49 protein-coding genes and 1 rRNA gene (1 of these 50 only partly in view) are annotated in these 45,734 nt (G+C 63.2%); 32 read left to right on the top strand and 18 right to left on the bottom strand.

Going from position 1 to position 45,734, the window contains the following annotated elements; translation table 11 throughout:
• The 4 genes in view from DOD19_RS20190 to kdgT are tightly spaced (at most 51 nt apart) and all read right to left on the bottom strand, a layout consistent with a single transcriptional unit that may run on beyond the window.
• A protein-coding gene (locus tag DOD19_RS20190) for an ureidoglycolate lyase (RefSeq protein WP_112187644.1) crosses the window boundary here: on the bottom strand, positions 1–795 show its 5' portion. 54 nt of this gene lie to the left of the window's left edge; the window shows 795 of its 849 coding nt (coding positions 1–795); its start codon is at positions 793–795; the stop codon falls past the left edge of the window.
• A gap of 38 nt (positions 796–833) precedes the next feature.
• Complete coding sequence (locus tag DOD19_RS20195; RefSeq protein ID WP_112187646.1) at positions 834–1,592, bottom strand: SDR family oxidoreductase; 759 nt, start codon at positions 1,590–1,592, stop codon at positions 834–836.
• Positions 1,589–2,047 (bottom strand): nuclear transport factor 2 family protein, encoded by a 459-nt coding sequence (locus DOD19_RS20200; protein ID WP_024979250.1) that lies wholly within the window; start codon positions 2,045–2,047, stop codon positions 1,589–1,591. The genes DOD19_RS20195 and DOD19_RS20200 overlap by 4 nt, the downstream gene beginning before the upstream one ends.
• Positions 2,048–2,098: 51 nt before the next feature.
• Entirely contained in the window at positions 2,099–3,115 is a 1,017-nt protein-coding gene (kdgT, locus tag DOD19_RS20205; protein ID WP_024979249.1) for a 2-keto-3-deoxygluconate transporter, read from the bottom strand.
• Positions 3,116–3,393: 278 nt separating this feature from the next.
• Here kdgT and kduI point away from each other — a divergent pair, with 278 nt between their 5' ends.
• The 4 genes from kduI to DOD19_RS20225 all read left to right on the top strand — a co-directional run bounded on the left by kduI (position 3,394) and on the right by DOD19_RS20225 (position 7,099).
• On the top strand, positions 3,394–4,230 hold the full coding sequence (gene kduI, locus DOD19_RS20210) for a 5-dehydro-4-deoxy-D-glucuronate isomerase (RefSeq protein WP_112187648.1): 837 nt from the start codon (positions 3,394–3,396) through the stop codon (positions 4,228–4,230).
• A 4-nt stretch (positions 4,231–4,234) separates the two neighbouring features.
• Entirely contained in the window at positions 4,235–5,020 is a 786-nt protein-coding gene (gene kduD / locus DOD19_RS20215; RefSeq protein ID WP_112187649.1) for a 2-dehydro-3-deoxy-D-gluconate 5-dehydrogenase KduD, read from the top strand.
• Positions 5,021–5,104: 84 nt separating this feature from the next.
• Complete coding sequence (gene kdgR / locus DOD19_RS20220) at positions 5,105–5,944, top strand: DNA-binding transcriptional regulator KdgR (protein ID WP_112187651.1); 840 nt, start codon at positions 5,105–5,107, stop codon at positions 5,942–5,944.
• 102 nt (positions 5,945–6,046) lie between these two features.
• Positions 6,047–7,099 (top strand): aldo/keto reductase, encoded by a 1,053-nt coding sequence (locus tag DOD19_RS20225; protein ID WP_112187653.1) that lies wholly within the window; start codon positions 6,047–6,049, stop codon positions 7,097–7,099.
• On the opposite strand, the gene prfH is transcribed toward DOD19_RS20225, so the two are convergent.
• The 5 genes from prfH to DOD19_RS20250 all read right to left on the bottom strand — a co-directional run bounded on the left by prfH (position 7,096) and on the right by DOD19_RS20250 (position 11,963).
• The gene (prfH, locus tag DOD19_RS20230) at positions 7,096–7,713 is read right to left on the bottom strand and encodes a peptide chain release factor H (protein ID WP_112187699.1); all 618 of its coding nucleotides are present in this window, start codon (positions 7,711–7,713) and stop codon (positions 7,096–7,098) included. The two genes, DOD19_RS20225 and prfH, sit on opposite strands and share 4 nt — an antisense overlap.
• Positions 7,713–8,840, bottom strand: a complete 1,128-nt coding sequence (locus tag DOD19_RS20235; RefSeq protein WP_112187655.1) for an RNA ligase RtcB family protein — start codon at positions 8,838–8,840, stop codon at positions 7,713–7,715. The genes prfH and DOD19_RS20235 overlap by 1 nt, the downstream gene beginning before the upstream one ends.
• 260 nt (positions 8,841–9,100) lie before the next feature.
• Positions 9,101–9,304 carry a DUF2783 domain-containing protein gene (locus tag DOD19_RS20240; protein ID WP_024979242.1) on the bottom strand — a complete coding sequence of 68 codons (204 nt, stop codon included), beginning with the start codon at positions 9,302–9,304 and terminating at the stop codon, positions 9,101–9,103.
• Between the two features lie 17 nt (positions 9,305–9,321).
• On the bottom strand, positions 9,322–11,001 hold the full coding sequence (locus tag DOD19_RS20245; RefSeq protein ID WP_112187657.1) for an FAD-dependent oxidoreductase: 1,680 nt from the start codon (positions 10,999–11,001) through the stop codon (positions 9,322–9,324).
• A gap of 2 nt (positions 11,002–11,003) precedes the next feature.
• Complete coding sequence (locus tag DOD19_RS20250) at positions 11,004–11,963, bottom strand: MBL fold metallo-hydrolase (protein WP_027680133.1); 960 nt, start codon at positions 11,961–11,963, stop codon at positions 11,004–11,006.
• 277 nt (positions 11,964–12,240) lie between these two features.
• On the opposite strand from DOD19_RS20250, the gene DOD19_RS20255 reads away from it, so the two are divergent.
• The 4 genes from DOD19_RS20255 (at position 12,241) to DOD19_RS20270 (ending at position 16,878) form a co-directional block, all read left to right on the top strand.
• Positions 12,241–13,125 carry an IclR family transcriptional regulator gene (locus DOD19_RS20255; RefSeq protein ID WP_024979239.1) on the top strand — a complete coding sequence of 295 codons (885 nt, stop codon included), beginning with the start codon at positions 12,241–12,243 and terminating at the stop codon, positions 13,123–13,125.
• 114 nt (positions 13,126–13,239) lie between these two features.
• Entirely contained in the window at positions 13,240–14,292 is a 1,053-nt protein-coding gene (locus DOD19_RS20260) for a branched-chain amino acid ABC transporter permease (RefSeq protein ID WP_024979238.1), read from the top strand.
• Positions 14,293–14,296: 4 nt separating this feature from the next.
• Positions 14,297–16,123, top strand: coding sequence for an ATP-binding cassette domain-containing protein (locus DOD19_RS20265; protein WP_024979237.1), 1,827 nt, complete (start codon positions 14,297–14,299; stop codon positions 16,121–16,123).
• Positions 16,124–16,134: 11 nt separating this feature from the next.
• Complete coding sequence (locus DOD19_RS20270; RefSeq protein WP_024979236.1) at positions 16,135–16,878, top strand: ABC transporter ATP-binding protein; 744 nt, start codon at positions 16,135–16,137, stop codon at positions 16,876–16,878.
• An 18-nt stretch (positions 16,879–16,896) separates the two neighbouring features.
• Here DOD19_RS20270 and DOD19_RS20275 read toward each other — a convergent pair whose 3' ends face one another.
• Positions 16,897–17,199, bottom strand: coding sequence for a hypothetical protein (locus tag DOD19_RS20275; protein WP_024979235.1), 303 nt, complete (start codon positions 17,197–17,199; stop codon positions 16,897–16,899).
• A 104-nt stretch (positions 17,200–17,303) separates the two neighbouring features.
• Positions 17,304–17,813, bottom strand: coding sequence for a GNAT family N-acetyltransferase (locus DOD19_RS20280; protein ID WP_112187659.1), 510 nt, complete (start codon positions 17,811–17,813; stop codon positions 17,304–17,306).
• A 165-nt stretch (positions 17,814–17,978) separates the two neighbouring features.
• Here DOD19_RS20280 and DOD19_RS20285 point away from each other — a divergent pair, with 165 nt between their 5' ends.
• Positions 17,979–18,851: a D-amino-acid transaminase gene (locus DOD19_RS20285; RefSeq protein ID WP_112187661.1), complete on the top strand. Its 873-nt coding sequence runs from the start codon at positions 17,979–17,981 to the stop codon at positions 18,849–18,851.
• 66 nt (positions 18,852–18,917) lie between these two features.
• Positions 18,918–19,472, top strand: coding sequence for a surface-adhesin E family protein (locus DOD19_RS20290; RefSeq protein ID WP_024979232.1), 555 nt, complete (start codon positions 18,918–18,920; stop codon positions 19,470–19,472).
• Positions 19,473–19,513: 41 nt separating this feature from the next.
• Here DOD19_RS20290 and DOD19_RS20295 read toward each other — a convergent pair whose 3' ends face one another.
• The 3 genes from DOD19_RS20295 to DOD19_RS20305 all read right to left on the bottom strand — a co-directional run bounded on the left by DOD19_RS20295 (position 19,514) and on the right by DOD19_RS20305 (position 21,866).
• A complete protein-coding gene (locus DOD19_RS20295; protein ID WP_239498058.1) occupies positions 19,514–19,822 on the bottom strand; it encodes a hypothetical protein in 309 nt (102 codons plus the stop codon).
• Between the two features lie 87 nt (positions 19,823–19,909).
• The gene (locus DOD19_RS20300; RefSeq protein ID WP_112187662.1) at positions 19,910–20,860 is read right to left on the bottom strand and encodes an alpha/beta fold hydrolase; all 951 of its coding nucleotides are present in this window, start codon (positions 20,858–20,860) and stop codon (positions 19,910–19,912) included.
• Between the two features lie 85 nt (positions 20,861–20,945).
• A complete protein-coding gene (locus tag DOD19_RS20305; RefSeq protein WP_112187664.1) occupies positions 20,946–21,866 on the bottom strand; it encodes a LysR family transcriptional regulator in 921 nt (306 codons plus the stop codon).
• A 106-nt stretch (positions 21,867–21,972) separates the two neighbouring features.
• On the opposite strand from DOD19_RS20305, the gene DOD19_RS20310 reads away from it, so the two are divergent.
• The 3 genes from DOD19_RS20310 to DOD19_RS20320 all read left to right on the top strand — a co-directional run bounded on the left by DOD19_RS20310 (position 21,973) and on the right by DOD19_RS20320 (position 23,730).
• Complete coding sequence (locus tag DOD19_RS20310) at positions 21,973–22,224, top strand: DUF2798 domain-containing protein (RefSeq protein WP_112187666.1); 252 nt, start codon at positions 21,973–21,975, stop codon at positions 22,222–22,224.
• A 418-nt stretch (positions 22,225–22,642) separates the two neighbouring features.
• The gene (locus DOD19_RS20315; RefSeq protein WP_024979229.1) at positions 22,643–23,110 is read left to right on the top strand and encodes a GNAT family N-acetyltransferase; all 468 of its coding nucleotides are present in this window, start codon (positions 22,643–22,645) and stop codon (positions 23,108–23,110) included.
• A gap of 143 nt (positions 23,111–23,253) precedes the next feature.
• Complete coding sequence (locus tag DOD19_RS20320; RefSeq protein WP_112187668.1) at positions 23,254–23,730, top strand: nuclear transport factor 2 family protein; 477 nt, start codon at positions 23,254–23,256, stop codon at positions 23,728–23,730.
• 48 nt (positions 23,731–23,778) lie between these two features.
• Here the strand turns inward: DOD19_RS20320 and DOD19_RS20325 are convergent, their stop codons facing one another.
• Positions 23,779–24,096: an AraC family transcriptional regulator gene (locus DOD19_RS20325; RefSeq protein WP_239498059.1), complete on the bottom strand. Its 318-nt coding sequence runs from the start codon at positions 24,094–24,096 to the stop codon at positions 23,779–23,781.
• Between the two features lie 173 nt (positions 24,097–24,269).
• Here DOD19_RS20325 and DOD19_RS20330 point away from each other — a divergent pair, with 173 nt between their 5' ends.
• From DOD19_RS20330 to DOD19_RS20400, 15 genes are all read left to right on the top strand, one after another.
• Complete coding sequence (locus DOD19_RS20330) at positions 24,270–24,836, top strand: TetR/AcrR family transcriptional regulator (RefSeq protein WP_112187670.1); 567 nt, start codon at positions 24,270–24,272, stop codon at positions 24,834–24,836.
• 182 nt (positions 24,837–25,018) lie between these two features.
• Positions 25,019–25,324: a recombinase-like helix-turn-helix domain-containing protein gene (locus DOD19_RS20335; RefSeq protein ID WP_112187672.1), complete on the top strand. Its 306-nt coding sequence runs from the start codon at positions 25,019–25,021 to the stop codon at positions 25,322–25,324.
• Positions 25,325–25,403: 79 nt separating this feature from the next.
• Complete coding sequence (locus tag DOD19_RS20340) at positions 25,404–26,471, top strand: aromatic ring-hydroxylating dioxygenase subunit alpha (RefSeq protein ID WP_024979224.1); 1,068 nt, start codon at positions 25,404–25,406, stop codon at positions 26,469–26,471.
• Positions 26,464–27,237 (top strand): SDR family oxidoreductase, encoded by a 774-nt coding sequence (locus DOD19_RS20345; protein ID WP_024979223.1) that lies wholly within the window; start codon positions 26,464–26,466, stop codon positions 27,235–27,237. Before DOD19_RS20340 ends, DOD19_RS20345 begins: the two co-directional genes overlap by 8 nt.
• Positions 27,238–27,269: 32 nt before the next feature.
• A complete protein-coding gene (locus DOD19_RS20350) occupies positions 27,270–27,806 on the top strand; it encodes a cupin domain-containing protein (RefSeq protein ID WP_024979222.1) in 537 nt (178 codons plus the stop codon).
• Between the two features lie 4 nt (positions 27,807–27,810).
• Entirely contained in the window at positions 27,811–28,713 is a 903-nt protein-coding gene (locus DOD19_RS20355; RefSeq protein WP_112187674.1) for an alpha/beta hydrolase, read from the top strand.
• 12 nt (positions 28,714–28,725) lie between these two features.
• Positions 28,726–29,553: an IclR family transcriptional regulator gene (locus DOD19_RS20360; protein WP_112187676.1), complete on the top strand. Its 828-nt coding sequence runs from the start codon at positions 28,726–28,728 to the stop codon at positions 29,551–29,553.
• Positions 29,554–29,555: 2 nt separating this feature from the next.
• Entirely contained in the window at positions 29,556–30,359 is an 804-nt protein-coding gene (locus DOD19_RS20365) for an SDR family oxidoreductase (protein WP_112187678.1), read from the top strand.
• Complete coding sequence (locus DOD19_RS20370; protein WP_112187680.1) at positions 30,352–32,079, top strand: thiamine pyrophosphate-binding protein; 1,728 nt, start codon at positions 30,352–30,354, stop codon at positions 32,077–32,079. Before DOD19_RS20365 ends, DOD19_RS20370 begins: the two co-directional genes overlap by 8 nt.
• A gap of 32 nt (positions 32,080–32,111) precedes the next feature.
• Positions 32,112–32,915: an aspartate dehydrogenase gene (locus DOD19_RS20375; RefSeq protein WP_024979217.1), complete on the top strand. Its 804-nt coding sequence runs from the start codon at positions 32,112–32,114 to the stop codon at positions 32,913–32,915.
• A 16-nt stretch (positions 32,916–32,931) separates the two neighbouring features.
• Positions 32,932–34,434, top strand: coding sequence for an aldehyde dehydrogenase (locus tag DOD19_RS20380; protein ID WP_112187682.1), 1,503 nt, complete (start codon positions 32,932–32,934; stop codon positions 34,432–34,434).
• A gap of 35 nt (positions 34,435–34,469) precedes the next feature.
• Positions 34,470–35,432 (top strand): VOC family protein, encoded by a 963-nt coding sequence (locus tag DOD19_RS20385; RefSeq protein ID WP_112187685.1) that lies wholly within the window; start codon positions 34,470–34,472, stop codon positions 35,430–35,432.
• Between the two features lie 21 nt (positions 35,433–35,453).
• Complete coding sequence (locus DOD19_RS20390) at positions 35,454–36,404, top strand: PDR/VanB family oxidoreductase (RefSeq protein WP_112187687.1); 951 nt, start codon at positions 35,454–35,456, stop codon at positions 36,402–36,404.
• Positions 36,405–36,580: 176 nt separating this feature from the next.
• The gene (locus tag DOD19_RS20395; RefSeq protein WP_024979213.1) at positions 36,581–37,681 is read left to right on the top strand and encodes a porin; all 1,101 of its coding nucleotides are present in this window, start codon (positions 36,581–36,583) and stop codon (positions 37,679–37,681) included.
• Between the two features lie 71 nt (positions 37,682–37,752).
• Complete coding sequence (locus DOD19_RS20400) at positions 37,753–39,156, top strand: MFS transporter (protein ID WP_112187689.1); 1,404 nt, start codon at positions 37,753–37,755, stop codon at positions 39,154–39,156.
• A gap of 67 nt (positions 39,157–39,223) precedes the next feature.
• Here DOD19_RS20400 and DOD19_RS20405 read toward each other — a convergent pair whose 3' ends face one another.
• Positions 39,224–40,102: a 2-hydroxy-3-oxopropionate reductase gene (locus DOD19_RS20405; protein WP_112187691.1), complete on the bottom strand. Its 879-nt coding sequence runs from the start codon at positions 40,100–40,102 to the stop codon at positions 39,224–39,226.
• A gap of 303 nt (positions 40,103–40,405) precedes the next feature.
• Between DOD19_RS20405 and DOD19_RS28195 the strand changes: the two genes are divergently transcribed.
• Entirely contained in the window at positions 40,406–40,537 is a 132-nt protein-coding gene (locus tag DOD19_RS28195) for a hypothetical protein (protein ID WP_260804153.1), read from the top strand.
• On the opposite strand, the gene DOD19_RS20410 is transcribed toward DOD19_RS28195, so the two are convergent.
• Together DOD19_RS20410 and DOD19_RS20415 are read right to left on the bottom strand one after the other, a co-directional pair.
• Positions 40,538–41,056, bottom strand: coding sequence for a cupin domain-containing protein (locus tag DOD19_RS20410; protein WP_024979210.1), 519 nt, complete (start codon positions 41,054–41,056; stop codon positions 40,538–40,540).
• 17 nt (positions 41,057–41,073) lie between these two features.
• On the bottom strand, positions 41,074–42,279 hold the full coding sequence (locus tag DOD19_RS20415) for a sterol desaturase family protein (protein ID WP_112187693.1): 1,206 nt from the start codon (positions 42,277–42,279) through the stop codon (positions 41,074–41,076).
• 297 nt (positions 42,280–42,576) lie between these two features.
• Here DOD19_RS20415 and DOD19_RS20420 point away from each other — a divergent pair, with 297 nt between their 5' ends.
• From DOD19_RS20420 to DOD19_RS20430, 3 genes are all read left to right on the top strand, one after another.
• Positions 42,577–43,149, top strand: a complete 573-nt coding sequence (locus tag DOD19_RS20420; protein ID WP_024979208.1) for a DUF4337 domain-containing protein — start codon at positions 42,577–42,579, stop codon at positions 43,147–43,149.
• A gap of 130 nt (positions 43,150–43,279) precedes the next feature.
• The gene (locus DOD19_RS20425) at positions 43,280–43,981 is read left to right on the top strand and encodes a hypothetical protein (RefSeq protein WP_162634407.1); all 702 of its coding nucleotides are present in this window, start codon (positions 43,280–43,282) and stop codon (positions 43,979–43,981) included.
• Between the two features lie 633 nt (positions 43,982–44,614).
• Positions 44,615–45,734: ribosomal RNA gene (locus DOD19_RS20430) — 16S ribosomal RNA — on the top strand; the annotation flags it as partial.

The raw sequence follows: 45,734 nt of genomic DNA on the forward strand, positions 1-45,734 counted from the left end.
TCGGATGGTCTGCCCCGGCTTGAGATAGACCGGGTTGGGCTTGATGCCCAGCCCCACGCCCGGCGGCGTGCCCGTCGAGATGACATCGCCCGGCTGCAGGCTCATGCAGCGGCTCAGATACGCCACCAGTTGCGCCACGCCAAACACCATCGTGCGCGTGTTGCCGTTCTGATAACGATGGCCGTCCACTTCCAGCCAGAGGTCCAGCGCCTGCGGGTCGGGCACCTCGTCGCGCGTGACGAGCCACGGGCCAAGCGGGCCGAACGTGTCGAAGCCCTTGCCCTTGTCCCACTGGCCGCCGCGCTCGATCTGCCATTCACGCTCGGAAACGTCGTTGACGATGCAGTAGCCCGCCACGTAGTCCAGCGCGTTGGCTTCGTCGACGTACTTGGCAGCTTTGCCGATGACCACGCCCAGCTCGACCTCCCAGTCGGTCTTGACGGAGCCGCGCGGGATTTCGATGTCGTCGTTCGGGCCGCAGATGGCGCTGGTCCACTTGTTGAAGACGACCGGCTCGGCCGGAACCGGCAGGCCGGATTCCGCGGCATGGTCGGCGTAGTTCAGTCCGATGCAGACAAACTTGCCGACACGCCCGACGCACGGGCCAATGCGGGGTTGCCCGCTGACTACCGGCAGCGTGGTGGGATCCACGTCGCGCAGCTTGGCAAGGAATGCGTCCGACAGCACGTTGCCCGCAATGTCGTCGACGATGCCCGACAGGTCGCGGAGGGTGCCGGTTGCATCGAGCAGGCCCGGTTTCTCTTGGCCGTGGGGGCCGAAGCGCAGCAGTTTCATGAAAGGCTCAAATCGGTTGGGGGAAAGGCATCAAGGTATCAATTTGACCAGCCGCCGTCGATCAGGTGGACTTGCCCTGTCGTGAAGGCGGCTTCGTCGGAAGCCAGATAGGCGGCCAGCGCGGCAATCTCTTCCGGCTGTCCGAGGCGCCCCATCGGCTGGCGTGCGACAAACGCAGCTTCGACTTCTGCGCGTGATTTGCCTTGCGTGCGGGCTTGTTCGTCGATGCGCTGCGCGAGCGATGGCGACACCACCGTGCCCGGGCAGATGGCGTTGCAGCGGACGCCGCGCGCCACAAAGTCTGCCGCCACGGCCTTGGTCAGCCCGATCACCGCGGCCTTTGACGTACCGTACACAAAGCGGTTCGGCACGCCTTTGATGCTCGATGCGGCCGACGACATGTTGATGACACTGCCGCCACCGCGTTCCAGCATGCCCGGCAGGAATGCGCGGATGGTGCGGTACATCGACTTGACGTTGAGGTCGAGCGAGAAATCCCACGCATCCTCATCGCACTCCAGTACCGAGCCGGCGTGTACGAAGCCTGCGCAGTTGAAGAGGATGTCGATGCCGCCAAGCTCGGCGGCAAGGGCATTCACCTGCTGGGAATCGCGCACGTCGAGGCGGCGTACATCGAATGGCACATCGTTCAACGCATCGATGTGCAGATCGGTGGCGATTACGCGGGCACCTTCGCACGCAAAGCGCTCGGCGCAGGCGCGGCCGATGCCCTGCGCAGCGGCCGTCACGAGCGCGGTTTTGCCCGCCAGGCGCCCGGGAAAAGCGGCGCCGCTCATTGCTTCGGAAGCAGATAGGCCTGGCGCGCAAACAGGCGCCAGCCATCCGGATGTTTCTTCCAAACCTGCAGCACGCCGATATGCGCGGTGCTGGTCTTGCCGTCGGGCAGATTGTTGACGGAGTCGAACACGTGGCGCACCCACGCGTTGTCGCCGTTGATCTGCACGGTCTGGTTGGTCAGCGCAATCGACTTGAATGAATTTGTGCCGTCCAGCGCCTTGAGAAAGGCTGCGTGGTCTTCCAGCTTGCCCGACGAGTGGCCGTAGGTCAGGTCGTTTTCGATCAGCTTGGTGAGCGTGGTGCCGTCGCTGGCAACCATGGCAACGCGCATGCGCTCCACGGCTTGCGCCACCGTATCGGCGTCAGTGGCGGCATGGGCGAGGGCGCTGCCGGCCGCGAGTGCGGCGGTCATGGCAACACTCGCAATGCGGCGGACAAACGTGTGCAACAGCATGGGCAATCTCCTCTCTGGTCTGGTCTGGTGTACGGTGGCTCGCAGGCGTGGTCAGAAATGGGCTTCGCGGTGCGCAGCCTGCGGCGGCAGGCTCGCGGTTTCCGGCTCGGGTAATGGCGCCGCACGGCCCACGCGACGCACCCACATCGCGGTCAAGATCGGCACGAGAATCGCCGTGACCAGGCAGGCCGTGGCTACCAGCGCGGTTGCGGCCGGCACCATGGGTTTGAACTTCGGAATCATCTCGCCGATGATGGCCGGGTTGGCGACTGCCGCGCCAGCTGTGGACGATGCCGCCAAGCCAGCAGCGCCATTGCCGCCGGCGATGAATTTGTCGGTGAGGATGAGCGGCACGCCGGTGATGATGATCACCGTGAGGCCGAGCAAGAGGCCCGGGAGCCCGCTCTTGGCAATCACGTGCAGGTCGATCCCGTTGCCCAACGCAAAGCCGAAGAACGGAATGAGCGGATGCACGCAGCGGCCGAACAGCTCGCGCAGTTCGCCGTCGAGATTGCCCAGCGTAAAGCCGATCAGGAACGGCAGCACCGCGCCCACGAACAGCCGTGGCTCAAACACGGCAATGCCCGTTGCGCCCAGGATGAACATGCTGACCAGCGGTCCCGATTCGATCGACATCAGCACGAACGCACCGGCTTCTTCCTTGGTGCCGTACTGCTGCATGACGGCGGCATAGAGCCCGCCGTTGGTCATGTCCATCGACGTGGTGATCGCCAGCACCGAGAGCCCTGCAAGGATGCCGGTCTTGATGCCCTCGTCCGGAATGAACTGCGCCGCCACCAGCGTTGCCAGCCACGCCACGGCAATCTTCGTCACGAGCAGGGTTCCCGACTTGCGCAGCACCACACCGGTGGCGTGCAGGTCGATGGTCGCGCCCATGCAGAAGAACCACACCGCCAGGATCGGCACCGTGCCGGTGATCAGGCCGTTGGTGAACGAGCCGAAGTATTTCCCGGCATCGGGTGCGAACGTATGCGCGCATGCGCCCAGCAGCAGCGGCACGAGCATCAGCCCGCCTGGAATGCGGTCAATCGCCTTCTTTATCTTCACGTCTCCTCCGTGAGCCTCTATGGGCTCGGTTGGTTGGGGTCCAACATCATGGAGTGACTATAGCGGATGATATGGAACGATGTTCCATGTTTTTGAATTCGCGGATTTATCGTTTACCCTAGATCGCAAATGTGTGCGGTGCAGCGCTATTCCCCTCGATCAGGGTCTCGTATCAAAAAAATGGATCGACGTTCCGTATTTTTGGTTTTTGTGCTTAAATCCAACCCAGAACAGCCGGCACCCACGCGGATGCCGGCGCATCCCAACGGAGAAATGGCATGGAAGTGCGGCAAGGAATCCACAGCGAACACGCAAAAACCCTCGACACGGCCGGGCTGCGACGCCAGTTCCTGGTGGAACAGGTGTTCGAGCGCGATGCGCTTCAGCTCACGTACAGCCATATCGACCGGATCATCGTGGGCGGTGCGTGGCCGGCAACGCGGCCGGTGGAGGTGCCGGCATCGCTCGCCAAGTCGATGGGCGTGAGCTATCTGCTGGAGCGCCGCGAGCTGGGCGCGATCAACATTGGCGGCCCGGGCTGGGTGGAGGTGGACGGCGCACGGCACGCCGTCGGCAATGAAGAGGCGATCTACATCGGCCAGGGCGGCCAGAACGTCGTCTTCGGTAGCGACGATGCAGCCAGGCCCGCCAAGTTCTACATCAATTGCGCGCCGGCCCATACGGCCTATCCGACGCGCACGATCACACTGGCGCAGGCGTCGCCCGAAACGCTCGGCGATCCGGCCACCAGCAACCGGCGCACGATCTACAAGTTCATCGTGCCGGACGTGCTGCCCACGTGCCAGCTCTCGATGGGTATGACCAAGCTCGAGCCCGGCAGCCTGTGGAACACCATGCCGTGCCACACGCACGAGCGCCGCATGGAGGTCTATTTTTACTTCAACCTGCCGGACAACGCCGCCGTGTTCCACATGCTCGGCGAGCCGCAGGAGACGCGCCACATCCTCGTCCACAACGAGCAGGCTGTGATCTCGCCAAGCTGGTCGATCCACTCGGGCGTGGGCACGCAGGCGTACACCTTCATCTGGGGCATGGTCGGCGAGAACCAGGTGTTCCACGACATGGACCACATCGCCATTGCCGACCTGCGCTGACACCATGCGGCTCGAGAATCCCTATCTCCAGGGCGCAAGCCTGTTCGACCTGAGCGGCAAGGTGGCCATCGTCACCGGCAGCAACACGGGGTTGGGTGCGGGCATGGCGATGGCGCTCGCTGCGGCGGGCTGCGACATCGTGGGCGCCAACCGTTCGGACCCAGCAGGGACGGCCTCGCGCGTGGAAGCGGTCGGCCGCCGGTTTGTTGACGTGCGAGCCGATCTGTCTTCGCTGGAGCCGATCGACCGCATTGTCGACGCTGCGATGGACACCTTCGGCCGTGTGGACATCCTGGTCAACAACGCGGGCATCATCCGCCGCTGCGACGCGCTGGAATTTTCCGAAGCCGATTGGGATGCAGTAATTGACGTCAACCTCAAGGGCGTGTTCTTTCTCTCGCAGGCGGTGGCACGTCAGTTCGTGGGGCAAGGTGGCCGCGGCAAGATCATCAACGTGGCGTCGATGCTGTCGTTCCAGGGCGGCATTCGCGTGCCGTCGTATACGGCATCGAAGAGCGGCGTGCTGGGGCTCACCCGGCTGCTGGCCAATGAATGGGCTGGCCGCGGTATCAACGTCAACGCCATCGCGCCCGGTTACATGGAAACCGACAACACAGCGCAACTACGCGAAGACCGGCAACGCAGTGAAGAGATTCTCGCGCGCATTCCTGCCGGACGCTGGGGCGTGCCGGATGACCTGGCGGGCGCGGTGGTGTTTCTCGCTTCGGCGGCATCGGATTACGTGCACGGCCACACGCTCGCGGTGGACGGCGGCTGGCTGGCGCGGTAGGCAACGTGGGCAGGTGGATTGATGGAACGCGGTATGAGACCGGTTATGCTCTCTCCAGATTTTGAAATCACGGAACCACGAGAGATGAAAGCCACGCCCCGGCAACGCAAGCCGGAAGACCTGTCCGCCAATGAAGCCGTTGATACCGGTGCCGATAAGGCCGAATCGGTCTCGGCGGTCGACAAGGTGTTCACCATCCTGGGCGCGATGGGCGAGCTTGGCGCCGTCGGCCCCAGCGAACTGTCGCAGCGGCTGGGCATGTCAAAGACGACGGTTCACCGCTTTCTGCAGACGCTCAAAAGCCTGGGCTATGTCGCGCAGGAGGGCGACACCGATCGCTACCGGCTGACGATTCGCCTGTTCGAGCTTGGCGCCAAGGCGCTCGAAAACGTCGACCTCGTCCGCGAGGCCGATACCGAGATGCGCCGCATCGGACAGCTCACGCGCGAGGCTGTCCACCTGGGCGCCTTTGACGAAGACGCCATCATCTACATCCACAAGATCGACGCCGACTACGGCTTGCGCATGCAGTCGCGCATCGGGCGCCGTAACCCCCTGCACAGCACGGCTATTGGCAAGGTGCTGCTGGCGTACATGCCGCTAGAGGAGGCGCGCGAGGTGCTGTCGAAGGTGGAGTTCAAGAAATCCACGCAGAAGACGCTCGCCTCTGCCGAAGCCGTGCTGAGCATCCTGCCGCGCGTGCGCCAGCAAGGTTTTGGCGAAGACAACGAAGAGCAGGAAGACGGGCTGCTGTGCATTGCTGTGCCGGTGTTCGATCGCTTTGGCCGCGTGATCGCGGGGCTGTCGATCTCGTTCCCGACCATGCGTTGCGGCGCCGATACCAAGGCGCACTATGTCGCGCTGCTGCAGCAGGCGGGTGCGGCGATCTCCTCGCGCCTGGGCTATCACCCTGCGTCCGACTGAACCTTCTGCAGGATCAGCCGGTCCGTCCTATCCTCTGCGTTGTTTCCCGCATCTGAGCCAGTGCGCTCAGCATTCCATTCCCACCGTATTGGAGTCGATCACATGCGTTACAACCAACTGGGCCGGACCGGCCTGTTCGTTTCGGAGTTGTGCCTGGGCACGATGACCTTCGGCGGCAACGACGGCATCTGGCAGCACATTGGCGATTTGCAGCAAGCCGATGCCGAGCGCCTGATCGGGCGCGCGCTCGACGCCGGCATCAATTTCATCGACACGGCTGATGTGTACGCCAACGGCGTCGCTGAGCAGATGACGGGGCAGGCGCTCAAGAACCTGAAGGTGTCGCGCGACAGCGTGGTCGTCGCCACCAAGGTGTTCGGCCAGACCGGCGATAGCGTGAACGCACGCGGCGCCTCGCGGTTCCACATCATGGACGGCATCAAGGCGAGCCTGAAGCGCATGCAGCTCGACCATATCGATCTCTATCAGATCCATGGTTTCGACCCCGCCACGCCCATCGAAGAAACCGTGCGTGCGCTCGACACGCTCGTCCAGCATGGTCACGTGCGCTATGTGGGTGTATCGAATTGGGCGGCCTGGCAGATCGTCAAGGCGTTGGGAATTGCCGAGCGGCTCGGCTGCGCACGCTTCGAAAGCCTGCAGGCGTACTACACCGTCGCGGGCCGCGATCTGGAGCGCGAGCTGGTGCCGATGCTCAAAAGCGAAGGCCTGGGCCTGATGGTCTGGAGCCCGCTGGCCGGTGGCCTGCTCAGCGGCAAATACACGCGCGAGCAGCACGGCGAGCAAGACAGCCGCCGCAACAAGTTCGACTTCCCGCCGGTGGACCGTACACGTGCCTACACGTGCGTCGATGCCATGCGCGTCATGGCCAATGCGCGCAGCGTTTCGGTCGCGCAGATTGCGCTTGCGTGGCTGCTGCATCAGCGCGCAGTGACCACCGTGATCGTCGGTGCCAAGAAGATCGAGCAGCTCGACGACAACATCGCGGCCACCAAGGTTGAACTGACGGCGGAAGAACTGGCGCAGCTCGATGAGCTGAGCAAGCTCCCGGCCGAATACCCGGGCTGGATGCTGGAGCGGCAGGGCGAGTACCGGCGTGGCCAGCTTGCCGGAACGCGGCAGGCCGGACGCTAGTCTGCCGGCTCAAATCGTTCGCCTTTGAACACGCGGTGCGGGTTGCCGCGCTCCACCTGGTGATGGAGCGCGCGCCGTTGCGCACGCTGCGCCGCATCGGTTGCCGCGTCGTGGTCCGCCAGCTTGTGTGCGAGCAGCAGCACGGCCAGCCGCTTGTTGGCGTGCTGGCTGCGCTCGGTTTGCACCTTCACGCTGATGCCCGTGGCGAGATGTGTGGCCCGCACGGCCGATTCCGTCTTGTTGACATGCTGCCCACCGGGGCCTGACGAACGCGTGGTCTCGAAACGGATCTCGCTGGGTAGCGTTGCCGAGGGCGCCGCACAGCGCGCCACCCCGAAGAACCAGTTCTTGCGCGCGTGCCGCGGCCGATACGGGCTGGGGCATGTCCACTGGATCGTGCCTTCCCATGCTTGCGCCAGGGTGTCTTCAGCGTCGCCTTCCAGGCTGACCAAGGCGGAGCGCAGCGTGCCGCTGCGCTCACCGTCTTCCTGTTCCAGCAGTTCCAGTTGAATGCCTGCGTCAACGGCCTCGCGTTGCAGCCGCTCAAGCGCTTTCCCCACAGCCAGCTCGCATTCGGCCGGACCTTGCGCAGAAGAGAGTTCCAGTAACACCATCAGCAGCATTCCCCACGCGTCTTGTACGTCAACACCGGGCGCAGGCGCGCGAGCACCTTTACCAAGCCGGCGTCCACCAGTGGCGCGATGACGCTGTCGATCGGCTTGTAGGCTTCGGGCGCCTCTTCGTAGATCAACTGCTTGTCTTCGCAGATGACGTGGCCGCCGAGCTTGGTGCGGTTGAGCTGCGCGGGCGTGAAGCGGCGGATGAGCCGGTCTTTGCACTCGCTGCGCATCCACTTGCGACCGGCACCGTGAGCGAGCGAGAACAAACCGTGCTCGCTCGGGCGTGGCGCGACGAGGTAGCTGTAATCCCCCCGCGAACCCGGGATGACGACCACGCCGGCATCCGATGGTGTTGCGCCCTTGCGATGCAGCCAGCCGCCTTCGCCAAACACGGTGGCCGGAGCGACAAAGTTGTGATGCACGTCGAGCAACACCTTGCCCTGCGCGTGCAGGCGGTCGAGCATGCGGCGCGCGATGAGTTCGCGGTTGGCCCTGGCAAAGTGCAGCGCGGTGTCGTGGCGCGCCAGATAGGCGGCGCATGCCGCACCGTCCTGTGCAAGCCCGGCGTGGCCATACATGCGCACCTGTTCTTCGAGGATGGCTTGGCCGAGGCCCCGTGAGCCACTGTGCACAAGCAGCAGAAGCTGGCGCGGGTCCAGCGGCAGTTCATCTGCGTCGTAAATCTCGTCGATGCGCTGCAGCTCGGCGAAGTGGTTGCCACCGCCGATGGTGCCAAGCGCGGTATCGAAGCCGGTGCCATTCGGCGCCAACGATGCGACAAGCTCGCTCCAGCTCTCGTCGAGGGGCGTGTCGATGTTGCCGAGACGCTTTTCGAGCTTGTCCAGGCCGATCTTGTTGGCGTCCAGATCGGTGGCCCACAGCGCCATGCCGCAGCCGATGTCATTGCCGATCAATGGCGGATACAACCGGCCGACCGAAAAAAACGCCGCGCCGACGGGGTAGCCGCGACCCGGATGCAAGTCGGGCATGCCGGCCACGTGGCGCATGCCGTCGAGTGCTTTGGTGGTTTGAAGTTGTCGGATCGCGTCGCCTTCGATCCAGGTGTCGTCCGAGGCGATCAGGGAGACGCCGTCGAACAAATGCAAGATGCAATTGCCCATGAACTATCCATATCAGGTCTGAAAAAAAACTGATGTGGCAGGCCGAAGGCCGGGCAATGCGAAGACGCTGCGAACGGCAGCGCGAGAGATTCGATCAACCCAGGCAAGGGCCTGCAAAGGGGAAAGCAAGGTGACGCATGACGTTTTTTCCTCCTATGCAAAATGGTTGATCGGTAAGCGGGGCGGATACTAGCACCGCACTTTGCGCAGTCGCAAGTACGATCAAGCGTAAGTGTTGGATTGTTGAAACGCGGTGGCGCTCAGGTTGCTGCCGGCAATGCGAGTCGCGCCGCTGTCAGCGCTTCACGCAATACCGCCATGTCGCCGATATGGTTTGCGAGCAGCAGGATGAGTTGCGCGTTGAGCATCGCGCTGTGCTCGTCGTTCAGGTTGCGATGCGCGTCGATCAGCGCTTCGTAAAAATCATCGGGGCGCGGCAAGTTGGGTTGCGTGTTCAGCGGCATGGCGGTCGGTATTCAGCTCAGGCGGAGACAGCGGTGTGGGGCTTTGCTGCGGGCGCCGTTTGTCCGGTGGCGCGGAGCAACGCAGCGGCCAGCTTGGCAGGCTCAAGCGCGCGCCAGCGTGCGCAGACGTGCTGGTCGGGCCGGATCAGGTAAGTCGTGCCGGGGCGTGCGTCATAGCGTTGCACGACCAGGCCGTCAATGTCTTCCAGCGCCGTCACGTTGGCCGACACCGTGCCCATGCCACCCACTGGGAAGATTGCCAGCGTCGGCAGCGGCAGCGCATCGACGTGTTCTCCCGCACCGCAGAAACGTAGCGCCATGAAGCCGCCGTGCAGATGACTGAGGAGCCAATCGGCACCGCCATCGGCATTGCGCACCGGTGCGTCGAGTGCGACCGCGCCGGGCACGAGCGCGCAGGCGAAGGGCGCTTCATCTTCTGTCTGCAATGCAGAGCCTTCAAGCACCGTCGGCATTGAGAGCCGCCCGCTGTTGACCAGCGTCCGCGCAAACGGATAGTGCTTGGCCAAGCGCAGGGTGGCATCGCGAAAGAGCCGGCTGACCGCGCTCTTGGGCGTGATGAAGTCCGTCGAGCGGGTGGAGTGGCGGATGTTGTCGTCGGCGGCAAACTCGCGCTCGCTCGCGTAGGTGTCGAGCAGCGCGTCGGGCGCATCGCCGGCAAGCACCATGCGCAATTTCCACGCGAGGTTCTCGGCATCCTGCAAGCCGCTGTTGGCACCGCGCGCGCCGAATGGCGATACACGATGCGCGGCATCACCGATGAAGAGCACGCGGCCGTGGCGGAAGCGGTCCATGCGTTCGCACGAGAACGTATAGACGCTGACCCATTCCAGCTCGAAATCGACGCCTTGCCCCAGCAGCGCACGCACGCGCGGGATGACGCGCTCGGGTTGCTTCTCGGCTACGGGGTCGGCGTCCCAGCCGAGCTGGAAGTCGATGCGCCAGACGTTGTCGGGCTGATGGTGCAGCAGCACCGATTGATTCGGGTGGAACGGCGGGTCAAACCAGAACCAGCGCTCGCTGGGGAAGGGCGCATCCATGCGCACGTCGGCGATCAGGAAGCGGTCTTTGAATGTCTGGCCGCGGGCTTCGAGGCCCATCATGTGACGTATCGGGCTGCGCGAGCCATCGGCGGCGACCACGTATTGCGCGCGCTGCGCGTACGTGCCGTCGGGCGTCTCGATGGTGAGCGTCACGCCATCGGCATCCTGCGTGAGGCCCGTCACCTTGTTCTTCCAGCGCAGCTCGATGTTCGGCAAGGCTTGCGCGCGCTCAACAAGAAAGCCTTCCACGTAGTACTGCTGGAGGTTGATGAACGCCGGCCGGCGGTGTCCGGTTTCGGGCAGCAGGTCAAAGCTGTAGAGCAGTTCGTTCTTCAGGTAGACCTTGCCGACGTTCCAGCTCACGCCTTTGTCGACCATGCAATCGCCGCAGCCGAGTCGATCGAAAATCTCCAATGAACGCTTGGAGAAGCAGATTGCGCGCGAGCCGGTAGACAGCGTGCAATCGTCGTCGACTACCACCACGGCCACGCCCTGCTGTGCGAGATCGATGGCCGTGGCCAACCCCACCGGCCCTGCGCCGACGATAACGACGGGGCGAGCTTCAGTTGCCGCGCCGGGTTGCTGTTCGGTGCACGGCGTATACGGGAAGACGCGGTTCTGGAAGTCGGGGTTCATGTTCAGCCTTGCAGGGCGGCCCACATTTCCTTGTCGCGCTCAGCAGTCCAGATGCGCGGGTGCTTGATGCCGCTGGCCTCATCGAAGGCACGCGTCACATCAAACGGCAGGCAGTGCTCGTAGATGAAGACGCTGCCGAATTTCGGGTCCATGGCCGCGCGGGTGTGCGCCATGGCGGCTTTCAGGTCCATCTTTTGCGCGACGGCTTCCTTGCCGCGCTGGAGCAGGGTAGACACGAAATCGCGCGTATAGGCCAGACCCTTGTCGACTTCGGCCGGATTGAGCAGCGCCGGGCCGCGGCCGGGCACAAGCTTGTCGGCACCGAGTGCGCGTAGCGCATCCAGTGTGGCGGGCCATTCTTCGAGTTGGGCGTCGCCGCAGTAGCAGGCGGCGTCGTATTCGACCAGATCGCCGGAGAACAGCACCTTCTGCGACGGGATCCACACCACCGTGTCGCCCTTCGTGTGGCCGGGGCCGAGGTGCAGGATCTTCACTTCCAATTGCCCAAGGAACAGTGTCAGCTCGCGCTCGAACACCAGCGTCGGCCACGTCAGGCCCGGCACGGTTTCCACGCCCGCGAACAGGCGCGGAAAGCGTTCGATTTCCGATTTCATATCGGCCTCGCCGCGCTCGACGATCATCTCGTAAGTGCCGCGGCTGGCAATGATGTTCTGCGCGCCTTCTGCAAAGTAGGCTGATGCGCCGAGCACGCGCACGGCGTGATAGTGCGACAGCACCACGTGCTTGATCGGCTTGTCGGTGATGGCGCGGATGCGTGCGATCAGGTCTTGCGCCATCGCGGGCGTGGCGGTGGTGTCGACGATCAGCACCGAGTCGTCGCCGATGATGACGCCCGAGTTCGGGTCGCCCTCGGCTGTGTAGGCGTAGGCGTTGGGGGAGAGTTGGGTGAAGGTGACTTGTTTGGCCTCGAGGTCGGCTTGCGAGGCGAAGGCTTTGGCCATTCTGTCACTCCTGGTGTAGTGGATTACGGTTGGGGGAATTGTTCTTGAACGTGCTCGGGCCGGAAAGCTTGGGTTGGGGCGTGCTGATACCAAGCCATACCGAACGCTGGCAATCATAGACCGCAGGGTCTGGGGATGCGCCTAGGGTATACGTGAATTATGATTAGAAGCATTGTTTCTACAATGCATAAAAATCAAAAACTGGCCGTCGAGGCGAAGCTGCGTGCTACGCTCGCAGCACTTTGTCGGCTCAGCCCAGCCAATGTGCCCCCAAGACATAGAGACTCCGGAAGTCGAAGACGACCTGCCACCCGATGGCGATGCTGAAGACGCGCGCGCAAACCGTGACCGTTCGGGCATCCAATCCATCGAAGTCGGCTCTCAATTGCTGGTGGCGCTGACGCGTGCCATGCGGGCGATGGCGCTGGGCGATCTGGCGCGTGCGGCGGGTATGCATCCGTCCAAGGCGCATCGCTATCTGGTGAGCCTGCAGCGCGTGGGCGCGGTCTCTCAAGACCCGCTGACCGGGCGTTACGAACTCGGCCCGTTTGCGCTGCGCCTGGGTTTGGCCAGCCTCAACCGCTCCGATGCCATTGTCCGCACGCGGCCGTTGCTTGCCGGTTTGCGAGACCAGACCGGCCACACCATTGGCATTGCCGTCTGGAGCGATCGTGGCCCGACCGTTGTGCATTGGGAGAAGGCCGGTGGTGCGCCTGGCGTGAACCTGCGTATTGGCGACGTCTTGCCGATGCTCAATTCCGCCACCGGCCGCCTGTTTGGCGCCTATCAACCGATGGAGCAGACGCTGCCGCTCGTTGAGCGCGAACTGCACGAGCGCGCCAGCGACGACCTGCCGGGCCTGCCGCGTTCGCTGACCGATTACTACCGTCTGTGTGAAGACGTCCGCACCGAAGGCGCATCGTGGGTCACGGGTAGCTTGCTGCCGGGCGTGAATGCCCTGTCGCTGCCGGTGTTTGGTGCGCGCGGGCAGCTTGTGCTGGTGCTGATCGCGCTGAACCTGCAACCGTTGTTCCACGCGCAGCGCGGTGGCGAGCTGGAGCACACGCTGCGCACGTTCGTGATGCGCCTGTCTGCCATGCTGCAGGCGCCCGCGGTCAGCCCCGCCAAGGCCAGCAACCGGCGGAGCAGGGCGACGCGTTAGGGTTGTCGCCAATTTCATCCTGTCGTAAGAAATTTACTATCTCGTAACTCGTGGCGCCCCCTCGCCCGGTTCACATCCGGCGCGAACTCCACGACTACAAGAACGAGGAGCTTCATGGACTTGTCGATTGCCGCCATCCTGGCGCAAGACGGCGTGACATCGGGCGCGATCTACGCGCTGCTGGCACTGGCGCTCGTGCTGGTGTTTTCCGTCACGCGCGTGATCTTCATCCCGCAGGGCGAATTCGTGGCGTACGGCGCGCTTACGCTGGCGGCCATCCAGGCCAACAAGGCGCCGCTCTCGGCCAGCATGCTGGTGACGCTGGGCGTGCTGACGTTCCTCGTCGAGATGGGCCGCACGCTGCTGCAACCCGAACTGCGCCTGCATGCGCTGCGCACAGGCGCGATCTATGCAGTCAAATACCTGGTCTTTCCGACTGCGGTGTACATCGCCGCCAGCATGCTCGCCCCGATGACGCTGCCCATGCTTGCGCAGGTCGCGTTGACATTGCTGATCGTCATTCCCATGGGCCCCATGATCTACCGCCTGGCCTACGAGCCATTGGCCGAAGCCAGCACCCTGGTGCTGCTGATCGTTTCAGTGGGTGTGCATTTTGCGATGGTGGGCCTCGGCCTTGTGATGTTCGGCGCGGAAGGCTCGCGCACGGATGCGTTTTCCGATGCGCGCTTCGATCTGGGTGCGCTCACCGTGTCGGGCCAGAGCCTCTGGGTAGTGGCTGTATCGGTGCTGATGATCGTGGCGCTGTACTTCTACTTTGGCCGTACGGTGTCGGGCAAGGCACTGCGTGCGACGGCGGTAAACCGGCTGGGTGCGCGGCTGGTCGGCATCGGGACCACGCAGGCGGGGCGTCTGGCGTTCACGCTGGCGGCGGCGCTTGGCGCCTTGTGCGGCATCCTGATTGCGCCGCTCACGACGGTCTACTACGAGTCCGGTTTCCTGATCGGCCTGAAGGGGTTTGTGGGCGCGATCGTGGGCGGTCTCGTGAGCTATCCGGTGGCTGCGCTGGGCGCGCTGCTGGTTGGGTTGCTGGAGTCGTATTCATCGTTCTGGGCGTCGGCGTTCAAGGAGGTGATCGTGTTCACGCTCATCCTTCCCGTGCTGCTGTGGCGATCGCTCACCACCAAGCATGTCGAGGAAGAGGAATAAGCCGATGAACACGCTGACCAAATCTTCCGAGGGCACGGCGCAGCGCAGCCGGCTTTCGCGCAATCGCGTGCTGACCGCCTTGTTTGTGGTTGTGCTCGCGTTGATTCCCATCGTGCCCACGCCCGAGTTCTGGATCACGCTGCTGAACTACATCGGGCTCTATAGCCTCGTCGCGCTGGGGCTGGTGCTGCTGACGGGGGTGGGCGGTCTGACCTCGTTCGGGCAGGCGGCGTTCGTTGGGCTCGGTGCATATAGCACCGCCTATCTGACGACGCAGTACGGTGTGTCGCCGTGGATCGGCTTGCTGGCCGGGCTGGTGATCACAGTGGTCAGTGCATATGTGATTGGCCTGATCACGATGCGCATGTCGGGCCACTACCTGCCGCTGGCGACGATTGCGTGGGGGCTGTCGTTGTTTTTCCTGTTCGGCAACCTCGAATTCCTGGGCAAGTACGACGGGCTGAACGGTATTCCGGTGCTAAACGTGCTCGGTAAGTCGTTGCAGACCGGCCGCGAGATGTTCTACCTGATCTGGGCCGTCGTTGTCGTGGCGGTGCTGGCGGTGCAGAACCTGCTGAATTCGCGCCCGGGCCGCGCCATCCGCGCACTCAAGGGCGGCGGCACGATGGCCGAAGCCATGGGCGTGAATACGGCGTGGATGAAGGTGGTGATCTTCGTGTTTGCGGCGGTGCTGGCCTGCATTTCGGGCTTTCTCTATGCGCATCTGCAGCGCGCGGTGAACCCGACGCCCTTCGGCCTGAACTACGGCATCGAATACCTGTTCATGGCGGTGGTCGGTGGCGTGGGCCACGTGTGGGGCGCGGTGCTTGGCGCGGGTTTGCTGACCATCCTGAAAGACAGCCTGCAGAGCATTCTGCCGAAGCTGCTGGGCTCCAACGGCAACTTCGAGATTATCGTGTTCGGCGTGCTGCTGGTGCTGTTGCTGCAGTACGCGCGCGATGGCGTATGGCCGTTCATCCGCAAGCTGTTTCCCTCTGCGCCGACAGCGCGTGCGCCCGACGAAGCGCCGGCGCTGAAGCAGCGCGAGAAGCCCCAAGCCGGTGAGCTGATTCTCGACGTACGCGCCGCGCGCAAAGAGTTTGGCGGCCTTGTTGCCGTGAATGACGTCAGCTTTCAAGTGAAAGCCGGCGAGATCATCGGCCTGATCGGCCCCAACGGCGCGGGCAAGTCGACCACCTTCAACCTCGTGACAGGCGTGCTGCCGGTCACGCGCGGTGAGGTGCTCTACCGTGGCGAGCACATCAGCGGCATGCCTTCGCGCGAGATCGTCAAACGCGGCATCGGCCGTACCTTCCAGCATGTGCAATTGCTGTCGGGCATGACCGTCTTGGAAAACGTAGCGCTGGGCGCCCACCTGCGCGGCGACTTCGCGGCGCAGGGCGGCGTGCTTGCGAGCGTAGTGCGCATGAACCAAGCCGAAGAGCAGAAGCTGTTGTTTGAAGCGCGCCGCCAACTGGAACGCGTGGGTCTGGCCGATTGCATGTATCAGGAAGCCGGCAGTCTGGCACTGGGCCAGCAACGCATTCTGGAAATCGCCCGTGCGCTGTGCTGCGATCCGGCGCTGCTGCTGTTGGACGAGCCCGCCGCGGGGCTGCGCTACAAGGAAAAGCAGGCGCTTGCAGCGCTGCTCATCAAGTTGAAAGCCGAAGGCATGAGCGTGCTGCTGGTCGAGCACGACATGGACTTCGTCATGAACCTCACCGATCGGCTGGTCGTCATGGAATTCGGCACCAAGATCGCCGAAGGGCTGCCGCAGGAAGTGCAGCAGAACCCGGCCGTGCTGGAAGCCTACCTGGGCGGCGTGGAATAAGGAGAACGCGCATGTCGATCATCCTGGAAGTGAAGGACCTGCACGTCCGCTACGGCAAGGTGGAGGCGCTGCATGGCGCCAACCTGAAGGTGGGAGCGGGCCAGATCGTGACCGTCATCGGCCCGAACGGCGCGGGCAAATCGACGATGCTGGGCGCCATCATGGGCGCGCTGCCGACCACCGGGTCGGCCAGCGGCGTGGTCTCGTACCTCGGTCACAACCTGACTGGTCTGCCGGTGGAAAAGCGCGTGGCACGCGGCATGTGCCTGGTGCCGGAAAAGCGCGAGCTGTTTGCCACCATGAGCGTGGAAGACAACCTCGTGCTCGGCGCGTACCGCCGCAAGCGGGCGGGTGAGCGCAACTACCTCGATCAGATGGAGGTGGTGTACGACCTGTTCCCGCGCCTGAAAGAGCGTCGTGCGCAGGAAGCCGGCACGCTTTCCGGCGGCGAGCGCCAGATGCTTGCCGTGGGCCGCGCGTTGATGGCCAAGCCCCAGTTGCTGATGCTGGATGAGCCGAGCCTGGGCCTCGCGCCGCTCATCGTCAAAGAGATCTTCCACATCATCAGCGACCTGCGCAAAACCGGCGTGGCGACGTTGCTGATCGAGCAGAACGCACGCGCCGCGCTGCAGGTGGCTGACTACGGTTATGTGCTGGAAACGGGCGACATGACCCTCGAAGGCCCGGCGCACGAGTTGGCTGTCAACCCGCGCGTGATCGAAACCTACCTGGGATTGGCGAAGAAGGCCGCTTGAGCGCGGCCGTGCGCAGGATCAATCGTCGTCGTCGTGACGATGGTGCCTGCGCCATTCACGCTCACGCCAGCGCTGTTCGCGCCATTGGCGTTCCTGCCATTCGCGGCCGCGGCCATCGTCGTAGTAGCCGGGTGCAACGATGACCGGCTGCGGCGCGACATAGACCGGTGGCGGCGCATAGTAGGCCGGCGGCGCGGGCTCGACATAAACGGGTGCGACAGGCACGCCGATTCCAATATCGACATTGACGTGGGCCAGGGCCGCCTGCGACGACAGCGCCGCAGCGGCTGCCAGCACGTACAGCGCGAAGTTCTTATGCATGTGGGAATTCCTCTAGACACTGCACTGTAGTTGAACGGGGCGCGCGCAGTCTTACAGAAGATATACGGATGTTACAAATTGTAACGGAGTGACGCGATGGCCGCTCACGGCAATGCGCGTTCCATCAATTCAGCATCCTCGCCGTAGATGGCGAGCAGGGCTCCCAACGCGGCGCTATCCATGTCGACGGACTGATAACCAAGGCGGCGCCAGAAGCCATCCGCGCCTTGCACCGCCACCAGCCGGGATCGGCCCAGGCCTTGTGACTGGGCGCAGGCGGATGCCATGGCGTAAAGCCGCTCGCCCAAACGCTGGCCGCGGCCCTCCGGCGCGATAGCCATGTCGTGCACAAACCAGAGAACATCGGTCGCATCCGTGTCGGGCAGCGGCACGTGCAATTTGGGCGGCGTCCATGCGTGCCACGCATGCGAGAGCAGGTACCCCACCACTTCAGACCCACGCAGTGCGACCAAGCACATGGCCGGACTGCGCGCCCAGCGGCTGGCGAGCGCATCGCCCGGTTCCAGGAACCCGTCGCCGTAGCACGCCTGCTGTACGGCCAGGATGCCGGGCAGGTCGTCTGCAACGATCGGGCGGATGGCGAGTTCGGACATGGGCGCGCGATGGGCAGAAAAACGGCAGAGTTTACCGGACGTGTCCCGCGCATCATGCTGTTTTCGCATAACGTGGGCACATATCGGTATTCGCGGTATGGCGCACGTATCCTGTAGATTCGTTGGCAGGGCAGTCCCGCCCGCACCTGAATTCCTTCTCCCAGCATGTCCCGAATCATCTTCCTGAACGGCCAATACGTGCCGGCCGCCGAAGCCACCGTCTCTGTCATGGATCGTGGCTTCACCTTTGCCGATGGCATCTACGAAGTGACCGCCGTGGCGCGCGGCAAGCTTGTCGACAACGACGCGCACCTCGCCCGCCTGACCCGCTCGCTGTCCGAGATCGGCATCGACAACCCGTACACGGCCGCCGAATGGACGCGCGTTTGCGAAGCGTTGGTCGCGCGCAATGGGCTGGACGAGGGCGTGGTCTACATGCAGGTTACGCGCGGTGTGGCCGAGCGCGATTTCGGCATCCCGGCAGACATCACGCCGACGGCTGTGGCGTTCACACAGGTCAAGTCCATTGTCAACAGCCCGCTCGCAAAGAAGGGCGCAACCGTGGTGACGGTGCCCGACCTGCGCTGGAAGCGTTGCGACATCAAGAGCGTGGGCCTGTTGCCGCAGGTGATGGCCAAGCAGATCGCTGCCCGCGCCGGCGCGCACGAAGCCTGGATGACCGATGGCGACCGCGTGACCGAAGGCGCGTCGTCTACCGCGTTCATCATCACCGCCGATAAACGCTTGATTACGCGTCCGCTGTCGAACGCCGTGCTGCCGGGCATCACGCGCGTGTCGATCCTGGCGCTGGCGCGCGAACATGGCCTGACGCTGGAGGAGCGCACCTTTACCGTGGCCGAAGCCCAGCAAGCGGCCGAAGCGTTCTACACGAGCGCGTCGACGTTCGTGATGCCGGTGGTGTCCATCGACGGCGTGCAGATCGGCAACGGCCAGCCGGGCCCGCTCACGCAGGCTCTGCGCACCTTGTATCTGCGCTTTGCCGGCGTGGACGTTGCCGAGCCCGTTGGCCAGATGTGATGTAAGCGGTTGCGCCAGCGCGGTAGAATCGCCCGCTAAAGTTTTTGTAGCAAGGCGAGATATCCCATGAAAACAGGAGGCTGGCGCTGGCAAAGCGCCATCGCGGCGACCGTTCTGGTGGCCGCGCAGTGGGCAGCGATGCCCGTATCCGCACAAACCGTGTCTGCGTCGGCGGCTGTGCCGACAGCGTCCGCGCAAGCCGTTACGGGCGGTGCGGCACCCGCGGTCGAATCGGCGAGCACCGATTCCCGCTGGCGCCGGTTCGAGAGCATCAACGGCATCGTTTCGTATATCGATCGGCAATCGGTCAAGCCAGAGCCAAGCGCTGAGGCGGAAGCCGACTCGCATACCGTGCACTTCAGGCTGCTGCGCAACGTGCTGCCCGACTTTACGATCAAAACGGCAGATGGCCAGCCGATCCGCTCTTCGGTCAAGCAGGTGGTGCTCGATTGCGCGCGACATAGCTACACGGTGATTGCGCAAACGCTCTATCGCGCGCGCAATGCCAGCGGCAAGCCGCTTTACCAGATCCACTACGGCGACGAGGCGCAAAGCCGCTCGCTGCGCGAAGGCAGCGTGTTCGAATGGATTGCCGGCCGCTTTTGCGGGGCAGGCCGTTAACGCCGTCTCTGCACGGGCGGCTTAGACGCCGCCCGGCGTCTTCAGATCGGCGCCGCTTCCCGGCTGTCGCTTCCGTTCTCGCTTTCTTCGCGGCCTCGCGCGTAAGGCTGCCGCTCCTGCTCAAGCTCCGGATATCGGCGTGAAGCGAAACCCATGGCGGCTTCGTACGAGCCAAACTGGTTGGATTCGGCCGCTACACCGTCGTTGACCAGGATTGCGTACCACTTCCCGTAGAGCGGGCCGTACACCACGACCTTGCTTTTCATTGTCTTGTCCCTGTTTCTTGTATCGATGGCCGGCGACGCGGTTTGCGCGAAGCGGCGGCTCGAGCCGTCCGGGCGCCAGGTCATGGCGCGCCGTCAGCGTTGTGGCGGACGATGATTACAGTGTGTTACACGTGCGTCAACGTTTGCGTTGGGCGTAATGCTCTAGTTGCGTCAGGTCGTTGCCAGCGTGCCGGCCACGCGGGCCTGCCGCAATTCGGCGGGCTCGTGGCCGGATTCGACATAGTCGGCAAAGCGGCGGATGCGGTCCGCAACCCAGTCGGGGCGACGCAAAGGCAGCCAGTGACCCGCGTCGACCTCGTGGCGCCAGTAGTGCGACACCCAGGCTTCAACCGCGCGCGTAACGGCGGGGCTGACGTAGCGGTCGCGCGTTGGCACGATCAGTTGCACGGGCGCATGCGGTGCACGTGCCCGGGGGCGAGCGAGACGGTCGCGAAAATTTGCGCGATACATACGCACGCCGTTGCAGGCATCGCGCACGAGCGTCGGCCGCTGGGCCTCGATGCGAATGCCTTCCGTCTTGTGCAGCCACCACGGCCAGGCGCGCGCCACCCATAGCCGCCACGACCATTCCGGCACCAGCGGCAGGTGGAAATATCCCACGTACCACGATTGCAGCCGCTGCTGCCACACCGCGCGCTTTGCCGTCCATGTGCCGGCATCGAGCTGTGTGCGCATCCAGTGGCCGACGTGGTCCAGGCATGGGCCCGAGATCGACGTGTACGACGCGATGCGCCCGCGCAGCCGGTCGGTCGTTACCGATTCCCAGCTATGGATGGAGCCCCAGTCGTGCCCGACCAGATGGAAGCGCTCCCCGGGCAGCAGCGCATCGGCCACGGCGGCAAGGTCGTCGACAAATTGGGGGATGCGGTAACCGCTGGTATCTGCCGGGGCGTCTGACAGCCCGGCACCGCGCACGTCGAAGGTAAGCACGCGGCGATCGCGCGCCAGGGTATCGCGCACGCCGTGCCAGACGGAACTGTCGTCCGGATAGCCATGCACGAGAACCACGGCGGGGCGCTGCCGCGCAGAACCGTCGGCGGGCTGTGTCATGCGGGCATGCAGACGAATGTTGCCGGAGCGCACCACGTGGCTGCTGTGCATCGGGCCTCCAGTGAAAATGGCGTGATGGAATCCTTGCAGCCTACGGGGTGATCGGGCGGTGCGACAACGCGTGTTTTTACCCGTTTCAAGCAGCGTGGGAGGCACTCGGCGCGGCGTCGGCCTGCAGCAAGGGCGCAGCCGCGGCGAAGGCCGCCAGATGCTCCAGCAACGTACGCACCTTACGTGGCAACTGCTGCTGCGGCCACACCGCGTAGATGGGCCGCTGCGGTGTACCCCATTCGGGCAGCAGGCGCACCAGCCTGCCTGCCTCCAGCGCCTGATGGCAGAGCGTGCGCGGACAGTACAGCAGACCGAGGCCCGTTTCGGCCAGCGTCACGCCCAGTTCAATGTCGTTCAGGTCGCAGCGTCCGCGAGGCTGCAGTTCGATGGTTTCCGCGCCATCCGGCGAGGTGAAGCGCCATGTCGAGAGCGGCGACGACACCAACAATCGATGTGCCTGAAGTTCATCTGGATGTGTCGGGGCACCATGCTCGGCCACATAGGCAGGCGACGCCACCAGCACCATCCCGATGACACCCAGCCGGCGCTGCCGCAGCTTCGGGTCGTCCTGCTGGCCGACGCGGATGGCCAGATCGGCGCCATGCCGCCACACGTCTTCATTGCGGTTGCTCAGCGATAGCTCCAGCCGGATCTCCGGCCACGTCGCCATGAAGCTGGCATACGCGGGTGCGAGCAGCCCGCGCGACAGGTTCAGCGGTGCGAGCACGCGCAGGGTGCCCTTCACCTGATTGAGGTCGTCGTCGAGCGTGGCCGTGGTTTGCGCAAGCGCGGTCAGCAGCGGGCGGCATTGCTCGTAGTACAGCTGGCCTTCCGGCGTTGGTTTCAGGCTGCGGGCGCTGCGCAGCAGAAGCTGGCAACCCAGTGCTGTCTCCAGCTTCTGCAGGCGCCGCGTCAGCGTGGCGGGCGGCAGGTTGGCGTGACGGGCCGCGGCCTGCAGGCTGCCGTGGTCCACGATGGAAACAAAGAGGGCTAGGTCGTCGAGCATGATTCCATTTTCGGAATTTAAGTTTCAATAAACGTCTATAGTTTCTTGAAACGCGATTGTCTAGCATACCGTCAATCACATTTGATGGCTTGCAAGGAGAACCGCCATGTCGATGCCCGTTTCCACTCCCACCCGTCTTCGTGTCATTTTTGCCTGGCTGATGTCCGGCCTGATGTCGTTGTTGATGACCGGCTGGATCGGCTGGATCAACGCCGGTATCAGCCCTGACTTTCTCGCCCGCTGGGCGCATGCGTTCGTGCTGGCCTGGCCGGCGGCCTTCACCATCGTGCTGACTGCGGCACCGACGGTGCAGCGGCTGACGCAGCGTCTGGTGTTGCCCAATCCCGCGCAACCCTGAAAAGAAAACAGCCCACCGGGAGGACGGTGGGCTGCAAGGTTGACAGCAGGAAAGACCGATTGAAACGGACGCCGGACTGACATCCCGTAGAGCCCGGCGATATGGCTGGTACAACACCCGACCCTTATCGTGGTGACGCTGATGTGCGTGGAGATCGCACTGCCCGATACCGGGTCGTTACCGGGCCATGGAGCGCACTTTAGTGGGTCGAGGCTTTCAGCAAACTTTCTTCCGGCAATGACTTGTCTCCGGACAATCCCTAGGGTCGGGGCGCTGCACACGCGCTGTTGATGGCGTGCGCCGCACATGGCAGCCGATGGTGCACGGCGCCACGAGTTAAGCGAACGGTAGGAACGCCGGCTGCACGCATGGCGCCCGGCTGGCAGAATGCGCGAGCGTGCCACCCATTCAGCCAACCATGTCCGCACCTTCCGACCTCCTGATTCGTCCCATCCACCAAGACGACTTCACTGCCTGGAAACCCCTCTGGGATGGCTACAACGCCTTTTACGGCCGCGCGGGCGAAACAGCCTTGCCCGACATCGTCACGCAGACCACATGGCAGCGTTTTTTCGATGAGGCCGAGCCGGTCTATGCCATGGTTGCCGAGCGGGAGGGCACGTTGCTCGGCATCGTGCATTTCCTACTCCACCGCAGTACCACACAAGTGCAGATGAACTGCTATCTGCAAGACCTTTTCACCGCCGAAGCCGCACGCGGGCAGGGCGTCGGTCGCGCGCTTATCGAGGCGGTTTATCGCCGCGCCGCAGAGGCGGGCCTGCCGCGCGTCTATTGGCAGACCCACGAAACGAACACCACGGCGATGAAGCTTTACGACACCGTGGCTGAGAAATCCGGCTTCGTCGTTTATCGGAAATTTCTGTAGGCCTGCGGTGCGGGAATCGTGCGTTCGCGAAACCCCCCGTGCGTTCCTGGTATCGGCGCGGCAGTCGGTTGGGCAGATTGTGTGCGTGCTGCTGCGTTGTTAGCGTGGTGGCCTCCACTGTTGCCATTGCAAAGGAGTTGCCGATGTCTGCCAATGAGACCCGCCCGCCGGTTCCGCCGTTCACCCTCGAATCTGCCACCGAAAAGGTGCGTCTGGCCGAAGACGGCTGGAACAGCCGCAACCCAGAGCGCGTCGCGCTCGCCTACACGCCGGATAGCCAGTGGCGCAACCGCGCCGAGTTCGTCAATGGGCGCGAACAGATCGTCGAGTTCCTCACGCGCAAGTGGCGCAAGGAACTCGACTACCGGCTGATCAAGGAACTGTGGGCGTTTGGCGGCAACCGCATCGCCGTGCGCTTTGCGTATGAGTGGCACGATGATTCCGGCAACTGGTTCCGCTCGTACGGCAACGAGAATTGGGAATTCGACGCACACGGCGTGATGCAACGCCGTTATGCCTGCATCAATGACCTGCCGATCAAGGCGGATGAGCGCAAGTTCTTCTGGCCGCTTGGGCGTCGCCCGGATGATCACCCGGGGCTGTCTGCGCTGGGTTTGTGACGCGGTCGGCCAAAAAGAGGCGCCCGGTCTTGGCCGGGCGCTGTGCATTCAGCCATGCAGTTGGTCAAGCGCGCGTCGTCGCCAGGTCGACGGGCTATCGCCCGCGAGCCGCTTGAATACCGTTGAGAAATGCGCCTGGCTGTGAAAGCCGACCTCCAGCGCAATCTCGACCACCGTAGCATCCAGTCTCATCAGCAAGGTCTTGGCGCGCTCGATGCGCCGATGCAAAAGATACGCGTGCGGGCGCACGCCCGTAGCGGCGCGGAACTGGGCAGCAAAGTGCATGCGCGTCAGGCCGGTCGCGCGAGCAACGTCTTCCAGCCGAACCGGGCCGCCGAGATTCTCTTCGATATAAGTCGTTGCCAATCGCAGGCGCCACAGCGGCAGCGGCGAGAGCGTGGCTCGAGCTGGGCGGCAATTATCGGGAGCAGTGGTGCAAACGGAAGTCACGGCTTTATGAGACAAGTCTGTCTACATGATTGAGTAGACAGGTCTGTCTGTCAAGGCCATACTGAACCATTGCCTTCACGTTCATCGACATGGCCAAGACTGCCGAAACCCTCTCCGCCCGCGAGCGCATCATGGAAACCGCCGAGCGGCTGTTCCTGCAGGAAGGTTTTCGTGCCACCGGTATCGACCGAATCATCGCCGAGTCTGGTGTGGCGAAGATGTCGCTGTACCGGCATTTCCCGTCAAAGAGCGATTTGATCGCAGCCTTCCTGGATGCACGGCACGAACGGTGGATGGCTTGGTTTCGTGAGGCAACGGAAGCGCGCCTTGCCAAGCGTGCTGACCTCGACGTGCTGGCGGACGTGTTGGCCACCTGGTTCGACACCGAAACCTACCGAGGTTGCGCGTTCATCAACCTCGTTGCCGAATCTGGTACGGAAACCGGGGACGCGCAGTTGGTAGAAAAGGCTGTCCTGCATAAGGCCGAGCTGGCGACGTATCTGGCGGAGCTGGCGAAGCGTCTTGGCTATCCACGCCCGAAGGCCATTGCCGAAGAAGCGCTGCTGTGCGTGGAGGGGATGATCGTGCGCTACCAGATGACCGGGCAGCGCTCGGTTGTCGATGCGGGCAGGCGTCTGCTGGCGCGGCTGCGCTAAGTCGGCGCCCCAAGCTTTTGTCGGCTGCCTGGCCGACGTGTGACGCAGCCTTCCTTTTTGGAAACCATAGGGTAATCCCGCATCTGCGATTTCGAAGACGCGGTCTATAGTTGCACCTGTGTTCCAGATATTAACAAACGTTTCATAGGTAAAACAAGCGAAACGTGATGGAGTCGACAGAAATGCAACCGCAATACAACCCCGACCTCGCTCCGTGGGAGCCGATTTCTCCGAACAACGTCGCAGGAAAGGGCCGCGTCGAGCGCCCGGGCCACGTCGCCAATCTGGTGTGGCAAACGCGCGCCGCCGAGCCGACAGCCTATGAGAACCAATTGGCCGATTCGCTGGAGGCGGCATTTATGGGTGGTGCTCAAACGCCGGCCGACATCGTGGCTGTGCTGAACGAGCGCGGCCCGCGCAATGCCGCCGGCGGCGAGACCTGGACGGAAGACACGTTCCTGGCAGAGATGCGCCGCCTGGGCGCCTGAACCCAGACCGGTTCCAACACGATTCGACGCTGCGTCGCCCGCAGAGGCGCCCGGCTCAACCCATCAGAAGAGGCAAGCAATGGAAGGCAACAAGGAAGCGCAGAAGGAAGCGCGCATCAACACCGGTCTGCGCAACTACTGGTATCCGGTGGCGGCGTCGTGGAATGTGAAGAACGCGCCGGTCGGCATCACGCGCCTGAGCCAAAACATCGTGCTGTGGCGCGATACCGCCGGCCAGGTGCATGCGCTGGAAGACCGCTGCCCGCACCGCGGCGCGCGCCTGTCGATGGGCTGGAACCTGGGTGACCACGTGGCTTGCTGGTACCACGGCGTCGAAGTGAACGGCCAGGGTACGGTGACGAGCGTGCCAGCCGTTGACGCTTGCCCCATGGAAGGCAAGACCTGCGTGCGCAGCTACCCGGTGCAGGAGCGTGCCGGCGCCATCTTCCTGTGGTTTGGTGACAAGGCCCCGTCCGAGTTCGACGACGCTGTTGGCACGCTGCGCTTGCCGGAAGAACTGACCAGCGACGAGCACAGCCACTTCCTCTGCTTCGCGCATTGGAACGTCAACTACCGCTATGCCATCGACAACGTCATGGACCCGATGCACGGTGCGTACCTGCACGCCGTGTCGCACTCGATGGCCAGCGGCGAGAAGAAGGCCGTGATGGAAGTGGTGGAAACCGATCACGGCATCATGTTCCAGAAGACCGGCCAACGTGGCGTGAACTTCGATTGGACCGAGTTTGGCGAGACCGGCACGATGTGGCTGCGCCTGTCGATTCCATATCAGCCAAAGGTCGGCCCTGGCGGTCCGTTCACCATCATCGGCATCGTGACGCCGGTGGATGAAGAACACTGCATTGTCTACTTCTGGCGCACGCGCCATGTGCAGGGCTGGCAGCGTGACGTGTGGCGCTTCCTGTATCGCAACCGCCTGGAAGGCCTGCACTGGGATGTGTTGGAGCAGGACCGCGTGGTGCTCGAGTCGATGGCCCCCGAGGCGCGCGATCACGAGACGCTGTATCAGCACGACATCGGCATCACGCGTATCCGCCGTGTGCTGGCGCGCCGCGCTGCCGCTGAATTGGCCGATGCGCCGGTTGCCATGCTCAAGCCCGTTCCCACGGAAGCTCAACATGCTTGAGCGCAATCCAACTGCCGGGCTGCTGGCTGGCCGCAAAGTCCTCGTGACGGGCGCTGCGCGCGGGTTGGGTTTGGCGTTTGCCAAGTCGATTGCCGAAGCTGGCGGCGCGGTTGCGCTGGCGGACATTCTTGGCGAGCGCGTGCAGGAAGAGGCCGCGGCACTGCGTGCGGCTGGCTTCGACGCACATGGTTTTGCGCTTGATCTTGGCGATCCGGCTTCCATTCAGGCGTGCGCTGCGGCAGCTGTGCAGGCTCTGGGTGGGCTCGACGGCCTCGTCAACAACGCGGCCATCACCAATTCGGGCGGGCGCGACGCATCGTCGATCGACGTCGAGACCTGGGACCGCGTGATGAACGTCAACGTGCGCGGCACCTGGCTGATGACGACGGCCTGCCTGCCGGCACTCAAGGCATCGGGCCGCGGCGCGATCGTCAACTTGTCGTCGGACACACCGCTGTGGGGCGCGCCCAACCTGTTGGCGTACGTGGCCAGCAAGAGCGCCGTCATCGGCATGACCAAGTCTCTGGCGCGTGAATGCGGCGCAGACGGCATCACCGTCAACGCCATCGCGCCGGGCCTGACGCTGGTGGAAGCCACCGAATACGTGCCGGCACACCGCCATGCGCTGTACCGCGACCAGCGCGCCATTTCGCGCGATCAGGTGCCCGACGACGTCTGCGGCGCCGTGCTGTTCGCGCTGTCCGATCTTTCCCGATTCGTGACGGGCCAGACGCTGGCCGTCAACGGCGGTTTTGTCATGCAGTAATGCATCCACACTCCATTCAGAAGAGGTATTCGATGAGCGATCTCTCCGAACAACAGCAAGTGCAACGCACGTGGGACCGCCCGGAAGGCGCGTCGTTTGAAGACTGGATGAACAGCCGCGTGGCGCGCTTCGCGACCCGCCGCTACGACTGGGACGCCCTCAAGTTCCAGGCCGACTACGACCCGAAATACCGCCGTGCGCAAATGCGCTACCTCGGCACGGGCGGCACCGGCGTGGCGGCCGACACCAACACCGTGCCGGCGGAGCACTTCACGTTTTCGACCATGGTGATTCCGGCTGGGCACGAAGGCCCGTCGCACCTGCACACCGATGTGGAAGAGGTGTTCTTCGTCATTCGCGGCAAGCTCAAGCTGGTGCTGGAGAAGGACGGCGAGCGCTACGAGACCATCCTGACCGATCGCGACCTCGTCTCGGTGCCGCCCGGCGTGTACCGCGAAGAAATCAACATCGGTGATGAAGATGCGCTGATGTGCGTGATGCTGGGCGCCAAGAAGCCGATCACGCCGACGTACCCGCCCGAGCACCCGCTCGCCAAGATCAAGCGTTGATGCCATGAGCGTGCAGGCTGTCATGTCTACCCATCCGTTCCGTGTTGCCGATGCGCTTGCTGCGCTCGGCGACGGGTTTGCCGAACGTAGCGTTGCGATCAATGTGCGCGGCGATCGCATCGGCTATCGGCAATGGGGCGAGCGCGGGCCGGCGGTGGTGCTGTTGCACGGCATCAGTTCCAGCGCCGCGTCATGGCTGCCTTGTGCGCAGGTGCTTTCGCAAAGCATGCGCGTGCTGGCATGGGACGCGCCGGGCTACGGCCATTCCACGCCGCTTGAACAGGCTACGCCGCGCGCCGCCGACTACGCGGTGCGGTTGCAGGCATGGCTGGCTGCGCTGCATGTGACGCCGGATGCGATCGTCGGCCACTCGCTGGGGGCGTTGATGGCATCGGCATATGTGGCTGCCGCGCCAACCGCGATGCAGCCGAAGTGCCTGCTGCTGTTGAACCCAGCACAGGGCTACGGCCAGCCGGGGCAGGAAGACAAGTCGCGCGCCGTGCAAGCGCAGCGTCTTGCAACGCTGGACCAGCTCGGCATCGACGGCATGGCGGAGTCGCGCCACGCGCACCTGCTGCGCCCGAACGCCACCGACGAGGAGCGCGCCTGGGTGCGCTGGAACATGAAACGCCTCAACGATGACGGTTACCGCCAGGCCGTGGCGATGCTCAGCGGCGACGACATCAGCGCCTATCTGCGCAAACGCCCCGCATCGACGCCGGCACAGATCGCGTGCGGCGATGTGGACGAAATCACGCCGCCGCAAGGCTGCGAAGCGCTGGCCAAGACGTTCGGTCTGCCATTTGCGCTCGTACCGTCTGCGGGGCATGCCTCCTATATCGATGCGCCTGACGCTGTCGCAGGCTGGATCGAACAAGCCGTTCTCTCCCAATCTCAAAACGCCTAAGCGCCAAGACGTATGAGCAACGACCTCATTCCAGAAGACGTGCAGGAAAAGTACATCGTGCCGGGCCTCGAACGCGGCCTGCGCCTCCTGTGCGAATTCAGCCACAAAGACCGCGTCCTGTCGGCGCCGGAGTTGGCCCGCCGGCTGAAGGTGCCGCGTTCGACGGTATTCCGCCTGCTGACGACGCTCGAAGTCATGGGCTTCATCGAGCGCGTGGACGGCGGCCGCGATTTCCGTCTCGGCATGGCAGTGCTGCGCCTGGGCTTTGAGTATCTCGCCTCGCTGGAATTGACCGAGCTGGGCCGTCCGTTGCTGGACCGCCTGCGCGACGACATTCATTACCCGTGCAACCTCGTCGTGCGCGATGGCCGCTCGATCGTCTACGTGGCGAAGTCGGTCGCTCCCACGCCGTTCACCAGCTCGGTGAATGTTGGCACGCGCCTGCCGGCACATGCCACGGTGCTGGGTCGTGTTCTGCTGGCAGACCTGTCGCTGGCGGAATTGCGCCAGCTTTATCCGGAGCCGCAGTTGGAGGTGTTCTCCGCGAACACGCCGCGCACGGTGGAAGAGCTGTTCGAGATGGTCCAGCGTGACCGCGAACACGGCTACGTGCTGCAGGAAGGTTTCTTCGAAGCCAACATCTCGACGATTGCTGCGCCGGTGCTGGACCGCGCAGGCAAGGTGGTGGCAGCGCTTGGCACGACCATTCCGTCGCCGCGCATCGAGCCCGCACAACTCGATCTGATGATCGACAAGGTGCGCGCCGCTGCCGGCGAGCTGTCTTACTTGCTGGACTACCGTCCCGCCAGCGGCAAGGTCGTCAACCTGTTCCGGGAATGACCATGCCGATGATCGACTTGACTGGCAAGACCGCTGTCGTGACCGGGGGCTCCTCCGGTATCGGCCTGGCCACCGTTGAACTGCTGCTGGAAGCCGGTGCCGCCGTGGCGCTGTGCGGCCGCAATGCCGAACGCCTCACACACGCCGAGCAAGCTCTGCGCAGCCGCTTCCCGAACGCCAGGTTGTTTGCCGCAACGTGCGACGTGCTTGACGCCGCGCAGACGGCTGCGTTTGCCGATGCCGTGGAGCGGGCTCTCGGCCCCGTCGACATGCTGGTCAACAACGCCGGCCAGGGCCGTGTCTCGACGTTTGCCGATACCGACGATGCCGCGTGGACGCAGGAGCTGCATCTCAAGTTCTTCTCCGTGATTCACCCCACGCGCGCTTTCATGCCGCAACTGGAGCGCTCGGAGCACGGCGCGATCGTCTGCGTGAATTCGCTGCTGGCGCAGCAGCCCGAGCCGCACATGGTGGCCACCTCGGCCGCGCGAGCGGGTGTGCTCAACCTGGTGCGCTCGATGGCGACTGAATTTGCACCGAAGGGCGTGCGCGTCAACGGCATCCTGATCGGGCTGGTCGAGTCCGGCCAATGGCGCCGCCGCTTCGAAGCTCGCCCCGAAGAGGATCGCCATCTCGACTGGGCCGCGTGGACGCGCCGCCTGGCCGCGCAAAAACATATTCCCCTTGGACGACTGGGCCTGCCGGAAGAAGCAGCCCGCGCCATTCTGTTCCTTGCCTCGCCGTTGTCTTCGTACACCACGGGCAGCCACATCGATATCTCCGGAGGACACTCCCGTCATGCTTAATAGACAACAACAGGAACAACAACTGGTCACGGTGGGCCACGCGATTGCAGCCTTCTTGGAGGCCTGCGAGGTCAAGGCGGCCTTTGGCGTCATCTCGATCCACAACATGCCCATCCTGGATGCGATGGGCGAGCGCGGCAAGATCCGCTTCATCATGGCGCGCGGCGAAGCCGGCGGCACCAACATGGCCGATGCCTATGCCCGTACCACGGGCACCCTGGGCGTTTGCCTGACAAGCACAGGTACTGCTGCCGGCAATGCGGCAGGTGCCATGGTTGAAGCATTGACCGCAGGCACGCCGTTGTTGCACATCACGGGCCAGATCGAAACGCCGTACCTGGACCAGAGCCTCGCGTACATCCACGAAGCACCGGACCAGCTCACGATGCTCAAGGCCGTTTCCAAGGCTGCCTTCCGCGTGCGCAGTGCCGACACCGCCATCAGCACGATGAAGCTGGCTGTGCAGACCGCGCTCACGGCCCCGGCCGGCCCGGTGAGCGTGGAGATCCCCATCGATATTCAAGCCGCGCTGATCCCGATGCCGGACGACCTGCGCCCGCTGCAGGTGCCGCAGCATGTGCCGTCGGCCCACGCGCTGGACGAACTCGCTGAACGCCTGTCGCGCGCGCGCCGCCCGATGCTGTGGCTGGGCGGTGGCGCCCGCCACGCTGCGAAGCAGGTCAAGCGCCTGATGGATCTGGGTTTTGGCGTGGTCACCAGCACGCAGGGCCGCGGCATTGTTCCGGAAGATGACCCGCGTTCGCTGGGCGCCTTCAACCTGCACAAGCCGGTCGAAGCGTTCTATCAGACGTGCGATGCGATGGTCGTGGTCGGCTCGCGCCTGCGCGGCAACGAAACGCTCAAGTACGAACTGAAGCTACCGCGCCCGCTGTACCGCATTGATGCAGATGCGTCGGCAGAAGGCCGTTGTTACGCCAGCGACTATTTCGTATGCGGCGATTCGGCCCTCGCGCTGGATGGCCTGGCGGATCGACTGGAAAAGAAGATGCAGATCGACGCGGCGTTCGCTGGCGACCTGCGCGCCGCACACGAGACGGCGGTGCGCGGGCTGATTGATGGCCTCGGCCCGTACGCAAAGCTGGTGGAGGCATTGCAAGCCGCGGTGGGGCGCGAGTTCAACTGGGTGCGCGACGTGACGGTGTCGAACAGCACGTGGGGCAATCGTCAGCTGCGTATTTTCGATTCGCGTGCCGGCGTGCATGCACTGGGTGGCGGTATCGGCCAGGGTTTGGCGATGGGCATTGGAGCGGCCATCGGCTCGGCCGCAACCGGATCGGGCAAGACCACGTTCTGTCTGGCCGGTGACGGCGGCTTCATCCTGAACCTCGGTGAGCTGGCGACCGCCGTGCAGGAGCGCGCCAACCTCGTCATCGTGCTGATGAACGACAAGGGCTACGGCGTCATCAAGAACATCCAGGACGCGCAATACGGCGGCCGCCGTCACTACGTGGATCTGCACACGCCGGACTACGCGGCACTCGCGCAGTCGCTGCAGTTGCGCCATCGCCGCGTATCGGATCTAGCCGACGTGGGCAGCGCGTTGAATGAGGCCACCAGCGGTGAAGGGCCGTTCCTGATGGAGATCGACATGCTCTCCATCGGCAGCTTCAAGACCATCTTTGCGGGCCCGCCCGTCAATCAACAGGCCAAGGATGGCCAGGGCGAACGCGCCGCCGAGCGTACGACGGTGGTGGCGTGAACCTGCGATCGAGCCAATTCAAGGAGCCGGACATGCTGCATGTATCGATGGTCGGGTGCGGAGCGATCGGGCAGGGCGTTCTGGAATTGCTCAAGAGCGATCCGGATGTCTGCTTTGACGCCGTGATCGTGCCCGAGCACGCGATGGACAAGGCGCGCGAGGCTATCGCACCGTTCGCGCCGAATGCGCATGTCACGACGCATCTGTCGGCCGACGCGCATCCTGATCTGCTGGTGGAATGCGCCGGTCATGACGCGCTTGAGGAACATGTGTTGCCGGCGTTGGAGCAGGGCATTGATTGCCTGGTGGTATCGGTGGGTGCGTTGTCCGAACCTGGTGTAGCCGAACGGCTCGAGGCAGCGGCCCGGCGTGGCAACGCGCAAGTGCAGTTGCTGTCGGGCGCCATTGGCGCCATCGATGCACTGGCCGCTGCGCGTGTCGGGGGGCTGGATGCCGTGATCTACACCGGCCGCAAGCCGCCGCGCGCCTGGAAAGACACGCCGGCCGAGCAGCAGTTTGACCTCGACGCGCTGAGCGAGCCGACCGTGATCTTCGAAGGCAACGCCCGCGAAGCCGCACGCCTGTTCCCGAAAAACGCCAACGTGGCCGCCACATTGTCATTGGCGGGCCTCGGGTTGGAGCACACGCACGTCAAGCTGTTGGCCGATCCGACGGTGGACGAGAACATCCATCACGTCGAGGCGCGCGGTGCCTTTGGCGGCTTCGAGCTGACGATGCGAGGCAAGCCGCTGGCGGCCAATCCCAAGACTTCCGCGCTGACGGTGTTCAGCGTGGTGCGTGCGCTGGGCAACCGCGCGCACGCCGTTTCGATTTGAGCGAGCCCATTGCGCCATGACTGTCTCTACCCTTAACGCAACCGCAACGTCCTTGCTGCCCATCTGCATCGCAGGCGAATGGCGCCTTGGCACTGGTGAGCGCTATGTCACGCGTTACCCCGCCACGGGCGAAGTGGTGGCCGAACTCAACGCCGCAAGCGTCGCCGACGTGGAAGAAGCCGTGGCCGGTGCCTACCGCGCCTTCCTTTCCAGCGGCTGGGCGCAGCGCAAGCCGCACGAGCGCGCCGCCGTTCTGTACCGCGTGGCCGAACTGATCCGCTCGCGCAGCGAAGCGCTAGCCCAACGCCAGCGCCTGGACAACGGCAAGCCGATCAACGAGACGCGAGCCCTGGTGGCAAGCGCTGCGGCCACGTTCCAGTTCTTCGGAGCCGCATGCGAGACGCTGGAGGAATCGCTCACGCCCGCGCGTGGCGATTGCCTGACGATGAGCGTGCATGAGCCCATGGGCGTGGTGGCCGCCATCACGCCATGGAATTCGCCGATTGCCAGCGAAGCGCAGAAGATGGCGCCCGCGCTGGCCGCAGGCAATGCCGTCGTCGTCAAACCGGCCGAAGTCACGCCGCTGATGGCGCTGGAACTCGCCGCCATTTGCGAAGAGGCGGGCGTGCCCAAGGGCATGATCAGCGTGCTGCCCGGCAAGGGCTCCGTCATTGGCGATGCGATTACAAAGCATCCGCTGGTGCGTCGCGTGTCGTTCACGGGCGGCACGAACACCGGCCGCCACATCGCGCACATTGCAGCCGACAAGATGATGCCGGTGTCGCTCGAACTCGGCGGAAAGTCGCCGACGATGGTGTTTGAGGATGCTGATCTCGACCATGCGGTCAATGGCGTGCTGTACGGCATCTTCAGCTCGTCGGGCGAGTCGTGCATCGCTGGTTCGCGCCTGTTTGTGGCGCGTTCCTTGTACGAGCCGTTCATGGATCGCCTGGCCGCAGCCGCAGCACGCCTGCGTGTTGGCAATCCGGCCGATGAGTCCACGCAGATGGGCCCGCTGATCACCGATCGCCACCGCGAGACGATCGAGTCGTACGTGGCGATGGGCGTGCAAGAGGGCGGCCATCTGCGCACGGGAGGCTTGCGCCCGGAAATCGCGGGCTGCGAGTCGGGCTACTTCTACACGCCGACCATCATCGAAGGTCTTACTAACAGCGCACGCATTTGCCAGGAAGAGATCTTCGGCCCCGTGCTCGTTGCCATGCCGTTCGACGATGAAGACGAACTGATCGAACAAGCCAACGACAGCGTGTACGCGCTGGCTGCCGGCATCTGGACACGCGATTACAAGCGCGCGTGGCGCATTGGCCGCGCGGTGCAAGCCGGCAACGTGTGGATCAACACGTACAAGCAGTTCTCGATTTCGACGCCGTTTGGCGGCTGGCGCGACAGCGGCCTGGGCCGCGAGAAGGGTCGCCTCGGCATCCTGCAGTACATGGAGCAGAAGAGCCTCTACTGGGGCCTGAACGAACAACCGCTGGCCTGGGCCAACGCCAACTGAAGCCGAAGCAAACGCCCGGACCACAGGAGATGAAGATGAACACGATTCGAGGCATCGACGAAATCGTCTACGGTGCCGACGACCTCGCCGCCTGCAAGCAGTTCTTCCAGGACTGGGGCCTTGCCCTGCAATCGGAAGATGCCGGCGGCCTGCTGTTCGAAACGCTTAACGGCTGCCGCGTACGGGTCAAGCGCAGCGACGATGCCACGCTGCCGCCCGCCATGGAAGCCGGCCCGACGCTGCGCGAAGTGATCTGGGGCGCCGATTCGCAAGCTGTACTCGACCGTCTGGTCGACAAGTTGGCCGACCAGCCCGGCTACGTCTACGCCGACGGCCGCGTTGGTTGCACCGACCCGAACGGCTTGGCAGTGCGTGTGCAACTGACCACCAAGCGCGATATCGACGTGCAATGCGCCGAGATGAACACCTGGACGGACAAGCCACGCCGCAATCAACCCAGCCCGATCTATGAACGTGCCACGCCCATTGAAGTGGGTCACGTGGTGTTCTTCGTGAAAGACGTGGCTGCCACCGAGCGCTTCTATATCGACAAGCTCGGCTTTGTGCCGTCCGACCACTATCCGGGGCGGGGTGCGTTCTTGCGCTGCGAGCCGGAAGGTGGTCACCATGACCTGTTCCTGCTGCAAACGCCGCAGGCCAAGAGTGGGCTGAACCACGTCGCCTTCACCGTGCGCGACATCCATGAAGTGTTCGGCGGCGGCATGCATGTGTCGCGCTGTGGATGGGACACGCAACTGGGCCCTGGCCGTCATCCGATTTCGTCGGCGTACTTCTGGTACTTCAAGAACCCCGCCGGCGGCCTGATCGAGTATTACGCCGACGAAGACCAACTGGACGCCGACTGGCAGCCGCGCGATTTCGAGCCCGGCCCGACTGTGTTTGCTGAGTGGGCCATCGACGGTGGCATTGACGGCAACACACGCCGGCAGAAAAACGTCGTCGGCCCGGAAGGCAAGTTCCTGACGGAAAAGCGCTGAAACGTTGCAGAGAGACGTGCTATGAATCCCCCCCTCAACCTGCGCGTGCACGCCATGCGCTACGAAGCCCAAGGCATCGTGAGCGTGGAGCTGCGCGATGTCGACGGCAAGACCTTGCCCGAGTACGCCCCGGGCGCGCATATCGAACTGCATCTCGGCAACGGGCTAGTGCGCAGCTATTCGCTGTGCGGGGCGCCAGAGGTGCGTGACCGCTACGTGGTCGGCGTGCTGCTCGATCGCAACAGCCGCGGCGGCTCGCGCTATGTGCACGAGCAGTTGCGCGTGGGCTCGACGCTCAAGGTCGGCGGCCCGCGCAATCACTTCGAGCTGGACGAAACCGCGCCGCGCACGGTGCTGGTCGCAGGTGGCATTGGCGTAACGCCCATCGTCTGCATGGCACGTCGTCTGGCCGAGCAAGGCAAGACGTTCTCGATGCTGTACTGCGCACGCTCGCGTGCCGAAGCCGCCTTTGCCGATGAGCTGGCCGCGCATGGCGATGCGGTGCGCTTCCACCTGGATGCTGAAGCAGGTGGCCCGCCCGACCTGAAAGCGCTGCTTGCCGGACATCCGGCCGATACGCATTTCTATTGCTGCGGCCCCGGGCCGATGCTGCGGGCTTTCGAGGCTGCTTGCGAGGCACTCGGCTACACCAACGTCCATATCGAGCGCTTCGCGGCAGATCCCGGTGTGGAGTCGGTGCAAGAAGGGGAGTACCAGGTCAAGCTGGCGCGCAACGGTGCCGAACTGTGCGTACCGGCAGGCAAGTCGCTGCTCGATGCGCTACTGGAGATTGGCGTCGAGGTGGAACACAGCTGCAAGGAAGGCGTGTGCGGCTCGTGCGAAACGCGCGTGCTGGAGGGCGAGCCCGACCACCGTGACAGCGTGCTCTCCAAGAGCGAGCGTGCGTCGAACCAAACGATGATGGTTTGCGTATCCGGCTGCAAGGGCAAGCGCCTGGTGATTGATCTGTAAGCGCAGGATGGTTTAGGCGTTGGCCTGACCAGCCGCGCCCTCTTTTTTTGCGCCCTGTTTTTCTTTTAAACGACGTTTCGCATGCGAAACAAAGCAAGACCCACAACCAGCTCGTCCACCAAGACGGCGATAACAACTGGCGGGGCGGACACCTTGTCCAGTGGAGGAAACAGCAAATGAAGACAACCTTGTTCGCCATTGCGGCGATGAGCCTGGCTGGCACGGCGGCGGCCCAGAGTAACGTGACGCTGTACGGCAGCATTGATGAAGGCGTGGCCTACATCAATAGCCTCAAGAGCGGCGCCGCCAGCGGCTCGGCCCTGCGCATGGACCCCGGCACCATGCAGCCGGACCGCTTCGGCCTGCGCGGCTCGGAAGACCTTGGCGGTGGCACGCAGGCCATCTTCCAGCTGGAGTCGGGTTTTCTGGGTGACACCGGCAACAGCGTGGTGGCCGGCAAGCTGTTCAACCGGGCGGCGTGGGTGGGCCTCACCAACGATCGGCTGGGCAACATCCAGCTCGGCCACCAGGCGGACTTCATGTTCGATTACCTCGGCCGCCTGAGTAACGGCTTCCAGCTCACCAATTTCTACCTGTTCCACCCAGGCAACTTTGACAACCTGGCCAACCAGTTCCAGATCGACAACGCTGTGCGCTACGTCTCGCCCATCTTCGGCGGGCTGCAGTTGGGCGGCATGTACGGTTTTGGCGAGGTGCCGGGTTCGCCTTCGAAGAGCCGCAGCTACAGCCTGGGCGCGTACTACACGAACGGCGGTTTCCGTGCAGCCGCGGCCTATACCGCATCGAATGACCGCGCGTTGGATATCGCTGGTCGCCTGGGAATTACGAACACGCTTGGCACGACGCTGGTGCCGGGCGTGATGACGCCGATGAGTTCGGTCAAGTCGTTCGGTACTGGCGCGCTGTATCAGTTCAGCAGCCTGCCGGTGCAGATCAACGCCGTCTACACGCAAACGCGGATCACGCTGGGCGGCGCCAATGCTCGCGCTCAGAACGTCGACCTGGGCACCGCATGGCATTACAGCGCCGCCAACACGCTCAACGTGGGCTATACCTTCAGCAAGTACGAGGGGGCCCGTTGGAACCAGTTCAGCCTGGGCAACGTGTATGCATTCTCCAAGCGCACGCAGGTGTACGTTCAGGGTACCTACCAGCGTGCCGCCGGCGACGCGAAGTCCGCTGCCATCAACGGCGTGGGTGTGGCGGCGCAGCGCAACCAGCTGGTTGTCAGCACCGGCGTGCATCACTCGTTCTGACGTCCTGACCCAACGCGCGCCGCTGGGCAGCGACCTGGTGGCGCATCAACTTCCTCCGGAAGGAGCTTCACATGAAGCCAGGTGTTTTGATTGATAACGGAATTGACCACGATGGGCCGTTGGGCGGGATGAGCCTGGGCAAGATCGTTGCCCGCATCGAGCGGCTCAAGAGCAACGGCATGCACGTGCGCGCGCGTCTGCTGATCGGGCTCGCGACGTTCTTCGATGGTTTTGACGTGATCGTCATCGCGGCTACGCTGCCGCTGCTGATTGCGCAATGGCACCTGACGCCGGCGCAGATTGCTTTTGTGATCGGTGCGCCCGGCATCGGTCAGTTGATCGGTGCGCTGGTGTTCCCCATGCTTGCCGAGCGGTTCGGTCGCGTGCGCATGATCGGCTATAGCGCAGGCATCATCGGATTGATGAGTCTCCTGTGCGGCGTAGCGCCCAGCTTTGCCGTGTTTGCGGCGCTGCGCATCGCGCAGGGCGTGGGACTGGGGGGCGAACTGCCCGTAGCGGCCACATACATCAACGAAGTCACGCGCGCACATGGTCGCGGGCGCTTTGTGCTGCTCTATGAGGTGGTGTTCCCGATCGGCCTGCTGGTGTCCAACGCGCTGGGTGCATGGCTGGTGCCGCATTTCGGCTGGGAGGTGATGTACTTCCTCGGCGGCATTCCGTTGGTGCTGTTCTTCACGCTGCCCAAGGCCGTGCCGGAATCCCCGCGCTGGCTGGCGACCAATGGCCGCCTGGCCGAGGCCGACGCCGCGCAGGCTCGCTTTGAAGCCAGATCGAAGGAACCGTTGCCTCCGCTGGGCGATACCTCGGCCTTTGAGCAGATGTCGCACCGCCACCCGAAGCGCGGCATGCGCGATCTGTTCGGTCCCGTGTACATCAAGCGCACCGTGGTCGTGGCCATGCTGTGGGCGACGTGCGGTTTCATCCAGTACGGTCTGTCGACATGGCTGCCGACGGTCTACAAAACGATCTATCACGCGCCGCTGCAACTGGCGCTCAACCTGGCGGCTCTGGCTTCGGTGCTGGGCGTGGTCGGCTCGTTGGTCTGCGCCATGATTGTGGACAAGGTGGGCCGCAAGCCCGTGATGGTGGTGTCGTTCGTACTGTGCGGCGTCTCGCTGGCACTGGCTGGGCTGCTGCATGAGCAGTCGCTCTATGTGGTGGCGGGGTTGTGCTCGTTGGCGCTGGGGTTAATGGCGTGCGGCTTCATCACCGCATATGTCTATACGCCGGAGCTGTACCCGACCAACATCCGCGCGATCGGTTGCGGCATGGGCGGCGCGTGGCTGAAGATTGCGGCCATCTTTTCACCGATGCTGATCGGTTCGACGATCGGCTCGGGCAACGTCAGCAATGCGTTCTTGCTGCTGGCCTTGGTCCCCATACTGGCCGCGATCACCATCTACTTCCTCGGCATCGAAACCAAGGGGAAAGTGCTGGAGCAACTTGAGCTGTAAGCCGACGCCGTCGGCGGTCGTAAAACGGGGCGGGTGGTGCTCGCCTGGGCACGCACCCCGTTTTGGTTCAGGCAATGGTGTGATCCGCCATCAGTTCCAGTGCGCGAACCATGGCAGAGTGGTCCCATGCCTTGCCGCCGTTAGCGGCGCACGCGTTGAAAAGCTGCTGTGCACCGGCGGTGTTCGGCAGGGCGATGCCGAGCTTGCGAGCGCCTTCCAACGCCAGGTTCAGATCCTTCTGGTGCAGCTCGATGCGAAAGCCCGGGTCAAACGTCCGCTTGATCATGCGTTCGCCATGCACTTCGAGAATGCGCGAGGAGGCAAAGCCCCCCATCAACGCCTCGCGCACACGTGCCGGATCGGCACCGGCCTTGGACGCGAACAGCAGTGCTTCGCCTACCGCCTCGATGGTCAATGCCACGATGATCTGGTTGGCCACCTTGCATGTTTGCCCAGCACCGGAGTCGCCCACGTGCGTGACGTTCTTGCCCATCAAGGCGAACAGCGGTCTGGCACGCTCGAACGCGGCTTCTTTTCCGCCAACCATGATCGTGAGCGTCGCATCGCGTGCACCGACTTCACCGCCTGAAACGGGCGCATCGAGGTAATCGGCGCCCAGCGCTTCGACGCGCTTGGCAAAGGCCTGCGTTTCAATCGGCGAGATCGAACTCATGTCGATGAAGAGCTTGCCTGCAGCCAAGCTCTGCGCAACACCCTCTTCGCCAAACAGCACATCGGCTACGTCCGGCGTGTCCGGCACCATGGCGATGACGATGTCCGCGGCTTGCGCCACCGCCGTTGAGCTGGCGACAACCGTGGTGCGCGACCGCAGATCTTCCGGCACAGAATGCTTGCCGCTGACGATCAGGGTGTGGTCGCCTTTGAGCAGGTTGCGCGCCATGTGAGCGCCCATGATGCCAAGACCGATGAATCCGATGGTAGCCATGATGTTCTTCCGAAGGCGTCTGTGTGATGTGGATGGGGAGCGTGCGTCACGCCGCAGCGCGTCTCACAAGCGTAGATCGACGAACCGATGAAGACTAGCCGGCGCCGTCATGCTGTGCGTTCCAAGATGCATTAGAGCCGCGCCCAAACGGGCGTTTGCGACGCGCGATGCCCATACGGAGGCGAGATCCGGAAATAAGGGCCGAGAAGCGTCATTGCTCGTGCAATGGTTTTGGAGACCCCTCTCCTAGACTGAAAACGTGCCGATAAGACAACTATCGGGGCAGGCAGAGAGGGAGGGGATATGTCCACCACAGCCACCGCAGCAGCTAACTGGATCGTCGTCCTGACATGCGCGTACATGGAGTACAGCACGTGGCGGGGTATAAGTGTCTACCGCCGCACAGTCGGCTATGAAAGCGTGGTGTGGTGCTGACTAACGTACCGCAGGCTTGGGCAGCAACCTTCGAATGAGATCGCCATGTGCCGAGTACTTTGCCAGCAGCGCGCCTTCGTCGGCCAGTTCGAACTCGCTGAACTCGAACCCCGGCGCAACGGTGCAGCCGACCAGCGCATAGCCATGTTCACCCGGCACGCGCTCGGCCGCAAACCAGCGGCCTGCCGGAACCACCGCCTGGTACACCGCCATCGCGTCGTCGGCCGCATCGCCCAGACGATGCGTGCTCACCGTACCGTCGTCCTCCAACACATGCACATTGAGTGAGTCCCCCGCATGGAAGTGCCACAACTCGTCCGACTGGATCCGATGCCAGGCGGAATATGCATCATCCGCCAAGAGGTAATAGATGGCGGTAGCAGCCGCACGTTCGACGGGCGGGACGCCTCGCTGGACGCGTTCCTCACTGCGATAGGTTTCGCGATAGAAGCCGCCTTCCGGGTGCGGTTCGAGACCGAGGCGGGCGATGAGGTGCTGAGCAGCGGCGGTGATCGGCATGATGAAGAACCTTCGACTCAGTTCTGCTGACGCCGGAACGGAAAGCGTTGCTGGTTGACGAAGCCGTCGGGTATGTAGTCGCCTACCACGCCGTACTTCTCTGGGAAAGCCTTCTTCGATTTGACGGCGGTACCGAACAGGTAATCGATGAAGGCGAAGTGCGCGGCGTAGTTCTTGTCGATCGCTTCGTCTTCCGACGAGTGGTGCCAATGATGGAAATCCGGCGTCACGAAGATGTACTTCAACGGCCCCCACGGCAAATGCACATTGGCGTGATTGAACACCGCCTGGAAGCCCACGATGATGATGTAGACATCGACCACGGCTTTGTCGAATCCCAGCACGAACAGCGGCCCCAGCACTGCCACCCGCGTGACGATCAGTTCAAGAATGTGCTGACGTGAGCCGGCCAGCCAGTCCATGGTCTTCACGCTGTGATGCACGGCATGGAAGCGCCAGAGGAACGGCACCTCGTGATACGCGCGGTGCGTGACGTACTCCATCAGGTCGGCAACCAGCATGCACAGCAACAACTGCGGAATGAACCAGATGTGCTGCACCATTTGCTGAAAGTCCGCATGGACCATCCATCCGAACACGCGGTGGATCACGAAGTTCACCACCAGCAGCACCAGCCCCACGATGAAGTGGTTCACTGCAAAGTGCACCATATCGGTCTGCCATTCGGCCCGGAACACCGGCTGCTTCTTGTAGAGCGGGAATAGCTTCTCAAGCAGCACGAAAATCGCCGTCGAGCCGAGCAGGTCGAGAATGAACCAATCCATGCCGATGTACGGCGTGTGATCCGGAAAATCGCCTACCGGCACGCGCGAGCCGCCTAGCGCAACAGCAGTCACCACAAACAGGAACCCCAGACCGTTCAGGCGGCGGCGGTTATCCAGCACGATATTCGCCAGCGATAACCCGCCCGAGATCAGCAGAGAGACAAACAGAATCTGCCGAATCACATCCACTGAATACGCGCGCCGCAATTCGGGCGTCGTCAGATACTGGGGAAAGTGAAACGCCAGTACGCCCAGCAAGCACAGAAAGCTCAGCACCAACGCCAGGATGGTGCCGATCATGCCCCGGCCGAACTTCAGGCCGCCGTTGGCATGCAGCAATGCATTGGCATCGCGGATCGTCGCGTCGGCCACGCGGACGATGGCGGGTTGGTGTTCCTCTTCAGGCAGTGGCGCCAAAGGCTTTTGGGACGCATCCATGGATCTGACTCGCAGTATTGTTTTGTTTTATTAACAATGCGATTACCAAACGAATATTTGGCGCTGATTCGCATTGCTGCGCGATTATACGGACCGGTTTCATGTATTCACCGACGCAATTGCTCAGCGTATAAATGATTTGCGATTGCCGCGCTCCCTCCTTGCGCGGCAGCGTCAGAAAGCTGATCTGCAACGTTGGATGCGCGCCGCATGGCGTTGCCTTTCCGTACGAGGCCATGCATTGTGAGGTCCGCGCCTGAGGGGCGACCGACGATACAGACTAGAAGGGGAGCAACCATGTCAGAAGGATTTCACGTGCACGGCGCGCATGATCACGCGCTCGAGCACGCAGCGGAAAGCGGCCACGCCGACAGCTTTGCCGGGCGTATCGCCGTCATGACGGCGATTCTTTCGACGGCCGGCGCTGTCTTCGGTTACCAAGGCGGCGCCACGCAAAACGCCGCGCTACTTGCCAAGAACGAAGCCGCCATCCACAAGACCGAGGCTGCCAACCGCTGGGCGTACTACCAAGCCAAAGGCCAGAAGCAGGCCATTGCCGAGTTGACCGCTCAACTGCCCGGCACCGATCAGGCCGCCGCCAAGCGCGAAGCTCAGCGCTACGCCGCCGAGAAAGAAGACATTCGCCGTCAGGCTGAAGACCAGGAGCGCCTTGCCAAAGAGGCCGACGACGCCAGTGAGCTTGCCGTGCACCATCATCACCGGTGGGCGCAAGCGGTGGTCGCCATTCAGGTGTCGATCGCGCTGGCGGCCATCACGTTACTCTCGCGCCGGCGCTGGATGCAGGTGCTTTCGTACGGTGTGGGCGCTGTCGGTGGTGTCGTCGCAGTGCTGGCGCTATTTCATATCTGACAGCGTTACGGCGTCGGTCGTTAGGGCGGTTGGGTGCCGATATACCCAGCCGCGCCGCAAGAACGGCGCGCTTGCAGGAGGCATCGGCCTCCATGGATCTGGAGCAAACACCATGGCATTTGGAATTTGGATGCGGCACGCGTTGACGATTGCAGGCTTGTTGGCTAGCGCGTGCGCCATGGCGGCCGGCCCAGCCGTCGAGCCGGGCGAATACGTCTACATCCTGGGCGGGAGCGCGAGCGGCACGATGACGGTCAAGAGCGGTAGCTTCAATATCGCCACCATCGGCGGCAACTGCCACACGTGCGCGATTGAAGGTACGTTCCAAGGCCGCGTCGGCATCGAGAAAGACGAGGGCAAGTGCCGCATCGCCGTGTCGGGTAATAAGGATGCGCTCAAGCTGGATTCCTCCGCCACCGCCGAGGCGTGTCGAGATTTCTGCGGCATGCGCGCCATGTTTGACGGTGACTACCGCCGTGCCCCGGCCGCCTGCACAGACCGCCAGCGCCAGGCCCGCATCGGCCAGGCCCACAAGCAATATGCCGCCAAGGATTACGATGCAGCCCGCACCACGCTGCGTTCGCTGCTCTCCGATTGCGATCCCTTCATGGACTGGATTGAGCGCGACAAGGCCCGCAGTGATCTTGCCGTAACTGAATACCATCGCGGTGACAACGCCCAATGTCTGGCTGTGCTGTCTGAGACAACTGCCGTCAAAGCACAAAAGGACGCATCACTGTTCCTGCCGCCGTGCGACGCTGACAACTACGCATCGACCAGCAAGGCGATTCTCTACAACCAGGGGCTGTGCAAGGCGCCGGTCAAGCATTGATGCCAACCACATCTCCATAAGTGAGAAGGGCGCTCCGGGACTAATGACCTGCCCATCCGTGCCGCTCGCAGGCCGGGCGAGGCGTGCAGCACCGCTCCAACCCCGCCGTAACGTGGGTCTCATCGCGAGTAGACGGGTGCTCAACAAGCTTTTTTGCGAGCAACTTACAAAAAAGCTTGCCAGCCATGCATCCGCACATTAGTATTCGCCCCTCGCTGCAAAACACAGCGCCGAAACGCAGGTTGAGGCGGTGGAGTTGGGTGGTGGAGAAGCAGGAGTGGGGCGGGTTTGCGGTCGATTGTGTGGTTGGCGATTGGCTGGAAATTCAGGAGTGGTTGGCGGCGAGTTGATGATAAAAATTCTTCGACGAGTTGTTGACAGCGACGAAAAAGCTCTGCATAATCTCGTTTCTCTGCTGCAGACAACGCAGCGACGCGGTGAACAAAGTTGATCGCGAAGTTCTTTAACAAGCAAACAGCCGATAAGTGTGGGCGCTTAATACTGGATGCGGCGGATTTCGATCCGCTAGCTAACAAGTAATGAAGTGCTCGCACAGAAGTAAGGTTTGAACGAAAGTTCAAGTCAGATTCTGAGAGTGAGCGACCGCTCGTAAAGAGCGAAAAACAGCAGATTGAACTGAAGAGTTTGATCCTGGCTCAGATTGAACGCTGGCGGCATGCCTTACACATGCAAGTCGAACGGCAGCATGATCTAGCTTGCTAGATTGATGGCGAGTGGCGAACGGGTGAGTAATACATCGGAACGTGCCCTGTAGTGGGGGATAACTAGTCGAAAGATTAGCTAATACCGCATACGACCTGAGGGTGAAAGTGGGGGACCGCAAGGCCTCATGCTATAGGAGCGGCCGATGTCTGATTAGCTAGTTGGTGGGGTAAAGGCCCACCAAGGCGACGATCAGTAGCTGGTCTGAGAGGACGATCAGCCACACTGGGACTGAGACACGGCCCAGACTCCTACGGGAGGCAGCAGTGGGGAATTTTGGACAATGGGCGAAAGCCTGATCCAGCAATGCCGCGTGTGTGAAGAAGGCCTTCGGGTTGTAAAGCACTTTTGTCCGGAAAGAAATGGCTCTGGTTAATACCTGGGGTCGATGACGGTACCGGAAGAATAAGGACCGGCTAACTACGTGCCAGCAGCCGCGGTAATACGTAGGGTCCAAGCGTTAATCGGAATTACTGGGCGTAAAGCGTGCGCAGGCGGTTGTGCAAGACCGATGTGAAATCCCCGAGCTTAACTTGGGAATTGCATTGGTGACTGCACGGCTAGAGTGTGTCAGAGGGGGGTAGAATTCCACGTGTAGCAGTGAAATGCGTAGAGATGTGGAGGAATACCGATGGCGAAGGCAGCCCCCTGGGATAACACTGACGCTCATGCACGAAAGCGTGGGGAGCAAACAGGATTAGATACCCTGGTAGTCCACGCCCTAAACGATGTCAACTAGTTGTTGGGGATTCATTTCCTTAGTAACGTAGCTAACGCGTGAAGTTGACCGCCTGGGGAGTACGGTCGCAAGATTAAAACTCAAAGGAATTGACGGGGACCCGCACAAGCGGTGGATGATGTGGATTAATTCGATGCAACGCGAAAAACCTTACCTACCCTTGACATGCCACTAACGAAGCAGAGATGCATTAGGTGCTCGAAAGAGAAAGTGGACACAGGTGCTGCATGGCTGTCGTCAGCTCGTGTCGTGAGATGTTGGGTTAAGTCCCGCAACGAGCGCAACCCTTGT

The sequence above is a fragment of the Ralstonia sp. GX3-BWBA genome (genome assembly GCF_003290055.1).
GTDB lineage: Bacteria > Pseudomonadota > Gammaproteobacteria > Burkholderiales > Burkholderiaceae > Ralstonia > Ralstonia holmesii.

What these genes read in the sequence shown, in the direction of transcription:
- DOD19_RS20290 (WP_024979232.1), top strand. Translation starts at nt 18,918, where the DNA reads ATGAAAACAGGAGGCTGGCGCTGGCAAAGCGCCATCGCGGCGACCGTT.
- DOD19_RS20295 (WP_239498058.1), bottom strand. Translation starts at nt 19,822, where the DNA reads ATGACCTGGCGCCCGGACGGCTCGAGCCGCCGCTTCGCGCAAACCGCG.
- DOD19_RS20400 (WP_112187689.1), top strand. Translation starts at nt 37,753, where the DNA reads ATGAAGCCAGGTGTTTTGATTGATAACGGAATTGACCACGATGGGCCG.
- DOD19_RS20260 (WP_024979238.1), top strand. Translation starts at nt 13,240, where the DNA reads ATGGACTTGTCGATTGCCGCCATCCTGGCGCAAGACGGCGTGACATCG.
- DOD19_RS20385 (WP_112187685.1), top strand. Translation starts at nt 34,470, where the DNA reads ATGAACACGATTCGAGGCATCGACGAAATCGTCTACGGTGCCGACGAC.
- DOD19_RS20320 (WP_112187668.1), top strand. Translation starts at nt 23,254, where the DNA reads ATGTCTGCCAATGAGACCCGCCCGCCGGTTCCGCCGTTCACCCTCGAA.
- DOD19_RS20240 (WP_024979242.1), bottom strand. Translation starts at nt 9,304, where the DNA reads ATGCCGCTGAACACGCAACCCAACTTGCCGCGCCCCGATGATTTTTAC.
- DOD19_RS20390 (WP_112187687.1), top strand. Translation starts at nt 35,454, where the DNA reads ATGAATCCCCCCCTCAACCTGCGCGTGCACGCCATGCGCTACGAAGCC.
- DOD19_RS20225 (WP_112187653.1), top strand. Translation starts at nt 6,047, where the DNA reads ATGCGTTACAACCAACTGGGCCGGACCGGCCTGTTCGTTTCGGAGTTG.
- DOD19_RS20270 (WP_024979236.1), top strand. Translation starts at nt 16,135, where the DNA reads ATGTCGATCATCCTGGAAGTGAAGGACCTGCACGTCCGCTACGGCAAG.
- DOD19_RS20335 (WP_112187672.1), top strand. Translation starts at nt 25,019, where the DNA reads ATGCAACCGCAATACAACCCCGACCTCGCTCCGTGGGAGCCGATTTCT.
- DOD19_RS20195 (WP_112187646.1), bottom strand. Translation starts at nt 1,592, where the DNA reads ATGAGCGGCGCCGCTTTTCCCGGGCGCCTGGCGGGCAAAACCGCGCTC.
- DOD19_RS20370 (WP_112187680.1), top strand. Translation starts at nt 30,352, where the DNA reads ATGCTTAATAGACAACAACAGGAACAACAACTGGTCACGGTGGGCCAC.
- DOD19_RS20285 (WP_112187661.1), top strand. Translation starts at nt 17,979, where the DNA reads ATGTCCCGAATCATCTTCCTGAACGGCCAATACGTGCCGGCCGCCGAA.
- DOD19_RS20360 (WP_112187676.1), top strand. Translation starts at nt 28,726, where the DNA reads ATGAGCAACGACCTCATTCCAGAAGACGTGCAGGAAAAGTACATCGTG.
- DOD19_RS20275 (WP_024979235.1), bottom strand. Translation starts at nt 17,199, where the DNA reads ATGCATAAGAACTTCGCGCTGTACGTGCTGGCAGCCGCTGCGGCGCTG.
- DOD19_RS20235 (WP_112187655.1), bottom strand. Translation starts at nt 8,840, where the DNA reads ATGGGCAATTGCATCTTGCATTTGTTCGACGGCGTCTCCCTGATCGCC.
- DOD19_RS20280 (WP_112187659.1), bottom strand. Translation starts at nt 17,813, where the DNA reads ATGTCCGAACTCGCCATCCGCCCGATCGTTGCAGACGACCTGCCCGGC.
- DOD19_RS20330 (WP_112187670.1), top strand. Translation starts at nt 24,270, where the DNA reads ATGGCCAAGACTGCCGAAACCCTCTCCGCCCGCGAGCGCATCATGGAA.
- DOD19_RS20375 (WP_024979217.1), top strand. Translation starts at nt 32,112, where the DNA reads ATGCTGCATGTATCGATGGTCGGGTGCGGAGCGATCGGGCAGGGCGTT.
- DOD19_RS20310 (WP_112187666.1), top strand. Translation starts at nt 21,973, where the DNA reads ATGTCGATGCCCGTTTCCACTCCCACCCGTCTTCGTGTCATTTTTGCC.
- DOD19_RS20350 (WP_024979222.1), top strand. Translation starts at nt 27,270, where the DNA reads ATGAGCGATCTCTCCGAACAACAGCAAGTGCAACGCACGTGGGACCGC.
- DOD19_RS20365 (WP_112187678.1), top strand. Translation starts at nt 29,556, where the DNA reads ATGCCGATGATCGACTTGACTGGCAAGACCGCTGTCGTGACCGGGGGC.
- DOD19_RS20315 (WP_024979229.1), top strand. Translation starts at nt 22,643, where the DNA reads ATGTCCGCACCTTCCGACCTCCTGATTCGTCCCATCCACCAAGACGAC.
- DOD19_RS20200 (WP_024979250.1), bottom strand. Translation starts at nt 2,047, where the DNA reads ATGCTGTTGCACACGTTTGTCCGCCGCATTGCGAGTGTTGCCATGACC.
- prfH (WP_112187699.1), bottom strand. Translation starts at nt 7,713, where the DNA reads ATGGTGTTACTGGAACTCTCTTCTGCGCAAGGTCCGGCCGAATGCGAG.
- DOD19_RS20340 (WP_024979224.1), top strand. Translation starts at nt 25,404, where the DNA reads ATGGAAGGCAACAAGGAAGCGCAGAAGGAAGCGCGCATCAACACCGGT.
- DOD19_RS20305 (WP_112187664.1), bottom strand. Translation starts at nt 21,866, where the DNA reads ATGCTCGACGACCTAGCCCTCTTTGTTTCCATCGTGGACCACGGCAGC.
- DOD19_RS20300 (WP_112187662.1), bottom strand. Translation starts at nt 20,860, where the DNA reads ATGCACAGCAGCCACGTGGTGCGCTCCGGCAACATTCGTCTGCATGCC.
- DOD19_RS20405 (WP_112187691.1), bottom strand. Translation starts at nt 40,102, where the DNA reads ATGGCTACCATCGGATTCATCGGTCTTGGCATCATGGGCGCTCACATG.
- DOD19_RS20425 (WP_162634407.1), top strand. Translation starts at nt 43,280, where the DNA reads ATGCGGCACGCGTTGACGATTGCAGGCTTGTTGGCTAGCGCGTGCGCC.
- kduD (WP_112187649.1), top strand. Translation starts at nt 4,235, where the DNA reads ATGCGGCTCGAGAATCCCTATCTCCAGGGCGCAAGCCTGTTCGACCTG.
- DOD19_RS20355 (WP_112187674.1), top strand. Translation starts at nt 27,811, where the DNA reads ATGAGCGTGCAGGCTGTCATGTCTACCCATCCGTTCCGTGTTGCCGAT.
- DOD19_RS20420 (WP_024979208.1), top strand. Translation starts at nt 42,577, where the DNA reads ATGTCAGAAGGATTTCACGTGCACGGCGCGCATGATCACGCGCTCGAG.
- DOD19_RS20395 (WP_024979213.1), top strand. Translation starts at nt 36,581, where the DNA reads ATGAAGACAACCTTGTTCGCCATTGCGGCGATGAGCCTGGCTGGCACG.
- DOD19_RS20250 (WP_027680133.1), bottom strand. Translation starts at nt 11,963, where the DNA reads ATGGCCAAAGCCTTCGCCTCGCAAGCCGACCTCGAGGCCAAACAAGTC.
- DOD19_RS20245 (WP_112187657.1), bottom strand. Translation starts at nt 11,001, where the DNA reads ATGAACCCCGACTTCCAGAACCGCGTCTTCCCGTATACGCCGTGCACC.
- DOD19_RS28195 (WP_260804153.1), top strand. Translation starts at nt 40,406, where the DNA reads ATGTCCACCACAGCCACCGCAGCAGCTAACTGGATCGTCGTCCTGACA.
- kdgR (WP_112187651.1), top strand. Translation starts at nt 5,105, where the DNA reads ATGAAAGCCACGCCCCGGCAACGCAAGCCGGAAGACCTGTCCGCCAAT.
- DOD19_RS20415 (WP_112187693.1), bottom strand. Translation starts at nt 42,279, where the DNA reads ATGGATGCGTCCCAAAAGCCTTTGGCGCCACTGCCTGAAGAGGAACAC.
- DOD19_RS20410 (WP_024979210.1), bottom strand. Translation starts at nt 41,056, where the DNA reads ATGCCGATCACCGCCGCTGCTCAGCACCTCATCGCCCGCCTCGGTCTC.
- DOD19_RS20380 (WP_112187682.1), top strand. Translation starts at nt 32,932, where the DNA reads ATGACTGTCTCTACCCTTAACGCAACCGCAACGTCCTTGCTGCCCATC.
- DOD19_RS20265 (WP_024979237.1), top strand. Translation starts at nt 14,297, where the DNA reads ATGAACACGCTGACCAAATCTTCCGAGGGCACGGCGCAGCGCAGCCGG.
- kduI (WP_112187648.1), top strand. Translation starts at nt 3,394, where the DNA reads ATGGAAGTGCGGCAAGGAATCCACAGCGAACACGCAAAAACCCTCGAC.
- DOD19_RS20345 (WP_024979223.1), top strand. Translation starts at nt 26,464, where the DNA reads ATGCTTGAGCGCAATCCAACTGCCGGGCTGCTGGCTGGCCGCAAAGTC.